Below are 48,313 nucleotides of genomic sequence, written 5' to 3'. Positions count from 1 at the left end.
GTGGACGCTCCGCTCGCACCTCAGGCAACGGAAGTGGACGCTCCGCTCGCACCTCAGGCAGCAGGAGTGGACACTTCGCTCGCACCTCAGGCAGCAGGAGTGGGCGCCCTGCGCACCTCCCGCATCGAGGTCAGATCACCTGTGCGCCAGGTGATCCGGTCGCGGCGCGGTCCCGCCGAACGGGTTCTGGAGCGCATTCGACTTCGCGTTGAACACGACGAAGAGGTTGCTCCGCGGGTACGGGGTGATGTTGCCGCTCGAGGCGTGCAGGCAGTTGGAGTCGAAGTAGAGCGCCGACCCTGCCGGTCCGGTGATCGTGTCGATCCCGAGCTCGTCGGCGAGTGTCGCGACATCTTCCTCTTCCGGCGTGCCGAACGGCGGCCGGTACGAGGTCAGCGATTCCCGGTGGTAGCCATCGGGTGTCGCGCCCACGCAGCTGACGAAGCGGCGATGCGATCCGGGGATGATCATCAGCGGACCGTTGGTGGACAGGTTCGGGGTGAGTGCCAGCGAGACGCTGAGTGCTCGCGGGGCGGGCATCCCGTCCTCGGCGTGCCAGGTCTCGAAGTCGGAGTGCCAGTAGAAGGGTCCTCCGGCGAACCCCGGCTTCAGGTTGATCCGGCTCTGGTGGATCGTCACCTCGTCGTCCAGGATCTGTTCTGCGACACCGCGGATCGACTCCCGGTCGCAGATCTCCGCGATGAGATCGCTGAGCTTGTGCACCGCGAACAGCGAACGCACATCGCCGCTGGAGGATTCGCGGATCACCCGGTCGTCGTCCCCGAGACGATCGGTGATGTCGGAGACCTCGCTCAGGCATGCGTCGATGTCGGCGGCCGACAACACCTTGTTCTCGGTGTGGTAACCGCGGTCGGCGTAGTGGCGCAGTTCGGGCGCCGACAACGGCCCCGGGTTCCCCATGCTGCCCCACACGGTGTTGTGGGGACGCGGTTCGATCTGGCTGCGGTGGGCGAGACGGGTTCGGTACACGTCGACGCCGCGCGCCTGCTTGTCGCTCTCGGGGATTTCGGTCTTTGTGATTTGGGTGTTCTTGTTTGCTGTTTGAGTTACCACGATCGAGTCGATCCTTTCCCTCATCCGGCAGGCCGCCGGGAAAGCCATCCGGCGGCAGGCAAGGTGATTGTGTTGTGCGCGAGTCCGCATCGCACGATGACGGGCCGCGAAGAGATACGGCTGCGCGAGGCACGCGATCATCTGCACGCGCCTGATCAGGCCGTATGTGTGCACCTTGCCAGGGAAATGCGGTCCCCTGCAACCATGCTGGTATGCCGGTTACGAAAACCGCAGTTGTGATGTGGATCTCAGATGTGCTGGAGCACGACGGTCGCGATCGAAGAGGGCTTGCCCGACGAATTCGCCGACACGACCCGCACCACAGAAAGGCTTCGTCCGCGGTGCAGTGTCTCGGAGGTGAAGGTGGTGACGTCGGCGGCGTTGCACGGACGTACGTAGGTGATGTCGATGCTGGTGGTGCGCAACTGCCCGTTCGCCTCGACCGCCGTCATCGCGGCGAGCTCGGAAGCACAGATGAGGATTCCACCGTGCACGCTGCCCATTCCGTTGGCGGAGAGGAGCGTCGGGGCCATCGTCAGCACGCCGGGAGCCGTGGGCACGAGTCCCAGTTGGTCGCGGACCGGGTTCGTGGGGGCCTCGAGGACCTCGGCGGTCGCGTGCGCCCCCGGGGTGGCCGGGGCGTCGACAAGATGGGAGCGCTGGATGATCGTCGCGATCGGGCGGCCCGTCGGATCGGACACCCGGCCCGTGGTCATCGCGCCACGATCGTCGCGGGCGACGAGTTCGCCGGTGACGTTCAGCGATGTGCCGTCGAGCGGCGGGTCGGCGACGAAATCCAAACGGATGCCGAGGGAGACCGGCCAGCGTCCGTCAGGGCTACCGGCGTCGACGACGTATCCGGTCACGTCGTCGAGCGCGACAGCGAGCGCGGCTCGGTTGACACCGGCCGCGGGGTCGGCGAGCCACGGCCCGGTCACGAGGCCGGCCTCACCGCGTTCGGCGGACACGGAGTGACCGCTGATCCGCAGCATGACCTCGGGTCCACCGATGTAGAAGACAGACGATGTCGTCGGCATGGGACGAATTTACTCAGCGCCGGGAGTCCGCGTACTCCAGGATCACGTCGACGGCCCGCGCGGCACTCTGACAGGCGCCCTCCATCGTGGTGGTCCAGTCGGTCCTGGTCCAGTCCCCGGCGAGGGCCAGACCGTCGACGGCGGTGCGCTGGTCGGGGCGGGTTCCCGCGGTTCCGGGGCGCTGGGCGAACGTCGACTTCGGCATCCGTACGACGTGGCTGTGGATCACCTGCGCGTCCGCGGCCTGTGGGAAGTACTTGCGCAGCATGTCCATCTGGATGCCGGTGATCTCGGCGTTGGTCTTGCCGATCAGGTCATACGATGCCGACACCGTCGTCGAGTAGAACCAGTTGTCCTTCGGTTCGCGGCCGTGCATGCGCTGGCGGTCCCAGACCTGCTCCAGCACACCCTCACCGCCGTAGAGGATCTCGCCCCAGTCGGTCATGCCGATCGAGCGGTCGAGGTAGAGATTGACGCTCACGATCGGCACCGGGGTGAGTTTGTCGACCGCTTCGTAGATCCGTTCGTGGCCCGGCACCTGGTCGAGGAGCCCCTTCACGCTCCACACGGGCACCGCGCAGATGACGGCGTCGGCGGCGACCTTCTCCCCGTCGGCGAGCGTCACCCCGGTGACCGTGCCGTCGGTGACGTCGACGGACGACACCACCGCACGATGCCGGACGTCGACGCCGGCGTCGGCGAATCTCTTCTCCGCGCCGGCGACGAACAGGGTGTCGAGGTCCACGGTCGGGAAGCCGATCGAGACCGGGGTCCGGGTCGCGACGGCGCGTCGGGCGCCGGTGACGAGCAGGTCGGCCGGGACCTTGGCCGACGAGATCTCGGTCTTGTCGCCGGTGAGGCCGATGACAAGACCGTCCCAGAGCGCGTCCCGCGCCGACTGCGGCATGCCGATCCGACGGAACCACTCGTCGGCGGTCACCTGATCGAGCCATTCGGGTTGCCGGAATGCGTGCCGGATCAACCGCGCCTGCGCGAGGGCGGTCCTGAGCCGGTCGAGTCCGGTCACCCCGGGGAGATCACCGAGTGCCGCTCGCAGACCGGTCAGTCCGCCGAAAGCCGACTTTCGCGTGGCGCCACCCGGCATCCGCATGGTCATGTGGCCGGGGAACTCGACGTGCTCGCGGGTACCGACGCTCTCGAGATACCGCATGAGGTGTTCGTATCCACTGGCGAAGACGTGCTGGCCGTTGTCGGGCACGTCGTCGACCGCGGCGAGCGGCATCGAGATGGTGCGGCCACCGAGTGAACCGCGGCGCTCGAGGAGCGTCACTCGTTGCCCGGCCTCCGCAAGCCATACCGCCGACGCCAGACCGGCGAGTCCCCCACCCACGACCACGCAATGCATGGACCACAGCGTAGCGGCCGGCACACACCGACGTGAGATGGTTGGCCGGTTTCGTCTCAGTCGGTCATCCTGACGTTGCGGGCGGCACCGAGGGCTGCCAGGCCCTGCGGCACCAGGGCGAGCGAGAGGACCGCCATCGCCACCGTCCAGGAGCCGGTCACGTCGTGGATCAGGCCGATGAGGATCGGCCCGACGGCGGCGGCGAGATAACCCACCGACTGCGCCATCCCGGAGACCTGGCCGGTCTGCTTCGATCCCGAGCTGCGGAGAACCATGAAGAGCAGGGAGAGGCTGATGGAAGCGCCGGGCCCGACCATCACGCATGCGGCCCAGAACCCGGGCCACACGTCGGTGCCGATGAGTCCGGCGAAGCCGACCGCGCAGACGGCGAGGACCACGAAGGTCACCACGCGCTGGTCGTCGCACCGTCCGGCGACGATCGGCGCGACCAGCGACATGACCAACGCGACCACCTGTGCGGACGCGACGACGGCACCGGCTCCCACCGGGGTCATCCCGTTCTCGTCGACCAGGTACTGCGGCAGCCACGCCACGAAGGTGTAGAAGATGAGCGACTGGGTGCCCATGAAGACGGTCACCGCCCACGCGATCGGGTTACGCAACAACGACGACGTCGGGCTCGCCGCCGTCACCCGGTGCACGTGCGACAACTGCGGGATCCACACGACGACCGCCACCAACGCGAGGAGTCCCCAGGAAGCGAGCGCGAGACGCCAATCCCCGCCCAGCGCATCGTTGATCGGCACGCTCACCCCGGAGGCGACCGCGGCACCGCCGGACAACGTCATCGAGTAGAAGCCGGTCATCAAGCCCGACCGGTGCGCGAAGTCCCGCTTGATGAGGGCGGGGAGAACGACATTGCAGGTGCCGATGGCAGCACCGATGACCGCCGACCCGAGGAACAGTGCAACCGACGACGGCACGAGGCGTACGACGATGCCGAGGATGAGCACGAGCAGGGCACCGAAGATGACGCGCTCGATGCCGAACCGGTTCGCGAGCCTCGGCGCGACGGGAGCGGAGATACCGAAGAAGAGGACGGGCAACGCGGTGAGCAGACCCGCCACGGCGCTGCTGAATCCGGCGTCGGCCGAGATCGTCCCGATCAGTGGGCCCACCGACACGACAGCAGGGCGGAGGTTGGCCGCCACCAGCATCACGCCGACGGCGGTGATGATGACGCCGGCGGTGGTCCGCTCGTTCGTCATGTGGTGGCGCGTCGTGCGCGACGGGCTCACCTCGACCGCACGATCGCGGCGGGACGGGGAACGGACTGAACTGACATCGTTACGCAACCTAACATTCGACCCGAAGGGCAGCGATCCCGGAACACCGACGCCGACCGCCCATCGGTGTTTGAATGAGCCATGGCGTTCGGGGTGCGCATGAACTTCCTGCGTGGGGCGGGTTTCGTCGGGTTGATCGTCGGTGTGGTGCTGGGCGTTGCGGGAGCTCCGCCGACCGCGCACGCCGCACCCGGCCCGGGTTCACCCCTCCCCTCGGCCGACCCGTTCTACCGTTACGACGCACCGTTACGGCACACCGCTCCGGGAACCGTGCTCCGGACACGGCCGATGACGTTCCGGACACCACGTCTGTCCACTCCGATCACCGGAACCCAGGTCCTGTACCGCACGACCGATCAGTTCGGTGCCGGTCGGGCGACGGTCGCCACAGTGTTGCGCCCACTCGTCCCGGGACCGACCCGGCTGATCTCGTACCACATGGCCTACGACGCCCTCGGCTCCCAGTGCGACCCGTCGTACACGCTCACCGGCGGTTATGCCAACGGCACCGCCACCACCGAACAGGGCGTCATCGCAGGCTATCTCGCGGCGGGTTACACCGTGGTGGTGCCGGACTACGAGGGCGAGGACCTGCAGTGGACCATCGGCCGGCAATCAGGATATGCGGCGCTCGACGGAATCCGGGCCGCCGAGGCATTCCTGCGACTCCCACGGTCCACACCGGTCGGCCTGGTCGGCTACTCCGGCGGTTCCATCCCGACGCAGTGGGGAGCAGAGATCGCGCCGCGCTATGCCCCGGAACTCAACATCATCGGAGCCGCTGCCGGCGGCCTGCCCGTCGACCTCGCCCACAACCTGCCTTACATCGACGGCAGCGCGAAATGGGCGGGTGTGATCCCCGCGCTGATCGTCGCCTATCAGCGCGCCTACCGACTCGACACCTCCGCCTTCCTCTCCGAGCACGGGGAGCAGGTGACGAAAGCGGTGAGTTCCGAGTGCATCTCGCAGTTCGCGTCGAAGTACCCGGGGCTCACGAGCGCGGCCATGGTGGACCCGCCCTACACCGGACTGCTCGACGTCCCCGCGGTGGTGCGTGCCATCAACGACAACATCATGGGCAGCCAGGGGACGCCACGGACCAAGATGTTCCTCGCGGTCGGCCACTACAACGCGATCGGCGACACCTTGATGATCACCGGAGATGTCATCGGGCTCGCGCACGAATACTGCTCACGCGGAGTCGATGTCACCTATCACCAGTTGAACGGCCTGACCCACCAGGAGGCGTTCCTCCCGTTCGAACCGCTTGCCGCCGAGTACCTCACCGAACGCTTCGCCGGAATCCCCACGCGCAGCAACTGCGCAACGCTCGCGCGCGGGAACAGCTTGGCACCGCTGCCGGTCCCATGACGACGAAACCTCCTCAGCCCGGGAGTGTTTCACCACCGATCGGGGCGAGCACCTCACCGGTGTAGTACGACGACAGCTGATCGGCAGCGAAGAAGACGTACGACGGTGCGATCTCGTCCGGCTGGGCGGCGCGGCCCATCGGCGCCTGGGTCCCGAAGTCCTTGACGGCCTCGGCCGGCATCGTCGCCGGGATCAGCGGGGTCCACACCGGTCCGGGCGCAACACAGTTGACGCGAATCTTTCTCTCCATCAACGACTGGGCGAGGGAGTACGTCAACGCCAGGACCGCCCCCTTGGTCGCCGAGTAGTCGATGAGGCTGTCGTTGCCGCGCAATCCGTTGATCGACGAGGTGTTGATGATGGCGCCACCACCGGTCAGATGAGGCACGGCGGCCCGGGTGGTGTGGAAGAAGCTGTGGATGTTCACGTCGAACGTCCGGTACCACTGCGCGGGGTCGACCTCGAGAAAGTCGTCGACGACCTGCTGATAGGCGACGTTGTTCACCAGGATGTTCAATCCACCGAGATCGGCGACGGTGCGCTCGACGACCTCTGCGCAATGGGCCGGGTCGCCCAGGTCTCCGCGGTAGGCGCGCGCCTTGCGCCCTTCGGCCTCGATGAGGTCGACGGTGTGCCGAGCGTCCTCGTCCTCCTCGAGATAGGCGATCGCGACATCGGCGCCCTCCTTCGCAAACGCGATCGCGGTGGCCCGGCCGATGCCCGAGTCGCCACCGGTGACCAGCGCCGTCTTACCCGCGAGCAGATCACGGCCGCGGTACTCGGTCATCTCGTCGCGCGGACGGTCGGGCATGTCGCCGGTCTCGCCCGGGTAGGGGATGGTCTTCGCTTCGTGCGGGGAGTTCTCCTGATCACTCATGGTCGCCGGTTGCCCGCTGCGGTGAGATCGAAAACCTGCCTCCGCGCGACCGCCCTCAGAAACGACATCGCCACCTCGCGGGAGACGCGCCGGTCGGAACCGCGCGTCTGCCCAGGAGGTGGCGACTCAGCTGTCGCTGAAGACTCAGGGGTTCTCGTCGGGGATCTCCTGGTCGAGCTTCTCGTCGAGGGACTCCCCCTCCCGCTGCTCACGGGCCGTTGTCCCGGTGCGGTCACTGGCCGACCAGTCCTCGGGCGGGTCCATCCCGTCCTCGAGCGGATCGCGCGCCAGATGGTCCTCGTCGAGGTCCTCCGCACCGACCGTCGAGGTCAGATCGGGGTTGACGCCTTCGGTCGCTGCCGCGGCGTCGGAGCTGTCACTGCTGGTGCTCATCAAGACCTCCTCGCATGTCAGCGGCAACCACTCCCGGCCACCGCGGTCATTGGCTACCCGTCGACCAGATCGCCGAAACTATGCCGCTGAGCTGCAGGTTTTGCCCGAGAGGCGACTCCGCCACAACACAGTGCAGGTCGGCTCTCGCGACGAGCTGATCCCAGGTAAGCTCAAACATCGCCCGAGACCGCCGGCGTGCAGTTCTGCGTGCCTTTTTCAAGCTCTAGGGGTAACCGTGCCAAAGATTGACAACATTCCTGCCGACGATTCCCGCATCCGGCATGTCGGCAGCTTCCGGTTCCTCTTCGACACCGAGGAATGGTGGTGGTCGGACGAGGTCGCCGAGATGCACGGCTACCAGCCGGGTGAAGTCACCCCGACGACCGAACTACTGGCCGGGCACAAGCATCCCGACGACCGCCACGCGTTCGACGAGATGGTCGCGACGATGCTGAGCCGACGCACGCCGTTCTCCAGCCGACACCGCATCATCGACCTCTCCGGCACCGTCCATCACGTGGCCGTGGTCTCCCAGCAGATCATCGACGAGAGCGGTCAACCGATCGGCGCCGAGGGCTTCTACCTCGACCTGACCGGTTATGACGAGGAAACGGTCAAGTTCCAGGTCGACGAGCACGTCGCGCGGTTCCGCGAGAACCAGGGTGTGATCGAGCAGGCCAAGGGCATGATCTCGATGGCCTATGGAGTGAGCCCTGAACGCGCCTTCGAGGTGATGCGCTGGCGGTCCCAGACGGCCAACGTGAAGGTCAACGAGCTGGCCAAGAACATCGTGTCGGGCGTGCACAAGTATGTCGTGCTGCCCGATCCCGTGCGCCAGTCCTTCGACCACCTGCTCCTGAACGCTCACCAGAACGAGAACTGACGTCCACCACGACGCGAGCCGTCGTGGTTTCACGATCCTCCACCCGGGGTATCTGTAAGCGAAGTGCCGAGTGTCGGCAGTTCAGCGGCGTCTACAACGCCGCATCTTGCGGACCCGGTTGAGTACACAGCCGGTCATATCTCCAAGTGATCGGATGGAACAGTGAACGGACTAGGCGGGGAACTCGGCGGTGCGGCGACCCTCGAGATGGTGGACAGCTCACGGATGACGCGGACGAGTACCGCACACATCCGAGTGGCTTCCGTCCCTGAGTCGCACGTCTACGTGCGTCACCTGTCACCGGTGAACGGATCGGTCAGCGTTCTGGACACGGGTTCGGTGTCGGTGACCCGGCTTTCCGATCCCGTGCCCGCGGATGGTGCCAAGGTCCCCGGCGGCTGGTGGCCGCCGCTGATGCTGGACCCGCGGTGGATTGCCGAGCACCACAACGACTTCGACGTGTTCCACCTCCATTTCGGCTTCGACGCGGTGACGCCGTCGGTGATGGCCGACGTCCTCGCCGAGCTCGACCGGCACAACAAACCTCTGGTCTACACGCTTCACGACCTCCGCAACCCGCACCATCCGGAACCCGACGCCCACGATGAGGTCCTCGACCTTCTCGTCCCCGCAGCCGCCGAGGTCATCACCCTTACCCCCGGTGCGGCGGAACAGATCTCGCAGCGGTGGGCCCGGTCCGCCACCGTGCTCCCGCACCCGCACGTCGTGCCGCCCGCGCGGTTCGCACCGCGTGAGACCCCGACCGACGAGTTCGTCGTCGGCGTGCACGCCAAGAGCGTGCGCGCCAACATGGATCCGCTTCCCGTCATCATGACGCTGCTGGAAGCCGCGTCCGACTATCCGGACATGACGATCCAGATCAATCTGCACGACGAGGTCTTCGTGCCCGGAAACCACTTCTACAACCCGGACTTCGGCACCACCGCTCTCGCCTTGTCGCGCCACCCGTACGCCCGGGTGTTGGTACACGAGTACTACTCCGACGACCAGCTGTGGGATTACCTCAGCGGGATCTCGGTCTCGGTCCTGCCCTACCGCTTCGGTACTCATTCCGGCTGGCTCGAGGCCTGCCACGACCTCGGCACCTCGGTGATCGCGCCGAGCTGCGGGTTCTATCACCAGCAGCAGGAATGCTTCAGCTACGACTTCACCGAGGACCGATTCGATCCGGAGTCACTGGTCGCTGCACTCGCACAGGCGTATTCGGCCCGGCCGGCGCCTGCGATGTGGCGGGACCGCCGCACGCAGCGGTCGACGATCGCCCAGGCACACGCCGGGCTCTACACGCGGGTGCTGGATGCGTGAGTCACTACGGATCGCCGTCATCGCATCCAGTCGGTTCCCGATAGCCCAGCCGTTCGCCGGCGGCCTCGAGGCGCATGTCTGGCATCTGACCCGGGCGCTGACCATGGCCGGCCACGAGGTCACGTTGTTCGCCGGCGCCGGAAGCGACCTGCCGGTTGATTCCGATCGCCTGCGCGCCGAACTTTTCGAGCCGTCTGCGGCCGCTCGTTCGGATGTGTCGATGCCGTCGATCGAGGCGTTGCAGGACCACCACGCCTACCTGTCGCTGATGCTCTCGTTCGCCCGGAACCCCGGCGACTTCGACGTGATCCACAATCACAGCCTGCATTACCTGCCGGTGGCGATGGGCCCGTCGGTGGAGACCCCGATGGTCACCACGCTGCACACCCCACCCACTCCGTGGCTCGAGTCGGCACTGGCATTGGCACCGGAGACCAGGTGTGTCGCGGTCAGTCGGCACACCGCCCAGGCGTGGTCGCACGTTCTCGGCTCGATACCGGTGGTGCACAACGGTGTTCAGCTGGATCGATGGCCGATCGGCACCGGCGGAGACGACCTGGTCTGGTTCGGTCGGTTCGTCCCCGAGAAGGGTGCGCACCACGCGATCGAGGCCGCCCGCATCACCGGCCGCCGGTTGCGGCTCGCCGGACCGATCAGCGACGAACGCTATTTCCGCGACCACGTCGCCCCGTTCCTGGGTGACCGTGTGCGCTACGAGGGCCACCTCCACCAGAACGAACTCGCCCGTCTGGTCGGTTCCTCCGGTGCCACCCTGGTGACGCCGGTGTGGAACGAACCGTACGGACTCGTCGTCGCCGAATCCATCGCCAGTGGGACGCCGGTGGCCGGGTTCGCCCGCGGCGGGATCCCGGAGATCGTCGGCGACACCGCCGGCGTGCTCGTGCCGGGTGACGACGTCGACGCACTCGCGGAGGCCGCCGAGAAGGCTTTCACCCTCGACCGACGCGAAGTACGTCGCCGCGCGGAGGAGCACTGCTCCGACATCGCGATGATCGACCGGTACACCGGCATCTACGCCGAGATGGTGGCCGGCCGGGCACGTCTGACCGATTCCTCATCCGCAGAAGCCTGCACCGCATGATCGGCTATTACGTCCACCATCAGGGCCGCGGCCACTGTTCCCGGGCCGCCGCGATCGCCGCCCATCTGCAGACCGACGTCGTCGCCCTGACCAGTGCGGAGCTGACCGACCCCGCCTTCAGCGAGGTGATCACCCTCGACCGGGACGACGCCGATCCCGCCCCCACCGACGTCGACGCGGGCGGACTGCTGCACTGGGCACCCCGTGGGGACGCGGGGTTGCGCAACCGGATGGCCCAGCTGGCAGACTTCGTCGCGACCAGGCAGCCGGCTGCGATGGTCGTCGACGTGTCGGTGGAGGTCACCCTGTTCCTGCGGCTGCTCGGGGTGCCGGTCGTGGTGATGGCGATGCCGGGTGTCCGCGACGACCTGCCCCACCAGCTCGCCTATCGCGCCGCCGACGCGATCATCGCCCCCTGGCCAGGCGACCTGTACCGGCCGGACTGGCTGGAAGAGCATCTACACAAGACGGTTTTCACCGGTGGGATCTCCCGCTTCGACGGCCGCCCTCAGGTCAGCCACCCCACGTTCGCCTCCGACATCCTGGTCCTCACAGGCGCGGGTGGCGATCGGGGGGCGCTGCATCCGGCAATCGGTCTCGCCGAGGCACTCCCCGACCTGAAGGTGGTCGGCCTCGGACCGGCTTTCGGCACCTGGGCCGACGACCCATGGCCGTTCCTGTGTAGCGCCCGTCTAGCCGTCATCGGCGCCGGCCAAGGGAGTGTGGCGGACGCCGCCGCGGCCGGACGCCCCGCCGTCGTGATGCCGGAGGACCGCCCGTTCGCCGAGCAGCGTGCCACCGCGGACAACCTCGCGCGGGCCGAACTCGCCCTTGTCGCCTCTACCTGGCCCGACGCCGACCGCTGGCGGGCCATCGTGGAGTCGGTCGATGATTCCGCGCCGATGTGGTCCCGGTGGCAGACCGCCGGAGCAGCAGAACGCGCGGCCCGTGTCGTCGCAGAAGTGGCCCGATGACGTCCGTACCGGCGTCCGACCACGGCATCTCTGATCGGGCCGGCGCGGAAACCGTCGCGGTGATCACCATCGTGTCCGGACGCCACCAGCATCTGCGACGTCAGCTCGAAGCATTCGAGTACTCGACGGTGCGTCCCGCTGTCCATGTCGTCGTCGCCATGAACGACCCCGATATCGATGCCGTCGTCAACGACTCGGCACCGGCAGGTCATCCGATGCGGGTGGTCCACATCAGCGAGGAGTCCGGCACACTGCCACTCGCCGAGGCACGCAACACCGGTGCCCGCACCGCGATCGAGGCCGGCGCAACACTCTTGGTGTTCCTTGACGTCGACTGCATCCCCGGACCGGGCATGATCGCCCGCTATCTCCGATCATGCACCGCCACAAAAGATTTGCGTCTCCTGTACTGCGGACCCGTGACCTATCTGCGGTCCGACCAGCCGACCTTCGATCCGCGTGAGCTCCATCGATTCCTCGACCCGCATCCGGCACGGCCCGCCCCGGGGCCGTGCCAGACGCAGCTCTCCTCGGAGATGACGCTGTTCTGGTCGTTGTCGTTTGCCATCCGGTCAGACGACTGGCGCGAGATCGGGGGATTCCACACCGGTTACCGCGGGTACGGCGGCGAGGACACTGATTTCGCGAGGTGCGCAGCGCGCAACGGTTTTCGGCTCGCCTGGGTTGGTGGCGCCGATGCGTATCACCAGTATCACCCGGTGTCGAAGCCGCCCGTCGAGCATCTCGACGACATCCTCCGTAATGCGCGACTGTTCCATCGGCGATGGAAGTCCTGGCCGATGGAGGGGTGGCTGAACGCCTTCGCGCAGATGGGCCTCATCGACTACGACGAGGCCGCCGAGGACTGGCGCCGGACAGCAGCGGAAGTGCTGCCCGGCTGACTTTTCCGGCTACTCCCGGAACTTGGAGAAGCCGATGGTCACCCGCCGGGTACCGTGACCGGGCGTGGTGTCGGCGTACCTGATCGTGTGGGTATCGGTGACGGTCTGGACGATTCGCCATCCGAACGTCGACTCGTCGAGTTCGACATCGGCCACGAGATCGCCTCGGACCTCGCCGACCACACCGTTGGACGCGAGGTGTAGGACGACCTCCATCGACGACCCCTCGGCCGCCGCGGAGATGATCTGGGAACAGATCTCGTCCACCGCGACCTTGGCGTCGATTACATCGTCTAGTGACCAGTCATCGATGTACAGAGCCGTCTCGACCAGAGCGCGCACCAGCGCAAGACGATCGGTAGCCGCCGGAACTCGCAGGATCGTTGGCACGCTGCCATCGATCGATAGCTGAGAGGTGGCGTCAGGGTCGGTCATCAATTGAGTCTTCTTCGCACGTCGAGTTGAGTGGATCTTTGTCGGACCGCTCATGAATGCCCCACGTTGACGTAGTCCAAACTGCGTTTTCCCATTCGTCTTGCCCGCAGCGCTCCCCCGTCGCACGTCTCGACACGTTAGCAGAAACGACCCCCGCGTCGACAATGCTTCGTACCACCCGTAGCGCCCTCAGCTGCGACAACGTCCGCCCCGCCGCCCGCCGACGTTTCAGTCGTCAGCCCCTGAGGTACCCGTAGGTCGACCCTGATGGGTATTCACCACCACCTGGCGAAGGGACAGCTATGCCAGATCTCACACCTGACCGCGAGGTGGCCTCTCGGGAGGCCATCGCCCGCCGGCCGGAGCGGAAGTCCCGCGGCCTGAAGGCCGTCGGCCTCCTCGGATTCTTTTGCCTCGGACTGATGCTCGTGCTCGGCGGCACGGCAATCGCAGCCGGCGCGAGTGACCGCGACGCGACCGTCTGGCTGGCCATCGGCGCAGTCGTGGCGGGCCTCCTGGCCGTCGGCCTCCTCATCGGCAGCCGGGTGCTCCTGCGGCAGCGTGCCGGACGCGATGGCGAACGTGCGCACCAGGATCCGATCCAGCCGGAGACCACGGCCGAGGAGGCCGAACGATACGAGGAGCGGTACCACGACTTCCCCGTCGGCCACGCGGGCAAGCACGAGCGGGCCCGGGAAGAACGGTCCGAAGACCGCCACAACGACGGAAAGGCCTGAAATGCGCGCAGTGACCTGGCAGGGCAAACGAAACGTATCCGTGGAGACGGTGCCCGACCCGAAGATCATCGAACCCACCGACGCGATCATCAAGGTCACCTCGACCAACATCTGCGGTTCCGACCTCCACCTCTATGAAGTGCTGGGCCCGTTCATGAACGCCGGCGACATCCTCGGCCACGAGCCGATGGGCATCGTCGAGGAGGTCGGTTCCGACACCGGCGATCTCCGGGTCGGGGATCGCGTCGTCATCCCGTTCCAGATCTCCTGCGGTGCATGTGGTTTCTGTAATGACGGGCTCATGACCCAGTGTTCGACCACTCGTGTGACCGAACAGGGCATGGGTGCCGCGCTCTTCGGTTACTCACAGCTCTACGGATCGGTGCCGGGTGGGCAGGCGGAGTATCTCCGTGTGCCGCAAGCACAGTTCACCCACATCAAGGTGCCGCTGGAGAATCCGGACTCCCGCTACGTCTACCTGTCTGACGTTCTCCCCACCGCATGGCAGGCGGTCGAGTACGCCGAGATCCCCAGCGGCGGAACGGTCACCGTTCTCGGCCTCGGGCCCATCGGCGACATGGCGGCACGAATCGCCTCCCACAAGGGCGCCCGGGTCATCGGCGTCGACCGTGTGCCCGAACGCATTCGGCGCGCACAGGGCCGCGGTATCGAGACCGTGAACCTCGACGAGGTCGACGACGTGGGCGAGGCGATCCGCGACCTGACCGGCGGGCTGGGCACGGATTCGGTGATCGACGCCGTCGGGATGGAGGCCCACGGGTCACCCCTGAACAAAGCGATGCAGACCGTTGTCGGTCTGCTTCCTGACCCCATCGCGCGCAAGGCGATGTCGGAGGCGGGCGTCGACCGGCTGGGTGCGCTCTACTCGGCCATCGACATCGTCAAGCGTGGCGGGACGATCTCGCTGTCCGGCGTGTACGGCGGCATGGCCGATCCGCTGCCGATGCTGACCATGTTCGACAAGCAGATCCGGTTGCACATGGGTCAGGCCAACGTGAAGCGGTGGGCCGACGACATCCTGCCGCTTCTCACCGATGCCGATCCTCTGGGTGTGGACACCTTCGCCACCCACGAGTTGCCGCTCGATCAGGCGCCGGAGGCGTACGACAAGTTCCAGCGCAAGGCCGACGGCATGGTGAAGGTCATCCTCAAGCCGTGACCCGAAACCGGGGCCCACGCTCGTCGGCGTGGGCCCCGGGACCGGTGTTCGTCAGCAGTCAGCCGTTCGGGCGTTTACCCGATCAGCCGTGAGCCCGCAGGAGAGGCTCTTCGAACTCGTCGTCGGCGACCTCTTCGCGCAGGGTCTCGAGAATCCTGGTCAGGAGCCTCGACACATGCATCTGGGAGATGCCGATCTCGCGAGCGATCTCGCTCTGAGACATCGAACGGAAGAACCGGAGGGTGAGAATAGTTCGTTCACGCTCGGTGAGGCGGGCAAGCGCCGGCCGTAGCGTCACGAACTCCTCGACCATGTCGAGCCGCTCGTCCTCGTCGCCCAGGGTGTCTGCGAGGGTCCAGCCGTCCGTGGACGAACCGGCCTCGGCGTCAATGGAACTCGCGGTGTATGCAGACCGCGCGACCATTCCCTCGATGACCTCTCCGACAGGTAGTCCGAGGTGCTCGGCGATCTCGCTCGGCCGCGGAGACCGCCCGAGGGACTGCAGGAGTTCCTCGCTGGCCTTCGCGATGTTGAGCGAGGCCTCCTGCGCACGACGTGGCACTCTGATCGACCACGTACTGTCGCGGAAATACCTCTTGACCTCGCCCATCACCGTCGGAACGGCGAAAGCGAGGAAATTGTTGCCACGCTCGACGTCGAATCTGTCGACCGCATGCATGAGACCGATCCGCGCAACCTGGCGCAGATCATCAACCGGTTCGCCACGATCGGAGAACCGTCGTGCGACGTGATCCGCAAGCGGTAGGCACCGCTCGATCACCTCGTCGCGTTTTTTGGCACGTAAGTCGTCGTCCCATTCGCTGCGAATCTCACGCAGTATCGGGAGGACGTCGCTGTAATCGTCGTGCTCGGCGCGTTGTGTCGCCATTTGTCACCACCCAGACGTTCAGATCTTGCGACCGATGGGCTGACTGCTGCCCCATCTAGCATGGATTGATGCAGCGCACGCGACTCGACGCGCATCAGGTACTAGACAATCATGTTCTTCGCCACACGTCCACTTTCGGAGTCTCACAATGTGGGATTTTAAGAAACTTTTTACCGTGACCGGATCGGCCTTGTTCGGGTACCGAAGGACCCGTAGGGTGAAGAGTGCGGTTCAGGTAGGAGCTGCGTACACAAGAGCAACAGAGCACCCAAGGCTTGCTGCTCACGCGATATCACGGCTTATCTCCGTTCAGGACGATCGTGAACTTGGGTCCCCGCCTCATCGGGCCGGGCACTTGACAGTTCGATCACCGTCCGATCGTGTCTGTGACGCTCACTACTGAGACGAGCACCTCATGCCTCTTACCACTTCCACCATTTTCCGATCCGCATTCGACGCGGGCGCAGAATCCGCGGAAAGAACATCCACCAGACGGTTCGATTCGGCGAAATCGTATTGTGTGCAACGCTTTTCCGGGTCTGTCGACCGGGAAACAGCAGCGGATTTCGCCGCCGCCCTCGATCGTGTCGCGCGTGACCGTGTCCACGGCGTCGTCCTGGACCTCTCCGCGGTCAGCTTCTTCGGCACCGTCGGACTGGTTCTGCTGCAGACATTCGTCGACGAAGCCTCCACTCGATCGATCCCCGTTGTCCTCGTGGGTGAACGAACCGTCAGCCGTCCGCTCGAGTTGTCCGGCATGGCGGACCACATCCGCCTCTTCGAGAACGTCGATGACGCCGGCCGGGTGCTCACCGAAGGTGAGATCGGACCCTCCACAACGGAATTCGCGGTCTCCGAGTAACACTCGACGTACCGCGCCGCAGGTCACCTCTTCAGGGTGATCTGCCGCGCTATCTCGACCAGCTTGGTGTTCGACTCCTGGGACAGTTTCTTCAAGAGGTCGAACGCTGCCAGTGCGTCGATGTCGAACCGCTCCATCAGGATGCCCTTCGCCTGTCCGATCACGTCGCGATTCGCCAGGGCACTGTTGAACTGCTGGTCTTTCTTGATCGTGTTCCAGGCCAGCGCGGCATGGGTGGCGTAGACGATGCCGATGTCCTCGGCGTGCAGGTCGAAGACATTCGGCTCATCCGCGAAGAGATTGAGCGCCCCGATCGTGTTGCGATTGGCGAAGAGCTGGAATGACAACACCGATCGGATCGGCACCTCGCCCATCGCCCGGCTTCGGTACTTCGGCCACCGTTCGTCGTTCTGTAGATCGTGGACGCGGACGACCCGGTCGTGCAGGGCTGCCGACAGGCACGGTCCCTCCCCGACCTCCGCTTGGATCCGGTCGTGGATCTCCGCGATCTCGTGCGTCGCACCGAAGGACTCGATGGAGCGTCGGTCCGTGGCGACCGTCAGTCCGGCGTACTGAGCTCCGGGGATCTCGGCCACCGCACCTGCGACGATCGTCTTGGCCACCTGTTCGTCGTCGGCTCCGTCGCCGTGCAGCCCTCGTGCCAGCTCCGCGATGCGGAGATGAACGTTGTCGGTCGCCTCGGTCACGATCGAACTCCTCTCAGGCGACCGACCGCGTCACCTGGACGTGTCGGTGGCGCCGTGGTGTTACGGACCCGAATACCCAACGTAGCGCCTGCAGACCTCATGGACGGGGTTTCACGGTCTCTGAACGACGTTCCGCCCATGTACGACGCTCTGGCAGGCTTTGCACCATGCTCCCGATCCTCGACCTCCACGACGCCGACGCCGATCCCGCGGCGTTTCGTGCTGCGCTGCGTGACGCCGCCCACGACCACGGGTTCTTCTATCTGACCGGCCATGGCGTACCGGTCGAATCGCTCACCCGGGTGTTGCGACTGGCGCGTGACTTCTTCGGGCTACCCGAGGACGTCAAGAACGAGATCAGCCAGCTGCAGAGCCCACAGTTCCGCGGATACTCGCGGCTCGGCGGGGAACTGACGAACGGCATGGTCGACTGGCGCGAGCAGATCGACATCGGCCCGGAACGCCCGGTCATCCCGGGCGCCGAGGGGTACTGGCGGCTCCAGGGACCCAACCTCTGGCCGTCGTCGCCGGTCGGTTTCCGGAACGCCTTCGAGAACTGGGGTGCGGCGCTCTCCGAGGTCGGCTTGCGGTTGCTGCGGCACTGGTCGGTATCGCTCGGCGCCCCGGAGTCCTTCTTCGACGCGGCGTTCGCCGAACTGCCGGCGACCCTGATCAAGGTGGTCCGCTACCCAGGTACCGCCGACAGCACCCAGGGCGTGGGCGCGCACAAGGACTCGGGAGTGCTCACTCTGCTGCTCGTCGAACCCGGCTCGGAGGGCCTCGAGGTCGAGACCGCCGCCGGCACCTGGCTCGAGGTCCCGCCTGTCGAGGGAGCGTTCATCGTCAACATCGGCGAACTGCTCGAGGTCGCAACCGGGGGCTACCTCCGAGCGACCCGGCACCGGGTCCGCGCGCCCCGCCCCGGGACCGACCGGGTCTCGATCCCGTTCTTCCTCAACCCTGCTCTCGACGCGGTCATCCCGATCATCGACCTGCCGCCCGAACTGGCCGCGGCATCCCGCGGCGTCGAGGCCGATCCGAACAACCCGATCTTCGACACCTACGGCGAGAACGCCTGGAAGTCGCGCACCCGCGCACATCCGGATGTCGCGGAGCTGCATCACGGGATCACCCCGACCCAACCCGCATCGGTGTACTGACCGTTTCGGTCGCGCTGAGCAGAAATGTCTGCTCGACGCCGTGCGCGCTCTATGGTTTCGGCGTGTTCGACGTACGCAAGCTCGCGGTGTTCACCGAGGTCGTCCGGTGCGGCTCGATGTCCGCTGCCGCCGCGGCGACGCGATACACGACCTCGGCGATCTCGCAGCAGATCACCGCGCTCGAACGCGAACTCGGCCATCAGCTGTTGGTGCGCACCTCCTCCGGTGTCCATCCGACCCCGGCCGGCGAACGACTCGTCGATCACGCCGCCGTCATCCTGACAGCGATCGACGCTGCCGAACGGGACCTCGACAGGGCCAAAGCACCGGAGTCCGGGGTCGTCCGCATCGCATCCTTCGCCAGTGCGGCCTCGGAGATCCTGCCGCGCACCGTCGCCCGATTACGAGAGGCGTTCCCGCGCACCGAGGTACGACTCGTCGCGGCCGACCCCGACGACGGCACCGAACTGCTGCGGGAGGGCGAGGTCGAGGTCTGCGTGATCACCGAGGTACCCGGAGACCGCGGCGACCACCAGGATCTTTGCACCACGGCGCTTTTCGACGACGAGTTCTTCGTCGTGCTCCCGCCCGGCCATCGCCTGGCGAACGTGCGGGAAATTCCCCTCGCCGCCCTGGCCGCGGAGCAGTGGGTCGTGAGCTCGGCGACCGGAACGTGTCCGGACGCACGGGTCTTCCTGGACTCCTGCCGACGGGCCGGTTTCACACCGTCGGTGTCGTTCCGCGCGGAGGACTATTCGACGGTCCAGGGACTCGTCGCCGCCGACCTCGGGGTCTCGCTCGTACCGTCGCTCGCATTGCGCAGTGCGCGAACCGATGTCGTGATCCGCCCGGTCGTCGGTCCGCCACCCGTGCGCCGGATCGCGCTGGCGACGATCACCGAGCCCGCACCCGGGAGCCCGCTCGCCGCCTTGCTGTCGGTTGCGCGCACGATGGGTCCGCCCCGGCCCGGAGGGCAGACCGCCTACACCGTTTCTGCACGACCTGTAAGTGTTGCTTGACGCGGAGCCGAACGGGCCGGGCCGGACCTTAGCGTTGGCGCGAATCGATCGTCCACGAAAGGATCTCGACGATGGCCCCCACGTCCGCCACCGACACTTTCCCGGTCTCCGGGACCGAGAACGTCCCGCTGCTGTCTGATCCCGCATCCGCCCTGGCGGTGGCCGATTCCGTCGCCGCCGCAATCGGCGCCGGCTCACTGCGACGTGAGCTGGACGGGGTGCCGCCGGTCGAGGAACTGCGGATCGTCGCCCGATCCGGCCTGCTGGGTATTCTCGTGCCCGCCGAACACGGCGGGCCCGACCTCCCGCAGTCCGTCGCGGTCGAAGTCATCCGGCGCCTGGCACAGGCCGATTCGGCCGTCGGCCAGCTCCTGCTCTCCCATTTCGTGCTGAGCGCGGGTATCCGTGGGCTGGGTCGTACCGAGCCGGCGCCGACGATCTTCGGCGACATCCTGGCCGGGGCACAGCTCGGCAACGCCTCGGCGGAACGCGGCACCCGGACCGCCGCGGAACGCAAGACCACGGTCCGCAGGCTCGATAACGGCACCTGGCAGCTCGACGGCAAGAAGTACTACGCCACCGGTTCACTGGGCGCGACCTGGATCGGCGTCGGCGCCCGGATCGAGGGCACCGACCACGGTGCCACGGTGTTCGTCCGGGCCACCGATCCGGGTGTGCGCCTGAACCTCGAGGCCTGGTCGTCGTTCGGACAGCGCGGAACCGCCAGCGGTGAGGTGATTCTCGACCAGGTGTCGGTCCCGGATCACCTCGTCCTCGACGAGGGGCCCGACCCGGACCCGGCCACCGCGGCCCCGTCGGTTCTGGGCGCCTTCGACCAGGCCCTGCACACCGCCATCGACGTCGGGATCGCGCGCGCCGCGCTGGCCGATGGCGCGGAGTTCGTCCGGACCCGATCCCGGCCGTGGTTCGAGGCGCAGGTCGAACATGCCGCCGACGAACCGCATGTCGTCCGCCGGTTCGGCGAGCTGACCGCCCGTCTGTATGCACTGGAGGCGTTGCTGGAGAAGGGGGGCTCCCTGATCGACGCAGCCCGGGCGGAGGTCGAGTTGACGCGCGACTCGGCCGCGGCGGCGTCGTTGACGGTGGCTGCGGCCAAGGCTCTCTCCCAGGAGTTCGCGGTCGAGATCGCCTCGGGCGTCCTCGAACTCGCCGGCGCGTCGGCAACCGATCGCAAGTACGGACTGGACCGGCACTGGCGCAACGTCCGGGTCCACTCCCTGCACGACCCGGCCCGGTGGAAGTACGTCCACCTGGGCAACAACACCCTGCACGGCACGCGGCCGCCGCGTCTCGGCGTCCTCCTCTGACCCCGTCGCTCTGCTCCGATCTCCCGAACCACAAGGATCTTCCATGACCAGCTTCTATCTCACCGGCAGCATCAACGTGCCCGATGTCGACGCGGCCTACTCGCTCGTCGGCACCCACCTCCAACCCGCCGTGCTCCGCGTCCCCGACGGCGAGCCCGGCGACCGCGCCAACTGGGTTCTCACCCAGCGCGCACTGTTCCTCGAGAACCCCACCCTCGACGTCGTCGACGACCGTGCCCGGGTGAAGCCCGGTGTGGCAGTCGAATTCGGCGAGGTCGACTACCACTCGACGGCAGCCGCGTCGTACGAGAAGTTCGTGAAGGCCCGCGAGAAGGGCATCCTGGTGCCGGAATCGAGGTTCCTCGTCTCGATCCCGACGCCCTTCAACGCGGTGAACTCGTTTGTGGAGTTCGACTCCCAGGTCGAGGTCGCGCTGGCTTACGAACGTGCGCTACGCGCGAGCGTCGAGAAGCTCTTCACCCTCATCCCGGCGATCGACCTCGCGGTCCAGTGGGATCTGCCGACCGAACTGGCTACCGTCGAGGGCTGGTTCCCCAATCCGTATGCGGGACATGAGGCGATCTTCGCGGCGACCGCACGCCTGGCATCGTGGATTCCCGACGACGCCGAGCTCACTTTCCATCTCTGCTACGGCGACTCGAAGTTCGGGGCGTCGCCGTTCATGGGCGATCCGCCGGACGCCGAAGCCGCCGCCCGGGGCGGCCGCCACATCCTGCCGCGGGACGCGTCGGCCATCGTCACCGTCGCGAACGGCCTGTCGCGGCACGTGAACCGGCCCATCGACGCCATCCACGCCGCGACCGTCGCGGCCTGGAATCGTCGTGCCCACTGGCAGCCGTTGCAGAATCTCGCGGTCGAACCGTCGACCGAGATCTTCCTCGGCCTGCTGCACGCGGAGGACGGCGCCGAAGGCGCCCGCGAGCGTGCCTCGATCGCATCGGAGTTCCTGCCCGGTTTCGGGATCTCCACCGAATGCGGACTCGGTCGGCACTCCCACGCACAGCTCGACGCCGTCGTGACCGCCTACCGCGAACTCGCCGAGAGCCGGGAGCTGGCCTCCGCGTAGCCCGAACCCCCACAAACCCAACCTTTCTCGGCAAAGCCACCGCGGCTGCGGCGGTGGGGGTGGAACTGCCGAACAAGGGTGGGTTTGTGGCGTGCGTCAGACCAGGTCCGACACCGTGGCGTGCTCGTCGAGCAGCGGTGGCGCCGACCGGTACCTCGGCGGGGTGGCGCTCATCCGGATCGGGTTGGCCACCGACCGGAACGGCTCGTCCCGGCGCGGGTCGGCGATCTCGACCACTGGGTCGAGTCCCAGACGTTCGGCGAGCGCGACGGCGTCGGCGATGTCGTTGAGCGGCCCGCACGGCACGCGCCGGGCGGTGAGTGCGTCGAACCAGTGATCGGCGCTCGCCGTCGACAGCGTGTCGTTCAGGATCGCCACCAGCTCTTGACGATTCGCGACTCGGGCACTGTTGGTCGCATACCGTTCGTCCGCGGGCAGGTCGGGACGTCCGAGGACCTCGCACAATGAGGCGAACTGACGGTCGTTGCCGACGGCCAGCACGAACGGACGGTCGGCGGTCCGGAAGACCTCGTACGGCGTGATGCTCGGATGCCGGTTGCCCATGGCGGTCGGCACCACTCCGGCAGCAACGTAACCCGAGGACTGGTTGGCCAGCGCTGAGAGCAGCGAGGACAGCAGGTTCACCTCGATCCGCTGCCCCTCCCCGGTCCGGTCGCGATGCCGCAGTGCAGACAGAATGCCTACGGCCGCATGCAATCCCGTGATGACGTCGACCACCGCGACACCCACCTTGGTCGGGGTCTGCGGGTCGGGGCCGGTGATGCTCATCAACCCGCCGACCGCCTGGATCAGCAGGTCATATCCCGGGAGTTGGTTGTTGCCACCGAAACCGGTCACCGAGCAATACACGACATCGGGCCGGAGGCCGGCCACCGCGTCGTAACCGAGACCGAGCCGGTCCATCGTGCCCGGCATGAAGTTCTCGACGACGACGTCGGCCCTCTCGACGAGGCGTCGTGCCTCCTCGAGCCCCTCGGGATCGGAGAGGTCGATCGCCACCGACCGCTTGTTGCGGTTGACCGACAGGAAGTACGACGACTGGTCACCCACCCAGGGCGGACCCCACGACCGGGTGTCGTCGCCGACTCCGGGTCGCTCGACCTTGACGACCTCGGCACCGAGGTCGGCGAGCAGCATCGTCGCGTACGGCCCGGCGAGCACCCGGCCGAAGTCGGCGATGACGAGTCCGTCGAGAGCGCCGAGATCGCTCACCGGAATGCGGCCTGGCCCGTGAGGGCGCGGCCGATGGTGAGCTGGTGGACCTCGGAGGTGCCCTCGTAGGTGAGGACGGACTCGAGGTTGTTGGCGTGGCGGATGACCGGGTACTCGAGGGTGATCCCGTTGGCGCCCAGGATGGTTCGGCATTCGCGGGCGATCTTGATGGCCTCACGGGTGTTGTTGAGCTTGCCGGTGCTGATCTGCTCGGGGCGGATCTCGCCGCGATCCTTCAGACGACCCAGGTGGTAGGCCAGCAGGTGGCCCTTGCCGACCTCAAGCGCCATGTCGGCGATCTTGGTCTGGGTGATCTGGTAGCCGGCGAGCGGCTTCTCGAAGACCTCGCGGGACTGCGAGTAGTCGATGGCGGTCTCGAGGCAGTCGCGGGCGGCGCCGATCGCGCCGAAGATGATGCCGAAGCGGGCCTCGCTCAGGCTGGTCAGCGGACCGCGCAGGCCCTCGGCCTTGGGGAGCATCGCCGATTCCGGCAGACGGACGTTGTCGAGGACGAGCTCGGAGGTGACCGATGCACGCAGCGACATCTTCTTGTGGATCTCCGGAGCAGAGAACCCAGGGGTGTCGGTGGGGACGACGAAACCGCGGATGCCAGCCGGGCTGTCGGCAAGATCGGTCTGCGCCCACACGACCGCCACGTCGGCGATCGAACCGTTGGTGATCCACATCTTGGTGCCGTTGAGCACCCAGTCTCCGCCGTCACGCTTGGCGTTGGTGCGCATCCCGGACGGGTTGGAGCCGAAGTCGGGCTCGGTCAGGCCGAAGCAACCGATCGCCTCACCCGCGGCCATCCGCGGCAGCCACTCGTTCTTCTGTTCCTCCGAACCCCAGTGGTGGATGGAGAACATCGCCAGCGAGCCCTGCACGGACACGAGGCTGCGGATACCGGAGTCCACGGCCTCGAGTTCGAGGCAGGCCAGGCCGTAGGCCGTCGCGCTCATCCCCGGGCAGCCGTAGCCCTCGAGGTGCATGCCGAGAGCGCCGATCTGACCGAGCTCCTTGGCGATCTCGCGAGCCGGAAGCTTCGCCTCCTCGAACCAGTCGCCGATGTGGGGTCGCAGCCGCGCGTTGGCGAAGTCGCGAACGGTGTCCCGGATCGCGATCTCGTCCGCATCGAGCAACGAGTCCAGGGCGAAGAGCTGCGCCAGGGTGCTGGGTCGGGACATCGGAACCTCCGGGGATCGGGCGTGCTTCTGATCGTACAAGTCTTATGAGAACGTTTGCGAGAACGTTTGCATGGGCTACGGTAGGTGCTCGAACGCGCAGCGTCAACAGCGCTACCGACAGGATGGGGGAGCCAACGTGGCCGGTGGTCAGCGAACGCCGACCCTCAAGGAGATCGCGAAAGCCGCGGGTGTCCACGTGTCGACGGCGTCTCGGGTACTGCGGCAGTCCGAACCCGCGGACGGATGGTCGGAGTCGGCACTGCGTGTCCGCGAAGTCGCCGATCAGCTCGGCTACCAGCGCAACCTCTGGGCCGCGAGTCTCCGCACCCGCAAGACCACGACCCTCGGCGTCGTGATGACCCGACTCACCGACGGCGTGGTCGCCACGACCTACCAGGGCATCGAGCAGGAGGCGACGCGGGCCGGCTACTCGGTACTGCTCTCCAGCCCGCCCGACGACCCGGAAGCCCAGCGCGCGGCCATCGAGCTAGTCGTCGGGCGCCAGGTCGACGGCCTGCTGCTCAGCGGTCTGCACCGACCGGGTAAGGAGTTCATCGCCTCGCTGCGGGTCGGCGACCTGCCGATGATGACGCTGACCCGGCACGCCGACGCCGGGCTCCCCTTCGTCGGCGGCGACGACGTTCGGGGTGGCGCGCTCGCCGCACGTCACCTGATCGATCGCGGGTACACCGACCTCGCCGTCATCGCCGGCCCGGCCCACGCCACGACGGCGACGGATCGACTCGAAGGCTTCCGCAGGGAGGCTGCCGCGGCGGGGATCGCACTCCCCGAGAGTCGGGTCGTCGCCTCGAGTTTCGAGGTGCGCGGCGGCACCGAGGCCGGGCGCATGCTGCTCGACGCACCGGACCGGCCGAGGGCGATCTTCGCGGTGTCCGACACCATCGCCGTCGGCGTCCTCGGCGTCGCCCGCGACCTGGGACTCCGCATCCCCGAGGACCTGGCCCTCGTCGGCTACAACGACATCCCCATCGCGGCGCAGCTTCCCGTGCCGCTCACCACGATCCACTCCCCCGCTCTGGAAATCGGCCAGACCGCGGTGCGCGGGTTGCTCGATCTGACCGCGGGTCGCGAAGTTGAGTCCCGACGCCTGCCGGTCGAGCTGATGGCCCGCGGCACCACCTAGGAACGCGGCACCGGGTGAGAGCGCGGCACCGGTCAGAAGTGCTGCGCACCACCGTCGATCGAGATCTCCTCGGCGGTGATGAATTTCGACTCATCCGACGCCAGGAACGCCACCACGTTCGCGACCTCCTCGGCCTCGGCGGCGAACTGGTTGAGGAACGTCATACCCATACCCGCCAGCCGCGGATTGGCCTTGTCGGTCTCCTCGATGCGTTCGACCATCCGGCCCGAACCCATCGGCGTGATCACCGCACCCGGATGGACTGTGTTGACCCGAATGTCGTGTTGTCCCAACTCCGCCGCAAACGCACGCGACATCCCGACCAGCGCGTGCTTGCTCGTCGTGTAGTGGACCATGAACGGCTGCAACTTCTTTCCGGCCAGCGAGCTGGTGAGGATCACCGACCCGCCGCCGCGGTCGATCAGATGAGGGGCCGATGCGGTCACGGTGTTCCAGACCCCGGTCACGTTGATGTCCATGGTGTCGGCGAAGCTCTGCGGCGTCACCTCGTCCCAGGTCTCCGGGATGCAGATGCCGGCGTTGGCGACCACGACGTCCAGCCCACCGAGGGCCTCGACCCCGTCGCCGACCGCGGCGCGGAGTCCGTCGAGATCGCGAGTGTCACAACGGGTCAGGGTCGCCTTGACGCCCAGATCCTCGACGAGTCGCCGGGTCTCGGCCAGATCGTCTTCGGTGGCAGGTTCGTACGGTACGCCTGGCAGTGGTCCGGCGAGGTCAACGCCGATGATGTGCGCTCCCTCGGAGGCCAGTCGTACCGCATGCGCCCGCCCTTGACCCCGCGCAACGCCCGTGATGAACGCGACCTTGTCTGCCAGCCGTCCCATGTCGCTCCCCGTCCGCCGGATGCCGGGGCCGGTCGGCCCCCTCGGCGCGACTCTACGGATTGACGGCGGCTGCGCGGGCGGACTCGAGAGCGAATAGGTTCTCGTCCCACCCATCGGCGAGTGGGCCGAAGAAGTGAAAGCGCACCTTCTTCACCCGGTACAGCCACCGCCCGTCCCGTTTGACCAGCTCGTCGGTGTAGCGACCGGCGGCGATCGACGCGACGCCGTCGAGCACGCACGGCTGCCAGAGGAACGACCGCGCCGTCGCCTCGTCACCGTCGATGTCGATCTCGAGGTTGGTGATGAAGTGCCAGAACGACGCGAGTCCGCCATCGGCGAGACCGGCGAAGAAGGCCCTCATCTCGGCCTTGCCCTTGGGATTCGACAGACCGTCGAACTCGCCGTCGTCGGTGAAGAGTGCCATCAGCTCGTCCCAGTTCCCGTCATCGAGATGACGGCAGTACCGGGCGTCGAGCGTCCGAATGGCCTCGATGTCTTCCAGGCGGGTCAGCCGCGCCGCCAGGCCGGAGTCGGTCGTCATGGTGCCTCCATTAACGTGCGTTCACGTGTTCCACACCATAAAGCCGCGGAATCCGCAGGTCAACAGCGCCTGGCACCGCCGTCGTTGCTGGTGACATCACTTCGACCTAGTCTGAGCACATGAACACTCGATCGCCTTCGGCGACCGCAGCGTCCCGCGACCGCATCCTCGACGCCGCACTCGACGAGTTCTTCACGGCCGGTTTCCACGGTGCAACCATGCGAACCATCGGTAACCGTGCAGGTTGCAGCGCTGCAAACGTCTACAACCACTTCGAGAACAAGTCCGATCTACTGGTTGAGATCCTGCGGACCGCGAGCGACGAACAGTTCACCGCGACTCGCAACGCGATCCGTCGGGCCGGGAAAGATCCCGTCGAGCAGTGGCGAGCTGCAGTAGTCGCCCATGCGCTGTACACCGCCAAGCGGCCGCGCGAGTGCCTGGTGGCGAACACCGAGCTGCGCTATCTCGGCGAGATCGACCGCAAGCGCGTGGTCGGATCGCGCGACGCACAGGAACAACAGTTCATCGACATCGCCGAAAGAGCGGTTGAACAGGGGCTTTTCCACGTCGATCGGGTCCATCAGGCGGTCACCGCGGTTCTCCTGATGTGCGCCGGGATCCCGGTGTGGTTCCGCCCGGACGGCCCCCGGACCGCAGCCGAGGTCGCCGAGGATTACGGCCAGTACGCACTCAACCTCGTCGGATACCGTCCCGACCTCGCTCGTCCATTGACCTCAGCATGACCCGATGCTCTAATGGTGAACGACCGTTAATGAGTGATCACCGCACTTCCCCGATCACTTCGGCCCGCATTCACTAGGAGAAGGCCATGACCCATCGGCCGTCACAGCCCCGGACCGACAGCCCGCGCTACCTGACCGAGGAGCGCCTCGCCATCCGCGACCTTGCCCGCGATTTCGCGATGAAGCAGGTCCTGCCGGTTGCCAACGAGCTCGACCCCGTCCAGGGCACCATTCCCGACACCCTCAAGAAGGCGATGGCCGAGGTCGGGTTCTTCGGCATCATGATCCCCGAGGAGTACGGGGGCCTGGGGCTCGGCGTCTTCGAGTACTGCCTTGTCGCCGAGGAACTCTCGCGGGCGTGGATGAGCGTCTCCGGACTGCTGGCGCGCGGCAACGGCATGGGCGGCGGCTTCACCCCCGAGCAGGAAGCCGCCCTGCTGCCACGCGTGGCGCGCGGCGAATACCTCGGCGCCTATGCGCTCTCCGAGGCCGAGGCCGGCTCCGATGTCGCCAACATCTCCTGCCGGGCCACCCGTGACGGCGACGAGTGGGTCGTCAGCGGCACCAAGATGTGGTGCACCTATGCCGACGAGGCCGACTACCTCGTCCTGTTCGCCCGCACCGATCCGAACAAGGACCCGGCCAAACCCCACCGCGGTATCAGCGCCTTCCTCGTCGAGAAGGAACGCGGCGAGTTCCCCGAGGGCATCTCCGGCACCAAGGTCCGCAAGATCGGCTACTTCGGCTGGAACACCTGGGAACTGTCGTTCGACAACTTCCGCATCCCGGCCGACCGCATGCTCGGCGAGGAGGGCAAGGGCTTCTACCTCGCGGTCAGCGGCCTGGAGGTCGGGCGCGCCCACACCGCCGCACGCGCCATCGGTCTGGCCCGTGCCGCGCTCGAGGACTCCATCGCCTACATGCACACCCGCAAGCAGTTCGGCCACGAACTCGCGGACTTCCAGCACCTGCGTTTCAAGATCGCCAAGATGGCCGCCGACATCGAGGCGGCCCGGCAACTGATGTACTCGGTCGCCACCGACATCGACACCGGCCGGCGGTGTTCGCTCGAGGCATCGATGTGCAAGCTCGTCGCCACCGAGATGGCCGAACGGGTGACGAGTGAAGCCGTCCAGATCCACGGCGGCGCCGGATACACCACCGACTTCCAGGTCGAACGGCATTGGCGCGACGCACGTCTCACCAAGATCTTCGAGGGCACCAGCGAGATCCAGATGCGGATCATCTCCGACGAGCTGTTGGGCAGGGCCGGGTCATGACCACCGCCATCGCCTCGCTCCGCGTCGGAGTCCGGACCTCCACCCGCACCCACCTCGCTGCCGACGTCCTCCAACGCCACGGGCTCCGCATTCCATCACGTTCACCGTCTTTCGGGATGGTTCTCGCCGAGTGGCTCACCGACCCGGTCCCGTGCGCGGAACGTGTCGCCATCTCCTGGTCGGCGACCACCCCCATCGCCGAAACCGATCACGTCCATGCGACCACCGTGGTGACCAGGGTCGGCGCCGACTGCATCGACCGCGAGGTCCGCCTGATCGACGACGCCGGCCGGGTACGCGAATCCGGCACGGAGACATGGTGTACCGAGGTCGATCCCCAGCCGGTGCCCGAGCTCGACTTCTGCTCGGTCGAGTGGGGTGAGCAGCTGCGCGCCCGCCTACACCAGGACGCCGCGTTCACCTCGTCGGTCTCCACCTGGGACGGCACCGTCGGACTACGTTGCGGCACCCGCGAGGTGCACCTGCGCATCTACAAGGGGCAGGTCATCGACGTCACCCGGCGCTCCCTCCTGGGCGCCACCTTCACCTTCGAGGCCTCCCCCGCGTCCTGGGTGGACCTCATGCAGTCCGACTCCGACGACTTCATGCGGCGCGCACTTCGCGGTGAATTCTCCTCAGCCGGTAACGGTTACGAGTACCTGCGATTGACCAAGCCGCTGCACGCGATCATCCAGAACGCGCGGGCATTGGCCCAGGAGGTGAACTCATGATCGAGGCACGCTACCTCGAGATCCAGGGCGCTCTGGCGTTCGTCGAGATCGTCACCGCCGATCCCACGGCCTCCGGTGAGCGCATCGCCGACACCCCGACCGTGCTGTGCATCCACACCGCGGGGCAGAGCGGCGTCCAATGGCGCCGTGCCGCGCAGGACATCGCCGACCGTGGGTACCGCGTCGTCGTGCCGGACCTGCCGGGTCACGGTCGTTCCGAACCCTGCCCGACGGGCCCGGTCACGAGCCTCGTCGATTACGCGGACTGGTTGACCACCGTCCTGCGGCAGCTGGACGTCGAACGGCCCTATGTCATCGGCTGTTCCATCGGCGGCAAGCTCACACTGGAGCTGGCGACGCGGCCGGAGTATCCGCTCGCCGGAGCAGTCGCGATGGCCGCCGAGGCCGGACCGGGCCGCGTCAAGATCGCCGGCCTGCGACGCGAACTCGAGGATGTGGCCGGCCCGGCCCGAGCGGAGCGCACCTACCTCGGCAGTCTCGCCTCCGTCGGGCGGGCAGTACCCGCCGCGCAGGCACATCTGATCGGTCTCATGCACAAACGTGAGGACCCGGAGATCTCGTCGTCGGACCTCATCGGCTGGGGTAGTCACGATGTCCGCGACCGGCTCTCCGATCTCACCTGCGGCCTGCACCTGATCTGCGGCGCCGACGACCCGTGGATCAGCGTCGACGCCGTCCGTCACGCCGCCGCCGAGATCAACGAACTCGACGGCCCGCGTGCACAATTCACCGAGCTGGCGGGGTACGGCCACTACCCGATGGAAGAGCTCCTCGACTTCGGAACACTCGCCGACGCCTGGCTGCGATCCCTCCCAGCCGGGAGCCGCACCCCGGAGGCGGTGTCATGACCCTCACAACCCATCCCACGCTCGCCGGAATGCTCGCCGATCTCGTTCACCAGTCCCCCGACACCCCGGTCGCGATGGATGTCGCCGACGGCGAGGTCATCACCCTCACCCGCTCCGAACTCGGCCGTCGTGTCGATCAGTTGCGAGAAGAACTGTCCCGCATCGGCATCCGCCGCGGCCAGTGTCTGGCGGTGTACCTGCCCAACTGGTCCGACGCGTTGGTCTGGCAGTTCGCCGCATCCGCGCTCGGCGCGCACGTCATCGGGGTCAACACCCGGTACAACGTCGGCGAGGTCGCGCACATCCTGACATCGGCACGCCCCGCGGTGGTGGCCGTCCCCGCACAGTTCCACGGACTCGACATCTTCGGCACCCTGCGCGAGGCGAGTCACGCGGCCGATCCTCTCCCGGCGGTCGCGGTGGTCCCCGGGCCGTCGAACCCCGACGCGACGGCTTCCGATTTCGATCTCGGTGCCGGGGCCTGGATCGCCGGCAGCGGCGACACCACGGGCGTCTCCGCATCCGCGACCCCGTCGACGGCGGAATGGACCCCGGCAGGCGAACGAGCCGCGCGTTCCGGCGAACTCGCGGTCGCGTTCACGACCTCCGGTTCCACCGGGACACCCAAGCTCGCCGCCCACCGGGATTCGGCCGTGGTCCGGCACGCGCATGCCGACTCGGTGCTCATGGGCGTCCGCGAGGGCGACGTGATCCTGGGCGTTCTGCCGGTGTCCGGTGTCTTCGGATTCAGCACGGCCATGGCCGGTCTCGCGGGTGGTGCAGCCATCCTGATGGAGCCCGTCTTCGACGCCGCGGCGACCCTCGCCCGGGTCGAATCGTTGCGCGTCACCCACATCGTCGGCGGTGACGACCTCTTCGGGCGCCTCTACGACACCTGGCACGACGGCCGGCTAACCGATCTGACCTCGTTGCGCTGGCTCGGCATCGCCGACTTTCTCGGCAGGTCCCACGACATCGCACGGTGGGCACGCGACGAGGCCGGGGCGCAGACGACCGGCGTCTTCGGCTCGTCGGAGGTCTTCGCCCTGGCGCTGCTCTGGTCGTCCGACGACCCCGAGTCGGTGCGGTGGAACGGCGGTGGCCGTCCGGTCGAGTCCGCCATCGAGGTACGCGTCGTCGACCCACTCGACGATCGTGTACTGGGCATCGGCGAGGAGGGTGAACTGCAGTTCCGCGGCCCCAACGTCGTCGACGCCTACCTCGGCAACCCGGATGCCGCCGCGCGTGCGTTCGCCGCGGACGGCTGGTTCCGCAGCGGCGATCTCGCACGCGTCGACACCGGCGGATTCCGTTACGTATGCCGCATGGGGGATGTGCTGCGGCTGCGCGGTTTCCTCGTCGACCCGGCCGAGATCGAGCACCGTCTCGCCGAACACGAGAACGTGCAGACAGCGAAGGTCGTCGGGCTCACCGGTTCGGGTGGTTACACCGAGGCCGTGGCCTTCGTCGTGCCGGTCGACGCCGGCGCAGACCTCGACGCCCCGTCGTTGAAGACCTGGTGCCGTGATCGCCTGGCCGCCTTCAAGGTGCCCGCGGCCGTCCATGTCATCGACCAGATGCCGACCACCTCGGGCGGCAACGGGACCAAGATCCGGGCCGTCGAACTGCGCGAGTGGGCGCAGAGATGGTCCGGCCAGGAAGTGGACTATCGCAAAGGAACACCCGCATGACCGTCAGCACGCCGCCCCCCGCAGCCGACGACGTCGTCATCTGCGAGCCGCTCCGCACGCCGGTGGGACGCTACGGCGGCTCGTTCGTCGACGTACCGGCCACCGAACTGGCCGCCACCGTCCTCTCCGAACTGTTGCGTCGCACCGGGATCGATCCGGCGAGCATCGACGACGTCATCTTCGGGCAGTGCTACCCGAACGGCGAGGCGCCGGCGATCGGGCGTGTCGCCGCACTCGATGCGGGCCTCCCCATCACCGTGCCGGGTTCGCAGCTCGACCGTCGCTGTGGCTCGGGCCTGCAGGCGGTTCTCGACGCCGCGATGCGCATCCAGACCGGGGTCGCCGACCTGGTCATCGCCGGCGGCGTCGAATCGATGAGTCGCGCAGAGTATTACACCGAATCGATGCGGTGGGGTGCCAAGGGCGCGCCGGCAGCTCTGCACGATCGACTGGCCCGTGGCCGCGTCACGTCGGGCGGCAAGAACCATCCGGTTCCCGGCGGCATGCTCGAGACCGCGGAGAACCTGCGCCGCGAATACTCGATCCCGCGACAGGAACAGGACGAGCTGGCCGTCGAATCGCACCGTCGTGCGGTGGCCGCCATCGAGAGCGGCAAGTTCGCGGAAGAGATCGTCCCCGTGTCGGTCCCGCAGCGCAAGGGCGACGACACGGTCGTCGACCGCGACGAGCACCCCCGTGCCGACACCACGCTGGAGTCACTGGCCCGGCTGCGGCCGATCATGGGCAGGTCCGATCCCGAGGCCACCGTCACCGCGGGTAACGCCAGCGGCCAGAACGACGGCGCCGCAGCCACACTGGTGACCACCCGCGCGAACGCCGAGCGTCTCGGCCTCAAACCGCTCGCCCGTTTGGTCACCTGGGCGGTCGCCGGTGTCGGGCCGGAGGTGATGGGCATCGGCCCCGTCCCGTCCACCGCGAAGGCGTTGTCGCGCGCGGGCCTCGAACTCGCCGACATCGACCTCATCGAGTTGAACGAGGCCTTCGCCGCCCAGGCGCTCGCGGTCACCCGGGAGTGGAAGTTCACCGACGCCGATTTCGACCGCACCAACGTCAACGGATCGGGCATCTCGCTCGGCCACCCGGTCGGTGCGACGGGCGTCCGGATTCTGACGACGCTGCTTCGTGAACTCGACCGTCGTGAGGCGCGTTTCGGCCTCGAGACCATGTGCATCGGCGGCGGGCAAGGACTCACCGCGATTTTCGAGCGGGTGTGACCTCAGGTTTCGCGACCCCGAAGGCGGGTACCACCGGTGGATGACGCTCCCGATTCGGGTGAGCCCGAAATCGGGCATGACCGTCGATCGCCTCTCCGAGTACCTCGGAACGCCGATCGTCGGTGACCCCCGTGTCGGCCACCGGATGGTTCGCGATCTCGTCGATGACTCGCGCACCGTCCGCCCGGGTGATGCGTACCTGGCGATTCCGGGGAGTCGCTGGCACGGGCTCGATTTCGAAGACGAGGTGGCAGCCGCCGGCGCGGTCCTGGCGATCAGCGACCGACCGTCGTCGGCACTCCCCACCCTGATCGTCGACGAGCCGCGAAAAGTGGTGGGCCCGTTGGCGTCCTGGTTCCACGACGAACCCTCCCGCGATCTCCGCGTCTTCGGTGTCACCGGCACCAACGGCAAGACCAGCACGACCCACTTCATCGACGCCGCCCTCACCGCGGCGGGCGAATCGGCCGGACTGATCTCCGGCGCACGCATCCGGGGCCCCGGCTACGACCTGGTGCCGACGCGCACCACCCCCGAGGCACCCATGCTGCAGCGAACGCTGGCGACATTCCGGCGACACGGTGTCACCGGGTGTGCGATGGAGGTCTCCTCCCACGCCGTCGACCAGCACCGCGTCGACGGCACCGCCTTCCGTGTCATGGCCTTCGCCAACTTGAGCGACGACCACCTCGACTATCACGGCTCGATGGAGACCTACTTCGCGACGAAGGCGGACATGTTCACCGTCGAGCGGACGCAGATCGCTGCGATCAGCATCGACGACGACTGGGGTGCACGCCTCGCAGCCGGCACCGCTCCCGAGACATGGACATGCTCGGCCCTGGACGCGACTGCCGATGTGTATGCGACCGACATCCGTTGTGCCGACACAGGAACCCGATTCACCGCTCACACGCCGTACGGCACCGGCGACATCCGCCTACAGACCCTGGGTCCCCACCAGGTCGCCAACGCGCTCCTCGCCCTCACCAGCGTGGTGGCCGACGGGGTCGACGTCGCGGCCGCCGCCGAAGGGATCTCGTCGGTGACCGGCGTCGCGGGACGTTGTGAACCCGTCCGTGCCGGCCAGTCGTTCGTGGCGATCGTCGACTACATGCACAACACCGCAGGTCAGCACGCACTGCTTCCCTACCTGAGGTCGCTCGCGTGCGGACGATTGATCCTGGTGGTCGGCGCGACCGGCGGGCGGGATCCCGGCAAGCGCCGACCGTTGGGCCAGGTGGCAGCACAGTACGCAGACGTCGTCATCGTCACCGATGAGAGTCCGGAGGACGAGGACCCGGACGCGATCAGAGCCGAGGTCCTACGGGGAGCGCGCCACGGGGACTCCGCAGTGGTCGTCGAAGAACCGGATCGGGGAGCCGCGCTCACCCGGGCGGTGTCCATGGCACGTCCCGACGACATCGTGGTCGTGACCGGGCGCGGGAGCGACACCTTCCGGCGGTACGGTCCCCGGACGTCCTTCTTCGACGACCGGGCCGAACTACGACGAGCCATCGTGGAATCACTCGATACGCAGCCCTGATGCGGAATGCGGGCACCGAGCAGGCTGTAGTCGCGGCGCCCCCGTGTTTGGCGCGGCATACCGTCGGGCATACGCGTCGCGGAGGAATGCACCACCCCGACGTTTCTCCGCCAGGCCCGTCGGGCGCCCACCCCTTGACGCCCGACGGGCCGTCCGCGGAGTCGTTCCATTTCATCCGGCGAACCAGTTACTCGCTGAAAACCGCCCCTGCGATCCGCCCTCCAGCGGCGGGCCGCTGACACGATGTCGACGACGCCCCTGCACGGCGACGTCGTCAGGGTCCGTTCTCAGGGGTGTTTCTCAGCGCGAACCGGGTGCCGAGCCGGGCGCGAATCGCGCCACCCAACCCTCGAAATGGCCGACGTCGCCGCCGTTCGCCTCGAACCAGCCCCACGGGCCACCCCGATGCCCGGTCACGGCGTCGATGACCAGATCGATCGCCTCCCGCGGCGTGCGCAGGATCGGCGCATCGAGCGACGTACCCCTCGGAACGCGGTCGCGGTGCTGCAGGCGCGCCAGGACCCCGGCGATGTTCTGCTCGGTCTGCTGATAATCGGCGATGATCGCGGCCTCGTCGACACCGGCGAGGAGTTCGGCGATCGCGACGATCACGCCGGTGCGGTCCTTACCGGCCGCGCAGTGGACGAGGGTCGGGCCGGCCGGGTCGAAGGCGTTGAGGGCCGCCGTCAACCGATCCCCACCGGTCTGCATCATCGCCGTGTAGATGTCGGTCAGTGGGGTGTCGGCGAGGCGGTCCACTCGTGCTCCCGACGACACCTGGCGGTGTACCAGCCGGACCTCGGCCGGCCACGTCACCCGTACAGCGCCGGACTCGGACGGGTCACGCAGATCGACCACGGTCGACGGCGGCCACGGCACACCGACCGGATCGTCGTCGTCCGGATAGGGCGCGTCGCTGCGGATCAGCACCCCGTGCGAGGTGGATCCGCCGGAGACGAGCGGCAGTCCCCCGAGATCGCGGATGTTCGCGAGAGATCGCAGAACCCGGTCGGCATCGCGCTCACCAGCAGTGGAGAAGGTCACTCCGGCCTCCGTCGTCTTGCCCGGTCCATGTCCGATTCACCGTACCCCGGTCACGTACGGTGAAGCGATGATCCAGTACCACTCGTACGCCCCCGCAGAGGGGCATCGTCTCGCTCACGACCCCCTCAACGCGATCATCGCCCCGCGTCCGATCGGCTGGATCTCCACGGTGTCCGATGCAGGGGCGCGAAATCTCGCTCCCTACAGCTTCTTCAACCTGTTCAACTACTCCCCGCCGATCATCGGTTTCGCGAGCGTCGGCTGGAAAGACACTGTCGCCAACGCGAAGTCGACCGGCGAGTTCGTCTGGAACCTCGCGACCGATTCGGTCGGCGAGAAGATGAACGCCACCTCTGCGGCACTCCCCGCCGACACCGATGAATTCGAGCACGCCGGTCTGACCGCCCGCGACTCCGAGCTCGTGCGCCCGGCCCGGGTCGCCGAGAGTCCGGTCACCTTTGAGTGCCTGGTCACCGACGCCTTCCAATTGCGTTCGGCCGCAGGGGAGTCCGTGGACACCTGGATGGTACTCGGCGAGGTCGTGAAGGTGCACATCTCGACAGAGCTGCTCGGTGACGACCTCGTCTACGACACCGCACGTGCCCAACCGCTGCTGCGTGCCGGGGGTCGGGGTGACTACTTCTTGCCCAGCAACGAACATCACCGGTACATGGAGCGGCCGAAACCCCTGTCGCGCTAGGTTCCCGACGCCGCGTGCTCGATGGCCTCGGCGGTCGGCATCCCGGTTCGCGCCCCGACGTGGGCCACCGACAGCGACGCCGCAGCCGCACCGCGCCGCGTGGCCGTGACAAGGTCGAGCCCGCCTGCCAGCGACGCGGCCACCACGCCGTTGAAAGTGTCGCCGGCGCCGGTCGTGTCGACCACCGACTCGACCTCACCCGCCGGTACCGACGTCACGCCGGTAGGGTCGACGACCAACACGCCATCTGCGCCCAGCGTGACCACGACGGTGACGTCGAGATGCCGGGCCAGCGCCGTTGCCATCTCGGCCTCGGCCGGGCCGCGCGGGGCGTCGGGCAGGGTCCGCGCGTACAGATCGCGCAGTTCCGAGGAGTTCGGCGTGAGGATGTCCGGGACCGAGAGCACCCCGAAGAGCTCGTCGAGGACCGGCGCCGGATTCACGACACATGGGATGCCGTGCTCAGCAGCAGCTCTCACCGCTGCTACCGCGGCGTCGGGAGTTATCTCGGTACTGATCAGCACGCACCCGGCACCCCAGTCCGCCGCGCGGGTCACGGCTTCACGCACGTGCTCCGGCTCAACCCGGCCGTTCGCCCCGGACCCCACCGCGATCTGGTTCTCGCCGGACGGGTCGACCACGATGAGCGCTGCGCCGGTGGAGACGTTGCCGATCCGGGCAACCTCGGTCACGTCGATGCCCTCGTCCGCCAGCTCGCCGAGCGCACTCGCACCCATCTCGTCGTCGCCGACCGCGCCGCAGTACCGAACGGCGGCTCCGGCGCGGGCCGCCGCCACGGCAGCATTGGCACCCTTACCGCCTCCGTGACTGTTCACGCCCGGCCCGACGACGGTCTCCCCGGGCCCGGGAAGTCGGTCGGCGGTGACGACCAGGTCGACGTTCACGGCGCCGATCACGAGCACCTTCGCCGCGTCTGCATCGGTCATGTCGGCTCCTTCGGGTCGGCCCGGTGGTTGGGCCGATTGTGGCACCTCGACTCGTCACCGATCGTGCGCCTCGCGACGACGGGACCGCCCGTATGCGAGGGCCGAGTTGTTGTAGCGTGGCAGACGGCTGTTCTGGTCTCCTTGCGGGAGCCGAACAGCTGGTATCCGGGTTCAGCTCACGAGACCGGAGTACCGCTGTCCATCAGGTGCCGTCGCACCCCGACGCGAGCGGTACTCACCAGGGCTGTCCCCTCGTCCCAGGATGGAGCCGGTCGTGGTGAGTGGTGATCGCGATGAGGACGGAACCCGTCCTCCCGCCGGCACTCGCGAAGGGTCCCCGGTCTTCGCCGGGGTCGCGGAGGTGTGTGAGACCGCTGTCCGGTGGTGTGGGGCCGACGGCGCGGCCGCGGCGATGTTCACGAAGGAACTCGGAGTGCGTGAGTTGGTCTATGCGACCGACCCGGTGGCCCACCGGATCGACGACCTGCAGTTCACCCTGGGCGAGGGCCCATGCCTCGACGCCTACCTGCTGTCGACCCCGCAACTCGTCGATGACGTGGCGGAGGCCGATGCACGTGTGCACTGGCCGGCCTTCATTGCCGAGGTGGCGGAGGCGGGTGTCGCCGCCGTGTTCGCCTTCCCCATCGAGGACGACGGTCGCCCGCTCGGCGTCCTGGAGCTGTATCGCACCACTGCCGGTCCGCTGAGCGCGGCCGAGTTCGCCCGGGCAACCGCGTGTGCCGACGCCGCAGCCCGCACGATCGTCGACAACTGGTCCCGGTACCTGGACGAGTCCGACTCCAGCTCGCCCGCGGACGCGATGGCCGAGGAGATGTCGGCCGCGGACCAGTCCGGTGAGTTCTCGCGCTCGCGGATCTACACGGCCTCTGGGATGCTGGCCGTGCAACTCGTGGTGCTACCGGACGAGGCACTGGACCGTATGCGCGCGTACGCCTTCCGATCGGGGCGCCCGATCGGGCGGGTCGCGGACGACATCATCGCGCGGAGGCTGACGGGCGCCGATCTCGACGATCCGGACCAGGGAGCGCACGATCACGAGAACGACGGGGGCCCACGATGACCGAAGCCTGGCGGGTGAGCACCGCCGTCGCGTCCGTCACCGGGACCATGGTTCACGAGTTCGACGTCCCGACCGTTCTGCAGAATGTCGCGGAGCGGACCCGTCTGTGTTTCGAGGCGCATTCCGCGGCCGTGGTCCTTCTCGACCCGCGCCGGGAACCCGACTCTCCGTCGCTGCACATCGTCGCCGAGTCGTCCGCGGTGGACCACGCGTCGTACCCGCTGCTGTACACCTCGGGTCCGGCGCTCGAGAGTGCTCGCAGCGGAGCAATCGCGTTGATCTCCGATCTGACCGACGCGACCGACACCCGGTGGCCGCAGTACCGCCGGCACGCACTCGAAGCGGGCTTCCGCGGTGTCCGTGCTTTCCCCGTGGTCGCGATGCATGTGCCCATCGGTGCGATCGTGGTCCACACCGTGGACCCGTGGTCGTACGACCAGCCGAATCAGGCCGGGCAGGTGTTCGCCGACCTGACCTCACTCGCCCTGTCGGCCGCCGGTGGGGCCGACGCCCGACAGGTCCGGCTCGAGGAGTCCATCGACTCGGTTCTGGAGGGGGTCACCGTGACGGCCACCGCCGTGGGGATCATCGCCGAGATCCGGGGCGTCGACCTCATAGAGGCCCGGGTCCTGCTCACACGACTGGCGCGCGCACACGCCGTCACCCCGACCACCCATGCACGCAGCATCGTCGCGGCCCAGCGGGAACATCCGCGTGACCCGGAATCGACCGGGCTGCTGGGCTTCCCAGAGTTCGGGACGCTGCCCGCCGACGAGTCCTGACCGGACTACGGCGTGTCGTCGGACGACAGGGTTCCCGGCTGGGAGGTCAGCTGTCGTGCCACCTCCGCGACACTGGTCTGCGAACTCTGGGACAGCTTCCTCAGTAGGTCGAACGCATGGTCGGCGTCGACACCGAAGCGTTCCATGATCATCCCCTTCGCCTGCCCGATCACATCGCGCGAGGACAGTGCGAGCTGGAACTGCTCTTGGCGCCGCGCGGCATCGAGCATCAGCGCCGCATGTGCGGCCAACGCGTGGCCTCTGCTGATGGCCTCCTCGCTCATGCCGCCGGCTCGCGTCGAGTACACGTTCAGCGCACCCAGTCGATCACGGTCGGTGAACAATTCGTAGGACACCACCGACCGGAGGGGTGAGGAAACGACGACGGCGGCCGCCAGCGCGGGCCAACGGGAGTCGGCACGGATATCGGGGGTCCGGACCGTGCATCGATGACGCGTCGCGTCGAAGGACGGGCCCTCCCCGACGTCCCGCTGGAGGCGGCCGAACCGGTCGGCCGCGTCGTCGGTGGGCGCAACCGGCCGGAACCGGCTCCCGCTGCCGAGAGTGATCCCGGCGCACTCGACGCCGTCGATGACTTCGGTTGCCGCGCCCGCGATCTCCGCACACACCGCATCTACTCCGAGCAGACTCTTCGAATGCAGGGCACGCGCCACCTGAGCTAGCCTGCCCAACAGATCGGCGCCTTGATGACCAGCCAAGAGGAACCCTTTCGCGACATCGACTCGACGACCGATCCTTGAGCGTCACCTGTCGATTCAAATTACCTCTGCCGGTCTGCGGGCTCCGACCGGCCCCGGTGCATCACGGCGTGGTCGACGCACCCCGCTTCGGCAGCACCCAGCCGGCACGCGGGAAGTGGCAGGTGTAGCCGTTCGGGTAGTTGAGCAGATAGTCCTGGTGCTCGGGTTCGGCCTCCCAGAACGGACCCGCCGGTTCGATCGTCGTGACCGCCGGCCCCGGCCACAGACCCGAGGCGTTCACGTCGGCGATCGTGTCCCGGGCCACCTCCTCCTGCTCCGGAGTCAGCGGGAAGATCGCGGACCGGTAGCTCGTTCCGACGTCGTTGCCCTGACGGTCGCGGGTGGTCGGATCATGGATCTGGAAGAAGAACGCCAGGATGGCCCGGTAGGTCGTCTCGGTCGGGTCGAAGACGATCTCGACCGCCTCGGCGTGTCCGGGGTGGTTGCGGTAGGTGGCGTGGTCGTTCTGTCCGCCGGTGTAGCCGACGCGGGTGTCGAGGACTCCCGGCTGCTTGCGGATCAGGTCTTCCATGCCCCAGAAACATCCGCCGGCGAGGACTGCGGTCTCGGTGCCGGGGCGGACGGTGATCTGACCGGTGTCGGTGGTCATGCGGTCTCCTCTTCGGTGTGGGTTGTGGTGTGGAACAGGTCGATGTACTCGCCGTATCCCTCGGCCTCGAGGTCGCGAACCGGGATGAAGCGCAGCGCGGCCGAGTTCATGCAGTAGCGCTGTCTGCCGGCGTCTCGCGGCCCGTCGTCGAAGACGTGGCCGAGGTGGCTGTCGGCGCCCGACGAACGCACCTCGGTGCGACGCATCCACAGGGTGCGATCGGTCTTCGTGGTCACCGCGGCGTCGTCGATGGGCCGGGTGAAGCTCGGCCATCCGGTGCCGCTGTCGTATTCGTTGGTCACGATTCCTCCTGTCCACCGGCGGCTCGTCGGTCTGTCGGAGCCTTTCCGGCGTCACCGTGCACAACAACGCGGCGTCGTGTTTTGGTCCCGCCCCCTCTCAGACGTCCGCACTCGGCACCGTGCCGGCGGTGACGGCTCCGAGCCGACGCCGCGCGCGGAGTTCGTAGGGACGTGCACCGGTGTCCCGGGCGAGGCGAATGGCCTCGCGTAGGTCTTCGGTGCCGTCTTCACCGAGGATGATGCGGGCGGTGCCGCGGAACATCACCGCAGGTCCGAGGCATACCAACCCGGGCCACTGGACGATGAGGCCCGACGACCAGTCGCCGACCAGGTGGACGATGCGGCGGCAGATCTCACGGGCACCCTCGACACGGCCGGCATCGAGTGAGATCGAGTACAGCGCCTCGATGAGCAGCGGCACCCGCGCGACGACGCGTGACCCGGTCCATCGGTGCGCGTCGGCGGTGAGTTCGGTGGCCAGCCGCAGGGCACGGTCGTGGTTCCCGGCTTCGGCGGAGCCGAGGGCGATCACCAGGGCGAAGTCGTCGTCGACCTCCTCGGCCAGGGTGTCGAAGGCGGGGAGCATCGAGGCGAGCTCGCCGCGATGCCAGGCCTGGATCGAAGCGCTGGTCGCCATCGACGCCTCGCCCAGGAGCCGCGCACGTTCGGACAGGCCGCCGACGGTCGCCGCGAACTTCTCGGCCAACGATGTACTGACCTCGTAGTCGCCGCGCAGCAGCGCGAGCATCACCTGCCACCAGAGCTGCATCGTGTCCAGATCGGTTCCGCTGCCCCGGCCGACGAGTCGCGCGAACTCCGCCGACAACCGTCGGGCCATGCGGACGTCGCCGGCCTCGAGTGCGCACACCCGCTGCAGGTGCACGGCGGTCGCTCGCAGGTCGTGGTTGCCGGCGGACATCTCGTACAGCTCGCGGGCGATCTTGCGGCGATCTGCGAGCCGGGTCGGCTCCCAGTTCACCAGGAACTCGGCGAGCGCGACCTCGTAGTCGCCCGCCGCACCGGCATAGACCACGCGAGCCGCTCCGAGATGGTCCTCGGCGCCGGACATGCCGAGCACGCTCAGGCGGGCCGCCTCGGTGGCGTGGAGTCGGGCGGTGACCTCGGGAGCGAGAGACTCCGCGTGCGCCAATGCTTCTCGAGCAAGGGCCGAGTCGTCGGACTGGACGATTCCGAAACCCGACCAGTAACCGGCCACACCGCGCGGCGAGGCCAACAGAGCGGTCTCGGCGAGTGCCGGCCAGTCGCCGAGCTCTCTGCTGATCGCGGCGGCGGACTCGAATGAGGCACGTGCGGAATCGAACTGACCGGTCCGGATCGCCGCGGTGCCGGCGATCCGATGCAGGTCGACGGCCAGGTCGGCATCGGGTTGCGGGAGCGTGAGACCCCGGCGTGCGAGTTCGAGGGCCCGATGGTCGGCGGAGGCGTCCACGGATCGGTGCGCGGCCAGCACACATGCCCGGATCGCCAGTGCCACCGAGGATTCGTCGATCGCGGATTCGACGCGGTGCACTGCGATGGCCTCAAGGTCGTGGGGCCGGGCGGATTCGATGGCCGATGCCAAACGGGCGTGGGCCTCGACCCGCTGCGTCCGGCTGGTTCGTGCGACGATGCCTTCGCGAACAGCATCGTGAGCCACGACGATCCCGCCGTCTCCGGCGTTGTCGACCAGACCGGCCCGTCGGAGCTCACCGATCAACCGGGTGCCGACGGGTTCCGCCAGTTCGGCGACCACGCCGTCGGTCAGCTCTCCTCCGGAGACCGCGATGGCGACCATCAAACGCGAAGCCTCCTTGGAGAGTTCGTCGAACCGTGCGGCGATCATGGTCTGCGCGGGGTGGTCTGTGTCGGGAATCGCTCCGATCGCCGCCGCGTCGCACAACTGGCGGGCGACCATCGGACTGCCGAGGGCCTGTGCCGCCAGATCGTCGCGGTCGACCTGACTGCTCGGACCGAGATCGGCCAGTCGCGCGTCGATCAGCGCGCGGATCTCGTCGGATGAGAGTTCGGCGACGCGGAGCCGTGTGACTGGAGCATGGCGTTCGAGGGCCGATCCGATGATCGTCACCGGTTCGGCGGTCGCGTCGCGGCAGGTCGCCAGCACGGTGACCGGGATCCGTCCCAGGCCGGCGATCACCCGGGCCAGCACGCGCGCCGAGTCGGTGTCGAGCCATTGCAGATCGTCGAGGACGAGGACCGATCGGCCGCGCTCGTTGATGTCGGTCCAGACATTCGCCGCAATGTCGGCCGCGGTCGGGATCTCGCCACCGGCGTGACCGTCGCCGAACAACTCCGCGATCCCGCCGAATGCAGATCCGGAATCCCCTGCGCGCCCGATGAATCGGCGGGCGTGGGCGTCATGTCGGGTGAGGAGTTGTTCGACCAGCGCCGTCTTGCCGATACCGGACGGTCCGATCAGCAACGCTCCGGCCGGATTGTTCTCGCCGGCTCGCCAGACCTGTTCCAGGACTCCGACTTCCACCGTTCGTCCGACGAGTTCACGCGCCTCGGGTGGCGGCGGGATGCGGACCGTGGCGGTCACCGGAACCGGTTCGCGCAGTTCGGATTCGAGGGCGAGGGTCTCGGGTCCGGGGTCGAGGCCGAGGTCGTCGCGGAGCGCTTGGCGCAGACGGCGGATCGCGTCGAGCGCATCGGCGGTGCGTCCGTCGTCGTGCAGAGCGCGGACCAGCGAACGGACCGCACCCTCGCGGTACGGGTGGCGGCGGCAGAGCGGCGTGAGGAGCGCGGCGGCGCGCCGGTGTTCGCCCACCGACCGGAGGGCGTCGGCGGCCGTCTCGGTCAGCTCCGAGCGCATCTCGTCGAGCCGGCCGAGTTCCGGTGCCAGCTCGGCGATGTCGGCGATCTCCGCGAGCGGGTCACCCCGCCAGAGATCGAGGGCCCGGCACAGCACCTCGGCACCCGCGCGCGGGTCGGTCCGGACCAGGTCGAGACCTTCGGTGCCCAGCTTGTCGAGGAGGTCGAGGTCGGTGGCTGGACCGTCGCAGTGGAGTACGTAACCGGTCGGAACGGTGTCGATGCGGACCGACTCGGCCGGACCGAGTGACCGTCGGAGTCGCGACACGTACCCGTGGAGAGTGCTCGTGGCGGAGGGCGGCGGATCACCTCGCCACAGCAGTTCCGCGACGCGCTCCGGCGAGCAGGCGGTCCGTTCCGCGGTGAGGATCGCCAGCAGGTCGGCGTGTTTGCGGGCGGTCATCCGGATCGGCGAACCGTCGGCGGCAGTCACCGACAGCGGTCCCAGGACCCTGATCGCCGGCATCGGAGCCGAGGTTGCCACGTTCGCCATCCGGTCGGTCGAGGCCTGCCGCACCCTGCCGAGAATACGGCCTGACCTGGTCGGACACTGGCGGCGAAGCGCCCACCAGCCGCGCACAAGGCTAACACCAGCGGGCCCGGTCAGCCTGTGTGACATGACAACCGACACGCACACTCAGGCCCTCTCGACCACAGCCGATCCCACCGGGCCGGGACCGTTCCGGTCACCGAGGTGGAGCACGGTCCGCAAGCTCAGCGGCGCCTCGCTGGTCTCGGCCGGCGCCTCCTGCATCGCCGGCGGCACAATGCATCCCATCGTCGACGGCAAGGCGCACTCGGCGGAAGCGCTGCAGGGCGCGGGCTCGCCGTGGGCGCAGATCCTCATCGCCGTCGGCACCACTCTGCTGCTGCTCGGCCTGCCCGGCATGTACGCCTGGCTGGCGCCGCGGATCGGCATCGCCGGCTTCGTGGGCCTCCTGGCATACGCGCTCGGCAACCTCACCACCGCGACCGGACATCTCACGGTCGAGGTGTTCGTGGCCCAGCCGTACGCGACCGACCCGTCGAAGGCCTGGCTCATCGCCGACAACGACATGATGCTCGACTCCACCGCATTCGAACTGCTCAACACCATCGGCGGACTGGTGATGCTGGCCGGGATGGGACTGCTCGGCGTCAGCCTCATCCGCAACCGGGCCGTCCCGCTGTGGATCGGGGTGCTGACCGTGGTCGGCATGGTCGGGTTCATGCTGCCGATCCCGGCCGTCGCCGGATTCTCGGGTCTCCTCTACGAGGCCCCGCGCGGCATCGCGGTCATCGCGATCGGCGTGCTGATGATCCGCCACCACACCTGGCCGCCTGCCGACCACCACTCCGCCTGAGGCGTAACCGCCCGGCCCCGTCGCCACACCGCGACGGGGCCGGGCGGTGTCGCAGGCACCCGGAATCTGCAGATCCGGACAATTCAGGCTGGTGAATCCCCGTTGTTGCGCGGGTCTACCCTGAAGCCCGCCAACCATCACTGGCGGTCAGGAGTTCTCCACGTGACGATCGAGCACGGCAGCGCCGAAACGGGCGTCGACGAGGGTTATCAGCGCGGGCTCACCGCCCGCACCGTGCAGATGATCGCCATCGGCGGCGCGATCGGCACCGGCCTGTTCTACGGCTCGGGCGGAGCGATCGAGAAGGCGGGGCCGGCCCTGCTCCTGGCCTACGCGCTCGCCGGGCTCGCGATCTTCATCGTCATGCGCGCCCTGGGCGAGTTGCTGATCTACCGTCCGATCTCGGGCGGCATCAGCGAATACGCCGACGAGTTCCTCGGACGCTTCGCCGGCTTCAGCCAGGGCTGGACCTACTGGGCGGTCTGGACCACCACCTGCATGGCCGAGATCACGGTGGCCGGCAAGTACATCAACTACTGGTGGCCGTCGATACCCGTGTGGGTGACCGCACTCGCCGCGCTGGTCATTCTCTTCGCCGCCAACCTCATCTCGGTGGGGCTGTTCGGCAAGGCCGAGTTTTGGTTCTCGGCGATCAAGGTGACCGCCATCCTCGGCATGATCGTCGTTGGCATCGGCGTGCTACTCCCGATCTCCGGCTTCGGCCCCGAGGTCGGGCCGTCGGTCTCCAACCTCTGGAACGAGGGCGGCTTCTTCGCCACCGGCTTCAGCAACGCGCTGCTCAGCCTGCAGATCGTCATGTTCGCCTACGTCGGCGTCGAGCTCGTGGGCGTCACCGCGGGTGAAGCCGAGAACCCGCGGGTCACGCTGCGCAAGGCGATCAACTCGGTACCGTTCCGCATCGGCATCTTCTACGTCGGCGCCCTGTTCGTGATCCTGTCGGTGCGCAGCTGGAAGGACTACCAGGAGGGCGAGAGCCCGTTCGTCTCGGTGTTCTCCTACATCGGCATCCCCGGCGCCGCGGGCATCGTCAACTTCATCCTGCTGACCGCCGCCCTGTCGTCGTGCAACTCCGGTATCTACTCCACCGGCCGCATGCTGCGGTCGCTGGCGCACACCGGCGATGCCCCGAAGCAGCTGACCAAGTTGTCGAGCCGCAAGGTGCCGGCCGCAGGCATCACGCTGAGCGCGGCCGTGATGGTCCTCGGCGTCGTGGTGAACGTCGTCGACCCAGCGCACGCCTTCGCCTACATCACCGCGGTGTCCACGGTGGGGATCATCGTGATCTGGTCGACGATCCTGCTCTGCCAGATGGCCTACCGACGCAAGGTCGCGCGCGGCGAGCTGCCCGCCTCCGACTACCGCGTGCCGGGCGCGCCGGTCACCACGTGGCTCGCGCTCGCGTTCCTCGCGCTCGTCTTCGTGCTGCTGTTCTTCGACCAGGACGGCCGGGTCGCGCTGATCGTCGGCGCCGTCTGGTTCGCGGGCGTCGGCATCGGCTATCTCGCCTGGACCCGCAATGCCGGGGAGCTGGCCGACCGCGAGGTCTGAGAAACCCTGCAGGAACCCTTGTCCGCGCGGTCGCGCGAGTTTATTGTTTGCCATACAAACACTGACGTCGAGCGAGCAGGATCTCCGTGGCAACCACCGGACGCGCAAGCAGGGAGGCCGGCAAGGCCACCCGCCAGGCGCTGCTGCGTGCCGCCGGCGAGGTGTTCGCCGAGCACGGCGACGCGGCGTCGGTCGCCCAGATCTGTCAGCGCGCCGACGCCTACCCCAACCAGGTCACCTACTACTTCGGCTCCAAGGAACAACTCTTCGTCGAGGTCGCCTGCGCCGGGGTGCTGCGGGCGGGGCGTCGAGCCGAAGAGGCCGCCGCCGAGACCACGACCGTGCGTGACTACACGAACACCCTCGTCGGCACCCTGCTCGGCCCCTGCGCACGGGACGTTGAACTGTTCACCACCGCCATGCTGTTGACGTCACGCCGCACCGATTTGCGGGAGCACATCACCGACACCCTCCGCACACTCCACGAGCGCGGCGAACAGGCGTTGATGTCGACGCTGGTACGCACCGGTTGGAGGCTGCGCGCCGGGATCGACGTCGAGGCGAAGGCGTTCTGGTCGGCCGTCTTCGGCCTCGCGGTCCAGAAGGCCGCCACCGGAGCCGATTTCGGTTATCGACTCGAGGACGCGGTCGCGGTGATCTTCACGAATCTGCAGATCCCGGAACGGGTTCTGGACCGGCCACTCGTACCCACGCCCCAGGAGGCATGATGACCCAGTCCGCGACGCACATCCATCCGCAGCCGCACCTCACCCATGAGGTGTTCAACCAGTCCGCTCCGCGGGTCGACGTCAACGAGTACGAACTCGACACCGTGCTGACCGAAGCCGTCGCCCGCCACGACGGCGCCTGGGGCGATGCCGAACTCCGGGAAATCGGGGCGCTCGTCGGCAGCGAATCCTTCAAATACGACGCCCATCTCGCCAACACCATCACGCCGGTGCTGCGGACCTTCGACCGCTGGGGTCACCGCATCGACGAGGTCGAGTACCACCCGGCATACCACCGGATCATCTCCGAATCCATCGCGCACGGCGCCCACACACGTTGCTGGGCCGACCCGCAACCCGGGTCCCACGTCGTGCGCGCGGCCGCGTTCATGCTGTTCGGGCAGATCGAGCCCGGTCACGCCTGTCCGGTGTCGATGACGCATGCGGTCATCCCCTCGCTCGAACTGCAGCCCGACGTCGCCGCGAACTGGGTACCGAAGGCGTTGTCGCGCAGCTATTCCCCAGAACTGAGCGCCACCAAGGAGTCGGCGAT

At 67.7% G+C, this 48,313-nt stretch carries 46 protein-coding genes and 1 pseudogene (1 of these 47 running past the window's edge); 28 read left to right on the top strand and 19 right to left on the bottom strand.

Annotation, left to right across the window (positions count from 1 at the left end; genetic code table 11):
- Positions 1-135: 135 nt before the first annotated feature.
- The 4 genes from GONAM_RS22135 to GONAM_RS22120 form a co-directional block, all read right to left on the bottom strand.
- Complete coding sequence (locus GONAM_RS22135; RefSeq protein WP_006868986.1) at positions 136-1,074, bottom strand: phytanoyl-CoA dioxygenase family protein; 939 nt, start codon at positions 1,072-1,074, stop codon at positions 136-138.
- 248 nt (positions 1,075-1,322) lie between these two features.
- Complete coding sequence (locus tag GONAM_RS22130) at positions 1,323-2,111, bottom strand: PaaI family thioesterase (RefSeq protein ID WP_006868985.1); 789 nt, start codon at positions 2,109-2,111, stop codon at positions 1,323-1,325.
- A gap of 13 nt (positions 2,112-2,124) precedes the next feature.
- A complete protein-coding gene (locus GONAM_RS22125) occupies positions 2,125-3,477 on the bottom strand; it encodes a hydroxysqualene dehydroxylase (protein WP_006868984.1) in 1,353 nt (450 codons plus the stop codon).
- A 56-nt stretch (positions 3,478-3,533) separates the two neighbouring features.
- Entirely contained in the window at positions 3,534-4,706 is a 1,173-nt protein-coding gene (locus tag GONAM_RS22120) for a CynX/NimT family MFS transporter (protein ID WP_006868983.1), read from the bottom strand.
- 159 nt (positions 4,707-4,865) lie between these two features.
- Here GONAM_RS22120 and GONAM_RS22115 point away from each other — a divergent pair, with 159 nt between their 5' ends.
- Complete coding sequence (locus tag GONAM_RS22115) at positions 4,866-6,155, top strand: lipase family protein (RefSeq protein ID WP_006868982.1); 1,290 nt, start codon at positions 4,866-4,868, stop codon at positions 6,153-6,155.
- Between the two features lie 13 nt (positions 6,156-6,168).
- Here GONAM_RS22115 and GONAM_RS22110 read toward each other — a convergent pair whose 3' ends face one another.
- Both GONAM_RS22110 and GONAM_RS22105 read right to left on the bottom strand, forming a co-directional pair.
- Positions 6,169-7,032 carry an SDR family oxidoreductase gene (locus GONAM_RS22110; RefSeq protein ID WP_006868981.1) on the bottom strand — a complete coding sequence of 288 codons (864 nt, stop codon included), beginning with the start codon at positions 7,030-7,032 and terminating at the stop codon, positions 6,169-6,171.
- Between the two features lie 144 nt (positions 7,033-7,176).
- Positions 7,177-7,425: a hypothetical protein gene (locus GONAM_RS22105; protein WP_006868980.1), complete on the bottom strand. Its 249-nt coding sequence runs from the start codon at positions 7,423-7,425 to the stop codon at positions 7,177-7,179.
- A gap of 235 nt (positions 7,426-7,660) precedes the next feature.
- Between GONAM_RS22105 and GONAM_RS22100 the strand changes: the two genes are divergently transcribed.
- From GONAM_RS22100 to GONAM_RS22080, 5 genes are all read left to right on the top strand, one after another.
- A complete protein-coding gene (locus tag GONAM_RS22100) occupies positions 7,661-8,308 on the top strand; it encodes a PAS and ANTAR domain-containing protein (RefSeq protein ID WP_006868979.1) in 648 nt (215 codons plus the stop codon).
- A 162-nt stretch (positions 8,309-8,470) separates the two neighbouring features.
- Entirely contained in the window at positions 8,471-9,634 is a 1,164-nt protein-coding gene (locus GONAM_RS22095) for a glycosyltransferase family protein (RefSeq protein WP_006868978.1), read from the top strand.
- Positions 9,627-10,736 carry a glycosyltransferase family 4 protein gene (locus GONAM_RS22090; protein ID WP_006868977.1) on the top strand — a complete coding sequence of 370 codons (1,110 nt, stop codon included), beginning with the start codon at positions 9,627-9,629 and terminating at the stop codon, positions 10,734-10,736. The genes GONAM_RS22095 and GONAM_RS22090 overlap by 8 nt, the downstream gene beginning before the upstream one ends.
- Positions 10,733-11,710, top strand: coding sequence for a glycosyltransferase family protein (locus GONAM_RS22085; RefSeq protein WP_006868976.1), 978 nt, complete (start codon positions 10,733-10,735; stop codon positions 11,708-11,710). Before GONAM_RS22090 ends, GONAM_RS22085 begins: the two co-directional genes overlap by 4 nt.
- Entirely contained in the window at positions 11,707-12,612 is a 906-nt protein-coding gene (locus GONAM_RS22080) for a glycosyltransferase family 2 protein (RefSeq protein ID WP_006868975.1), read from the top strand. The genes GONAM_RS22085 and GONAM_RS22080 overlap by 4 nt, the downstream gene beginning before the upstream one ends.
- 9 nt (positions 12,613-12,621) lie before the next feature.
- Here the strand turns inward: GONAM_RS22080 and GONAM_RS22075 are convergent, their stop codons facing one another.
- Positions 12,622-13,047, bottom strand: a complete 426-nt coding sequence (locus GONAM_RS22075; protein WP_006868974.1) for an ATP-binding protein — start codon at positions 13,045-13,047, stop codon at positions 12,622-12,624.
- Positions 13,048-13,349: 302 nt separating this feature from the next.
- Between GONAM_RS22075 and GONAM_RS22070 the strand changes: the two genes are divergently transcribed.
- Positions 13,350-13,784, top strand: a complete 435-nt coding sequence (locus GONAM_RS22070; protein ID WP_006868973.1) for a hypothetical protein — start codon at positions 13,350-13,352, stop codon at positions 13,782-13,784.
- A gap of 1 nt (position 13,785) precedes the next feature.
- A complete protein-coding gene (locus GONAM_RS22065) occupies positions 13,786-14,964 on the top strand; it encodes a zinc-dependent alcohol dehydrogenase (RefSeq protein WP_006868972.1) in 1,179 nt (392 codons plus the stop codon).
- 82 nt (positions 14,965-15,046) lie between these two features.
- Here the strand turns inward: GONAM_RS22065 and GONAM_RS22060 are convergent, their stop codons facing one another.
- On the bottom strand, positions 15,047-15,853 hold the full coding sequence (locus tag GONAM_RS22060; protein WP_006868971.1) for an RNA polymerase sigma factor SigF: 807 nt from the start codon (positions 15,851-15,853) through the stop codon (positions 15,047-15,049).
- A gap of 520 nt (positions 15,854-16,373) precedes the next feature.
- Between GONAM_RS22060 and GONAM_RS22055 the strand changes: the two genes are divergently transcribed.
- Positions 16,374-16,715: an STAS domain-containing protein gene (locus GONAM_RS22055; protein WP_006868970.1), complete on the top strand. Its 342-nt coding sequence runs from the start codon at positions 16,374-16,376 to the stop codon at positions 16,713-16,715.
- A gap of 23 nt (positions 16,716-16,738) precedes the next feature.
- On the opposite strand, the gene GONAM_RS22050 is transcribed toward GONAM_RS22055, so the two are convergent.
- Positions 16,739-17,422, bottom strand: a complete 684-nt coding sequence (locus GONAM_RS22050) for a GAF and ANTAR domain-containing protein (RefSeq protein WP_006868969.1) — start codon at positions 17,420-17,422, stop codon at positions 16,739-16,741.
- A 167-nt stretch (positions 17,423-17,589) separates the two neighbouring features.
- Between GONAM_RS22050 and GONAM_RS22045 the strand changes: the two genes are divergently transcribed.
- The 4 genes from GONAM_RS22045 to GONAM_RS22030 all read left to right on the top strand — a co-directional run bounded on the left by GONAM_RS22045 (position 17,590) and on the right by GONAM_RS22030 (position 22,016).
- Complete coding sequence (locus GONAM_RS22045; protein WP_006868968.1) at positions 17,590-18,582, top strand: isopenicillin N synthase family dioxygenase; 993 nt, start codon at positions 17,590-17,592, stop codon at positions 18,580-18,582.
- Positions 18,583-18,644: 62 nt separating this feature from the next.
- Positions 18,645-19,601, top strand: a complete 957-nt coding sequence (locus GONAM_RS22040; RefSeq protein WP_006868967.1) for a LysR family transcriptional regulator — start codon at positions 18,645-18,647, stop codon at positions 19,599-19,601.
- A gap of 71 nt (positions 19,602-19,672) precedes the next feature.
- On the top strand, positions 19,673-20,929 hold the full coding sequence (locus GONAM_RS22035) for an acyl-CoA dehydrogenase family protein (RefSeq protein ID WP_006868966.1): 1,257 nt from the start codon (positions 19,673-19,675) through the stop codon (positions 20,927-20,929).
- 43 nt (positions 20,930-20,972) lie between these two features.
- A complete protein-coding gene (locus GONAM_RS22030) occupies positions 20,973-22,016 on the top strand; it encodes a hypothetical protein (RefSeq protein WP_006868965.1) in 1,044 nt (347 codons plus the stop codon).
- A 96-nt stretch (positions 22,017-22,112) separates the two neighbouring features.
- Here the strand turns inward: GONAM_RS22030 and GONAM_RS22025 are convergent, their stop codons facing one another.
- Positions 22,113-23,249 carry a CaiB/BaiF CoA transferase family protein gene (locus GONAM_RS22025; RefSeq protein ID WP_006868964.1) on the bottom strand — a complete coding sequence of 379 codons (1,137 nt, stop codon included), beginning with the start codon at positions 23,247-23,249 and terminating at the stop codon, positions 22,113-22,115.
- The gene (locus GONAM_RS22020; RefSeq protein WP_006868963.1) at positions 23,246-24,433 is read right to left on the bottom strand and encodes an acyl-CoA dehydrogenase family protein; all 1,188 of its coding nucleotides are present in this window, start codon (positions 24,431-24,433) and stop codon (positions 23,246-23,248) included. The genes GONAM_RS22025 and GONAM_RS22020 overlap by 4 nt, the downstream gene beginning before the upstream one ends.
- A gap of 136 nt (positions 24,434-24,569) precedes the next feature.
- Between GONAM_RS22020 and GONAM_RS22015 the strand changes: the two genes are divergently transcribed.
- Positions 24,570-25,577 carry a LacI family DNA-binding transcriptional regulator gene (locus tag GONAM_RS22015; RefSeq protein WP_006868962.1) on the top strand — a complete coding sequence of 336 codons (1,008 nt, stop codon included), beginning with the start codon at positions 24,570-24,572 and terminating at the stop codon, positions 25,575-25,577.
- Between the two features lie 32 nt (positions 25,578-25,609).
- Here GONAM_RS22015 and GONAM_RS22010 read toward each other — a convergent pair whose 3' ends face one another.
- Both GONAM_RS22010 and GONAM_RS22005 read right to left on the bottom strand, forming a co-directional pair.
- Positions 25,610-26,422 carry a mycofactocin-coupled SDR family oxidoreductase gene (locus tag GONAM_RS22010; protein ID WP_006868961.1) on the bottom strand — a complete coding sequence of 271 codons (813 nt, stop codon included), beginning with the start codon at positions 26,420-26,422 and terminating at the stop codon, positions 25,610-25,612.
- Positions 26,423-26,474: 52 nt separating this feature from the next.
- Entirely contained in the window at positions 26,475-26,963 is a 489-nt protein-coding gene (locus tag GONAM_RS22005; protein WP_006868960.1) for a nuclear transport factor 2 family protein, read from the bottom strand.
- Positions 26,964-27,082: 119 nt separating this feature from the next.
- On the opposite strand from GONAM_RS22005, the gene GONAM_RS22000 reads away from it, so the two are divergent.
- The 7 genes from GONAM_RS22000 (at position 27,083) to GONAM_RS21970 (ending at position 35,061) form a co-directional block, all read left to right on the top strand.
- Entirely contained in the window at positions 27,083-27,709 is a 627-nt protein-coding gene (locus GONAM_RS22000; protein WP_006868959.1) for a TetR/AcrR family transcriptional regulator, read from the top strand.
- An 86-nt stretch (positions 27,710-27,795) separates the two neighbouring features.
- Positions 27,796-28,989, top strand: coding sequence for an acyl-CoA dehydrogenase family protein (locus GONAM_RS21995; RefSeq protein ID WP_006868958.1), 1,194 nt, complete (start codon positions 27,796-27,798; stop codon positions 28,987-28,989).
- Positions 28,986-29,720 carry a hypothetical protein gene (locus tag GONAM_RS21990; RefSeq protein WP_006868957.1) on the top strand — a complete coding sequence of 245 codons (735 nt, stop codon included), beginning with the start codon at positions 28,986-28,988 and terminating at the stop codon, positions 29,718-29,720. The genes GONAM_RS21995 and GONAM_RS21990 overlap by 4 nt, the downstream gene beginning before the upstream one ends.
- Positions 29,717-30,589, top strand: coding sequence for an alpha/beta fold hydrolase (locus tag GONAM_RS21985; protein WP_006868956.1), 873 nt, complete (start codon positions 29,717-29,719; stop codon positions 30,587-30,589). Before GONAM_RS21990 ends, GONAM_RS21985 begins: the two co-directional genes overlap by 4 nt.
- Positions 30,586-32,280, top strand: coding sequence for an AMP-binding protein (locus tag GONAM_RS21980; protein WP_006868955.1), 1,695 nt, complete (start codon positions 30,586-30,588; stop codon positions 32,278-32,280). The genes GONAM_RS21985 and GONAM_RS21980 overlap by 4 nt, the downstream gene beginning before the upstream one ends.
- Entirely contained in the window at positions 32,277-33,515 is a 1,239-nt protein-coding gene (locus tag GONAM_RS21975; protein ID WP_006868954.1) for an acetyl-CoA C-acetyltransferase, read from the top strand. Before GONAM_RS21980 ends, GONAM_RS21975 begins: the two co-directional genes overlap by 4 nt.
- Positions 33,516-33,555: 40 nt before the next feature.
- Positions 33,556-35,061 carry a Mur ligase family protein gene (locus GONAM_RS21970; RefSeq protein WP_006868953.1) on the top strand — a complete coding sequence of 502 codons (1,506 nt, stop codon included), beginning with the start codon at positions 33,556-33,558 and terminating at the stop codon, positions 35,059-35,061.
- Between the two features lie 300 nt (positions 35,062-35,361).
- Here GONAM_RS21970 and GONAM_RS21965 read toward each other — a convergent pair whose 3' ends face one another.
- Positions 35,362-36,105: a tyrosine-protein phosphatase gene (locus GONAM_RS21965; RefSeq protein ID WP_006868952.1), complete on the bottom strand. Its 744-nt coding sequence runs from the start codon at positions 36,103-36,105 to the stop codon at positions 35,362-35,364.
- A 67-nt stretch (positions 36,106-36,172) separates the two neighbouring features.
- Here GONAM_RS21965 and GONAM_RS21960 point away from each other — a divergent pair, with 67 nt between their 5' ends.
- Positions 36,173-36,805 (top strand): flavin reductase family protein, encoded by a 633-nt coding sequence (locus GONAM_RS21960; RefSeq protein ID WP_006868951.1) that lies wholly within the window; start codon positions 36,173-36,175, stop codon positions 36,803-36,805.
- On the opposite strand, the gene GONAM_RS21955 is transcribed toward GONAM_RS21960, so the two are convergent.
- Entirely contained in the window at positions 36,802-37,752 is a 951-nt protein-coding gene (locus GONAM_RS21955; RefSeq protein WP_006868950.1) for a PfkB family carbohydrate kinase, read from the bottom strand. The genes GONAM_RS21960 and GONAM_RS21955 overlap by 4 nt on opposite strands.
- Positions 37,753-38,014: 262 nt before the next feature.
- Between GONAM_RS21955 and GONAM_RS21950 the strand changes: the two genes are divergently transcribed.
- Complete coding sequence (locus GONAM_RS21950) at positions 38,015-38,833, top strand: GAF and ANTAR domain-containing protein (protein ID WP_051992643.1); 819 nt, start codon at positions 38,015-38,017, stop codon at positions 38,831-38,833.
- On the top strand, positions 38,830-39,615 hold the full coding sequence (locus GONAM_RS21945; RefSeq protein WP_006868948.1) for a GAF domain-containing protein: 786 nt from the start codon (positions 38,830-38,832) through the stop codon (positions 39,613-39,615). Before GONAM_RS21950 ends, GONAM_RS21945 begins: the two co-directional genes overlap by 4 nt.
- A 5-nt stretch (positions 39,616-39,620) precedes the next feature.
- On the opposite strand, the gene GONAM_RS21940 is transcribed toward GONAM_RS21945, so the two are convergent.
- From GONAM_RS21940 to GONAM_RS21925, 4 genes and pseudogenes are all read right to left on the bottom strand, one after another.
- Positions 39,621-40,289 carry an ANTAR domain-containing protein gene (locus tag GONAM_RS21940; protein WP_245548659.1) on the bottom strand — a complete coding sequence of 223 codons (669 nt, stop codon included), beginning with the start codon at positions 40,287-40,289 and terminating at the stop codon, positions 39,621-39,623.
- 148 nt (positions 40,290-40,437) lie between these two features.
- Positions 40,438-40,986, bottom strand: coding sequence for a peptide-methionine (S)-S-oxide reductase MsrA (gene msrA, locus GONAM_RS21935; protein WP_006868946.1), 549 nt, complete (start codon positions 40,984-40,986; stop codon positions 40,438-40,440).
- Positions 40,983-41,285, bottom strand: a pseudogene (msrB, locus tag GONAM_RS21930) (peptide-methionine (R)-S-oxide reductase MsrB); the annotation flags it as partial. The gene msrA and the pseudogene msrB, both read right to left, overlap by 4 nt.
- Positions 41,286-41,385: 100 nt before the next feature.
- The gene (locus tag GONAM_RS21925; RefSeq protein WP_245548658.1) at positions 41,386-44,637 is read right to left on the bottom strand and encodes an ATP-binding protein; all 3,252 of its coding nucleotides are present in this window, start codon (positions 44,635-44,637) and stop codon (positions 41,386-41,388) included.
- 100 nt (positions 44,638-44,737) lie between these two features.
- On the opposite strand from GONAM_RS21925, the gene GONAM_RS21920 reads away from it, so the two are divergent.
- The 4 genes from GONAM_RS21920 to GONAM_RS21905 all read left to right on the top strand — a co-directional run.
- A complete protein-coding gene (locus tag GONAM_RS21920) occupies positions 44,738-45,463 on the top strand; it encodes a hypothetical protein (protein WP_006868943.1) in 726 nt (241 codons plus the stop codon).
- A gap of 162 nt (positions 45,464-45,625) precedes the next feature.
- Positions 45,626-47,032: an amino acid permease gene (locus GONAM_RS21915; RefSeq protein WP_006868942.1), complete on the top strand. Its 1,407-nt coding sequence runs from the start codon at positions 45,626-45,628 to the stop codon at positions 47,030-47,032.
- Positions 47,033-47,118: 86 nt separating this feature from the next.
- Positions 47,119-47,760: a TetR/AcrR family transcriptional regulator C-terminal domain-containing protein gene (locus GONAM_RS21910; protein ID WP_006868941.1), complete on the top strand. Its 642-nt coding sequence runs from the start codon at positions 47,119-47,121 to the stop codon at positions 47,758-47,760.
- Positions 47,760-48,313, top strand: the beginning of a protein-coding gene (locus GONAM_RS21905) for an acyl-CoA dehydrogenase family protein (RefSeq protein WP_006868940.1). It continues 1,129 nt past the right edge of the window; the window shows 554 of its 1,683 coding nt (coding positions 1-554); the start codon lies at positions 47,760-47,762; its stop codon lies off the right edge, out of view. The genes GONAM_RS21910 and GONAM_RS21905 overlap by 1 nt, the downstream gene beginning before the upstream one ends.

The organism is Gordonia namibiensis NBRC 108229 (genome assembly GCF_000298235.1).
GTDB lineage: Bacteria > Actinomycetota > Actinomycetes > Mycobacteriales > Mycobacteriaceae > Gordonia > Gordonia namibiensis.
The sequence above is the reverse complement of the archived record's forward strand: the minus strand, read 5'-3'. Positions and strand labels throughout refer to the sequence as shown.

Bases quoted from the DNA above. Each gene is read 5' to 3' on its own strand.
- GONAM_RS22130 (WP_006868985.1), bottom strand. From the start codon at position 2,111: ATGCCGACGACATCGTCTGTCTTCTACATCGGTGGACCCGAGGTCATG.
- GONAM_RS22125 (WP_006868984.1), bottom strand. From the start codon at position 3,477: ATGCATTGCGTGGTCGTGGGTGGGGGACTCGCCGGTCTGGCGTCGGCG.
- GONAM_RS22120 (WP_006868983.1), bottom strand. From the start codon at position 4,706: ATGACGAACGAGCGGACCACCGCCGGCGTCATCATCACCGCCGTCGGC.
- GONAM_RS22115 (WP_006868982.1), top strand. From the start codon at position 4,866: ATGGCGTTCGGGGTGCGCATGAACTTCCTGCGTGGGGCGGGTTTCGTC.
- GONAM_RS22110 (WP_006868981.1), bottom strand. From the start codon at position 7,032: ATGAGTGATCAGGAGAACTCCCCGCACGAAGCGAAGACCATCCCCTAC.
- GONAM_RS22105 (WP_006868980.1), bottom strand. From the start codon at position 7,425: ATGAGCACCAGCAGTGACAGCTCCGACGCCGCGGCAGCGACCGAAGGC.
- GONAM_RS22090 (WP_006868977.1), top strand. From the start codon at position 9,627: ATGCGTGAGTCACTACGGATCGCCGTCATCGCATCCAGTCGGTTCCCG.
- GONAM_RS22085 (WP_006868976.1), top strand. From the start codon at position 10,733: ATGATCGGCTATTACGTCCACCATCAGGGCCGCGGCCACTGTTCCCGG.
- GONAM_RS22080 (WP_006868975.1), top strand. From the start codon at position 11,707: ATGACGTCCGTACCGGCGTCCGACCACGGCATCTCTGATCGGGCCGGC.
- GONAM_RS22075 (WP_006868974.1), bottom strand. From the start codon at position 13,047: ATGACCGACCCTGACGCCACCTCTCAGCTATCGATCGATGGCAGCGTG.
- GONAM_RS22070 (WP_006868973.1), top strand. From the start codon at position 13,350: ATGCCAGATCTCACACCTGACCGCGAGGTGGCCTCTCGGGAGGCCATC.
- GONAM_RS22065 (WP_006868972.1), top strand. From the start codon at position 13,786: ATGCGCGCAGTGACCTGGCAGGGCAAACGAAACGTATCCGTGGAGACG.
- GONAM_RS22060 (WP_006868971.1), bottom strand. From the start codon at position 15,853: ATGGCGACACAACGCGCCGAGCACGACGATTACAGCGACGTCCTCCCG.
- GONAM_RS22045 (WP_006868968.1), top strand. From the start codon at position 17,590: ATGCTCCCGATCCTCGACCTCCACGACGCCGACGCCGATCCCGCGGCG.
- GONAM_RS22035 (WP_006868966.1), top strand. From the start codon at position 19,673: ATGGCCCCCACGTCCGCCACCGACACTTTCCCGGTCTCCGGGACCGAG.
- GONAM_RS22030 (WP_006868965.1), top strand. From the start codon at position 20,973: ATGACCAGCTTCTATCTCACCGGCAGCATCAACGTGCCCGATGTCGAC.
- GONAM_RS22020 (WP_006868963.1), bottom strand. From the start codon at position 24,433: ATGTCCCGACCCAGCACCCTGGCGCAGCTCTTCGCCCTGGACTCGTTG.
- GONAM_RS22010 (WP_006868961.1), bottom strand. From the start codon at position 26,422: ATGGGACGGCTGGCAGACAAGGTCGCGTTCATCACGGGCGTTGCGCGG.
- GONAM_RS22005 (WP_006868960.1), bottom strand. From the start codon at position 26,963: ATGACGACCGACTCCGGCCTGGCGGCGCGGCTGACCCGCCTGGAAGAC.
- GONAM_RS22000 (WP_006868959.1), top strand. From the start codon at position 27,083: ATGAACACTCGATCGCCTTCGGCGACCGCAGCGTCCCGCGACCGCATC.
- GONAM_RS21995 (WP_006868958.1), top strand. From the start codon at position 27,796: ATGACCCATCGGCCGTCACAGCCCCGGACCGACAGCCCGCGCTACCTG.
- GONAM_RS21990 (WP_006868957.1), top strand. From the start codon at position 28,986: ATGACCACCGCCATCGCCTCGCTCCGCGTCGGAGTCCGGACCTCCACC.
- GONAM_RS21985 (WP_006868956.1), top strand. From the start codon at position 29,717: ATGATCGAGGCACGCTACCTCGAGATCCAGGGCGCTCTGGCGTTCGTC.
- GONAM_RS21980 (WP_006868955.1), top strand. From the start codon at position 30,586: ATGACCCTCACAACCCATCCCACGCTCGCCGGAATGCTCGCCGATCTC.
- GONAM_RS21975 (WP_006868954.1), top strand. From the start codon at position 32,277: ATGACCGTCAGCACGCCGCCCCCCGCAGCCGACGACGTCGTCATCTGC.
- GONAM_RS21970 (WP_006868953.1), top strand. From the start codon at position 33,556: ATGACGCTCCCGATTCGGGTGAGCCCGAAATCGGGCATGACCGTCGAT.
- GONAM_RS21960 (WP_006868951.1), top strand. From the start codon at position 36,173: ATGATCCAGTACCACTCGTACGCCCCCGCAGAGGGGCATCGTCTCGCT.
- GONAM_RS21955 (WP_006868950.1), bottom strand. From the start codon at position 37,752: ATGACCGATGCAGACGCGGCGAAGGTGCTCGTGATCGGCGCCGTGAAC.
- GONAM_RS21950 (WP_051992643.1), top strand. From the start codon at position 38,015: ATGGAGCCGGTCGTGGTGAGTGGTGATCGCGATGAGGACGGAACCCGT.
- GONAM_RS21945 (WP_006868948.1), top strand. From the start codon at position 38,830: ATGACCGAAGCCTGGCGGGTGAGCACCGCCGTCGCGTCCGTCACCGGG.
- msrA (WP_006868946.1), bottom strand. From the start codon at position 40,986: ATGACCACCGACACCGGTCAGATCACCGTCCGCCCCGGCACCGAGACC.
- GONAM_RS21920 (WP_006868943.1), top strand. From the start codon at position 44,738: ATGACAACCGACACGCACACTCAGGCCCTCTCGACCACAGCCGATCCC.